Annotated in this window: 32 protein-coding genes and 4 pseudogenes; 20 read left to right on the forward strand and 16 right to left on the reverse strand. The window is 64.7% G+C overall.

Annotated features, from left to right (window positions below; genetic code table 11):
- Positions 1–133 precede the first annotated feature (133 nt).
- Together J7360_RS12015 and J7360_RS12020 are read left to right on the forward strand one after the other, a co-directional pair.
- Complete coding sequence (locus J7360_RS12015; protein ID WP_209033919.1) at positions 134–1564, forward strand: glycoside hydrolase family 5 protein; 1431 nt, start codon at positions 134–136, stop codon at positions 1562–1564.
- Positions 1565–1831: 267 nt separating this feature from the next.
- The gene (locus J7360_RS12020; protein ID WP_057661474.1) at positions 1832–4018 is read left to right on the forward strand and encodes a methyl-accepting chemotaxis protein; all 2187 of its coding nucleotides are present in this window, start codon (positions 1832–1834) and stop codon (positions 4016–4018) included.
- A 633-nt stretch (positions 4019–4651) separates the two neighbouring features.
- Here the strand turns inward: J7360_RS12020 and J7360_RS12025 are convergent.
- Entirely contained in the window at positions 4652–7342 is a 2691-nt protein-coding gene (locus tag J7360_RS12025; RefSeq protein WP_343124459.1) for a PAS domain S-box protein, read from the reverse strand.
- Between the two features lie 138 nt (positions 7343–7480).
- Here J7360_RS12025 and J7360_RS12030 point away from each other — a divergent pair, with 138 nt between their 5' ends.
- Positions 7481–10360, forward strand: a complete 2880-nt coding sequence (locus tag J7360_RS12030) for a pitrilysin family protein (RefSeq protein WP_209033921.1) — start codon at positions 7481–7483, stop codon at positions 10358–10360.
- A gap of 568 nt (positions 10361–10928) precedes the next feature.
- Positions 10929–11858, forward strand: coding sequence for a GAF domain-containing protein (locus tag J7360_RS12035; RefSeq protein ID WP_057661414.1), 930 nt, complete (start codon positions 10929–10931; stop codon positions 11856–11858).
- A gap of 356 nt (positions 11859–12214) precedes the next feature.
- On the opposite strand, the gene J7360_RS12040 is transcribed toward J7360_RS12035, so the two are convergent.
- Both J7360_RS12040 and J7360_RS12045 read right to left on the reverse strand, forming a co-directional pair.
- Positions 12215–13120, reverse strand: a complete 906-nt coding sequence (locus tag J7360_RS12040; protein ID WP_176215032.1) for a hypothetical protein — start codon at positions 13118–13120, stop codon at positions 12215–12217.
- Between the two features lie 618 nt (positions 13121–13738).
- On the reverse strand, positions 13739–14491 hold the full coding sequence (locus J7360_RS12045; RefSeq protein ID WP_209033923.1) for a DNA-formamidopyrimidine glycosylase family protein: 753 nt from the start codon (positions 14489–14491) through the stop codon (positions 13739–13741).
- Positions 14492–14595: 104 nt separating this feature from the next.
- On the opposite strand from J7360_RS12045, the pseudogene J7360_RS12050 reads away from it, so the two are divergent.
- The 3 genes and pseudogenes from J7360_RS12050 to J7360_RS12060 all read left to right on the forward strand — a co-directional run bounded on the left by J7360_RS12050 (position 14596) and on the right by J7360_RS12060 (position 18438).
- Positions 14596–15368: pseudogene (locus J7360_RS12050) on the forward strand (DUF72 domain-containing protein).
- 273 nt (positions 15369–15641) lie between these two features.
- Positions 15642–17315, forward strand: coding sequence for an alpha,alpha-trehalase TreA (treA, locus tag J7360_RS12055; protein ID WP_209033925.1), 1674 nt, complete (start codon positions 15642–15644; stop codon positions 17313–17315).
- Positions 17316–17739: 424 nt separating this feature from the next.
- Positions 17740–18438, forward strand: coding sequence for an AIM24 family protein (locus tag J7360_RS12060; RefSeq protein ID WP_057661472.1), 699 nt, complete (start codon positions 17740–17742; stop codon positions 18436–18438).
- Positions 18439–18614: 176 nt separating this feature from the next.
- Here J7360_RS12060 and J7360_RS12065 read toward each other — a convergent pair whose 3' ends face one another.
- Positions 18615–19517, reverse strand: a complete 903-nt coding sequence (locus J7360_RS12065; protein WP_042805751.1) for a magnesium transporter CorA family protein — start codon at positions 19515–19517, stop codon at positions 18615–18617.
- Positions 19518–19771: 254 nt separating this feature from the next.
- Here J7360_RS12065 and xopV point away from each other — a divergent pair, with 254 nt between their 5' ends.
- Positions 19772–20767 (forward strand): XopV/AopV family type III secretion system effector, encoded by a 996-nt coding sequence (gene xopV / locus J7360_RS12070; RefSeq protein WP_057661470.1) that lies wholly within the window; start codon positions 19772–19774, stop codon positions 20765–20767.
- 85 nt (positions 20768–20852) lie between these two features.
- Here the strand turns inward: xopV and cycA are convergent, their stop codons facing one another.
- Entirely contained in the window at positions 20853–22283 is a 1431-nt protein-coding gene (gene cycA / locus J7360_RS12075; protein ID WP_209033927.1) for a D-serine/D-alanine/glycine transporter, read from the reverse strand.
- 660 nt (positions 22284–22943) lie between these two features.
- The gene (locus tag J7360_RS12080) at positions 22944–23237 is read right to left on the reverse strand and encodes a hypothetical protein (protein ID WP_057661407.1); all 294 of its coding nucleotides are present in this window, start codon (positions 23235–23237) and stop codon (positions 22944–22946) included.
- Between the two features lie 201 nt (positions 23238–23438).
- On the opposite strand from J7360_RS12080, the gene J7360_RS12085 reads away from it, so the two are divergent.
- Both J7360_RS12085 and J7360_RS12090 read left to right on the forward strand, forming a co-directional pair.
- Positions 23439–25085, forward strand: a complete 1647-nt coding sequence (locus J7360_RS12085) for a glycoside hydrolase family 6 protein (protein WP_170922313.1) — start codon at positions 23439–23441, stop codon at positions 25083–25085.
- A gap of 406 nt (positions 25086–25491) precedes the next feature.
- Positions 25492–27264: an expansin EXLX1 family cellulose-binding protein gene (locus J7360_RS12090; RefSeq protein WP_209033929.1), complete on the forward strand. Its 1773-nt coding sequence runs from the start codon at positions 25492–25494 to the stop codon at positions 27262–27264.
- Positions 27265–27537: 273 nt separating this feature from the next.
- On the opposite strand, the gene J7360_RS12095 is transcribed toward J7360_RS12090, so the two are convergent.
- Positions 27538–28413 carry a DMT family transporter gene (locus J7360_RS12095; protein WP_209033931.1) on the reverse strand — a complete coding sequence of 292 codons (876 nt, stop codon included), beginning with the start codon at positions 28411–28413 and terminating at the stop codon, positions 27538–27540.
- A 198-nt stretch (positions 28414–28611) separates the two neighbouring features.
- On the opposite strand from J7360_RS12095, the gene J7360_RS12100 reads away from it, so the two are divergent.
- Positions 28612–29496 carry an SAM-dependent methyltransferase gene (locus J7360_RS12100; RefSeq protein ID WP_057661466.1) on the forward strand — a complete coding sequence of 295 codons (885 nt, stop codon included), beginning with the start codon at positions 28612–28614 and terminating at the stop codon, positions 29494–29496.
- Between the two features lie 205 nt (positions 29497–29701).
- Positions 29702–30253, forward strand: a complete 552-nt coding sequence (locus J7360_RS12105) for a hypothetical protein (protein WP_057661398.1) — start codon at positions 29702–29704, stop codon at positions 30251–30253.
- A gap of 226 nt (positions 30254–30479) precedes the next feature.
- On the opposite strand, the gene J7360_RS12110 is transcribed toward J7360_RS12105, so the two are convergent.
- The 3 genes and pseudogenes from J7360_RS12110 to J7360_RS12120 all read right to left on the reverse strand — a co-directional run bounded on the left by J7360_RS12110 (position 30480) and on the right by J7360_RS12120 (position 32895).
- The gene (locus J7360_RS12110) at positions 30480–30674 is read right to left on the reverse strand and encodes a hypothetical protein (RefSeq protein WP_033480931.1); all 195 of its coding nucleotides are present in this window, start codon (positions 30672–30674) and stop codon (positions 30480–30482) included.
- Between the two features lie 172 nt (positions 30675–30846).
- Positions 30847–30959: pseudogene (locus tag J7360_RS12115) on the reverse strand (transcriptional regulator); the annotation flags it as partial.
- Positions 30960–31020: 61 nt separating this feature from the next.
- A pseudogene (locus J7360_RS12120) lies at positions 31021–32895 on the reverse strand (GGDEF domain-containing protein).
- A gap of 506 nt (positions 32896–33401) precedes the next feature.
- Between J7360_RS12120 and J7360_RS12125 the strand changes: the two are divergent.
- Both J7360_RS12125 and J7360_RS12130 read left to right on the forward strand, forming a co-directional pair.
- Positions 33402–34493: a DUF1615 domain-containing protein gene (locus J7360_RS12125; protein ID WP_057661395.1), complete on the forward strand. Its 1092-nt coding sequence runs from the start codon at positions 33402–33404 to the stop codon at positions 34491–34493.
- 358 nt (positions 34494–34851) lie between these two features.
- Entirely contained in the window at positions 34852–37179 is a 2328-nt protein-coding gene (locus J7360_RS12130; protein ID WP_209033933.1) for a S9 family peptidase, read from the forward strand.
- Positions 37180–37577: 398 nt separating this feature from the next.
- Here the strand turns inward: J7360_RS12130 and J7360_RS12135 are convergent, their stop codons facing one another.
- Positions 37578–37913, reverse strand: a complete 336-nt coding sequence (locus tag J7360_RS12135) for a DUF3817 domain-containing protein (protein ID WP_007972681.1) — start codon at positions 37911–37913, stop codon at positions 37578–37580.
- 215 nt (positions 37914–38128) lie between these two features.
- Here J7360_RS12135 and J7360_RS12140 point away from each other — a divergent pair, with 215 nt between their 5' ends.
- From J7360_RS12140 to J7360_RS12150, 3 genes are all read left to right on the forward strand, one after another.
- Complete coding sequence (locus tag J7360_RS12140; RefSeq protein ID WP_057661464.1) at positions 38129–38764, forward strand: YiiX/YebB-like N1pC/P60 family cysteine hydrolase; 636 nt, start codon at positions 38129–38131, stop codon at positions 38762–38764.
- Positions 38765–38848: 84 nt separating this feature from the next.
- Positions 38849–39787: an alpha/beta hydrolase-fold protein gene (locus tag J7360_RS12145; protein ID WP_007966044.1), complete on the forward strand. Its 939-nt coding sequence runs from the start codon at positions 38849–38851 to the stop codon at positions 39785–39787.
- A gap of 254 nt (positions 39788–40041) precedes the next feature.
- Positions 40042–40503, forward strand: coding sequence for a DUF4126 family protein (locus tag J7360_RS12150; protein WP_057661391.1), 462 nt, complete (start codon positions 40042–40044; stop codon positions 40501–40503).
- Between the two features lie 114 nt (positions 40504–40617).
- Here the strand turns inward: J7360_RS12150 and J7360_RS12155 are convergent, their stop codons facing one another.
- The 3 genes from J7360_RS12155 to J7360_RS12165 form a co-directional block, all read right to left on the reverse strand.
- Positions 40618–41013, reverse strand: coding sequence for a VOC family protein (locus J7360_RS12155; RefSeq protein ID WP_057661463.1), 396 nt, complete (start codon positions 41011–41013; stop codon positions 40618–40620).
- A gap of 71 nt (positions 41014–41084) precedes the next feature.
- Positions 41085–42059: a glutathione S-transferase family protein gene (locus J7360_RS12160; protein WP_057661389.1), complete on the reverse strand. Its 975-nt coding sequence runs from the start codon at positions 42057–42059 to the stop codon at positions 41085–41087.
- A 137-nt stretch (positions 42060–42196) separates the two neighbouring features.
- Positions 42197–42976, reverse strand: a complete 780-nt coding sequence (locus J7360_RS12165) for an SPFH domain-containing protein (protein WP_209033939.1) — start codon at positions 42974–42976, stop codon at positions 42197–42199.
- 354 nt (positions 42977–43330) lie between these two features.
- Here J7360_RS12165 and J7360_RS12170 point away from each other — a divergent pair, with 354 nt between their 5' ends.
- Positions 43331–44917 (forward strand): SDR family oxidoreductase, encoded by a 1587-nt coding sequence (locus tag J7360_RS12170; RefSeq protein WP_040965494.1) that lies wholly within the window; start codon positions 43331–43333, stop codon positions 44915–44917.
- Between the two features lie 88 nt (positions 44918–45005).
- Here the strand turns inward: J7360_RS12170 and J7360_RS12175 are convergent, their stop codons facing one another.
- Together J7360_RS12175 and J7360_RS12180 are read right to left on the reverse strand one after the other, a co-directional pair.
- On the reverse strand, positions 45006–45317 hold the full coding sequence (locus J7360_RS12175) for a hypothetical protein (RefSeq protein ID WP_057661461.1): 312 nt from the start codon (positions 45315–45317) through the stop codon (positions 45006–45008).
- Between the two features lie 247 nt (positions 45318–45564).
- On the reverse strand, positions 45565–46509 hold the full coding sequence (locus J7360_RS12180) for an AraC family transcriptional regulator (protein ID WP_057661386.1): 945 nt from the start codon (positions 46507–46509) through the stop codon (positions 45565–45567).
- A gap of 49 nt (positions 46510–46558) precedes the next feature.
- Here J7360_RS12180 and J7360_RS12185 point away from each other — a divergent pair.
- Together J7360_RS12185 and J7360_RS12190 are read left to right on the forward strand one after the other, a co-directional pair.
- Positions 46559–47167 (forward strand): annotated as a pseudogene (locus J7360_RS12185) (SDR family oxidoreductase); the annotation flags it as partial.
- Positions 47168–47236: 69 nt separating this feature from the next.
- Positions 47237–47436, forward strand: a 200-nt coding sequence (locus J7360_RS12190; RefSeq protein ID WP_059001059.1) for a transposase, incomplete at its 3' end; no start/stop codon positions are given.

Here is a 47436-nt window from a genome sequence, read left to right on the forward strand (position 1 = left end):
CCCGCAGCTTGCGTGTGATCGGTCCGCCGCTGCGCTCTTCTGTGGCAGCGGTCACGCCACACAACGCAGCCGAAGACCAAGATGCCCCCTCACCGCGCCCGGCTGTCGGGCTCGGTCATCCAAGGAGACCACCATGTCCATCTTCAGGGCTGCAAGTACGCTCGCATTGGCAACGATGTTAGCGCTCACCGCCGCACCGGCTTTCAGCTATTCGGTCAGCAACAACAAGATCGTCGACGACAACGGCAAAGTGGTTCAGCTCAAGGGCGTCAACGTGTTCGGCTTCGAGACCGGCAACCATGTCATGCATGGCCTGTGGGCGCGCAACTGGAAGGAGATGATCAACCAGATGCAGGGCCTGGGCTTCAACGCGGTGCGCCTGCCGTTTTGCCCGGCTACGCTGCGTAGCGGCCAGATGCCCAGCAGCATTGATTACAGCCGCAACGCCGATCTGCAGGGTCTGACCTCGCTGCAGATCCTCGACAAGGTGATCAACGAATTCAACGCACGCGGCATGTATGTGCTGCTGGATCACCACACGCCCGATTGCGCGGCGATTTCCGAGCTGTGGTACACCAGCACGTATTCCGAAGCGCAATGGCTGGACGACCTGCGCTTTGTCGCCAACCGCTACAAGAACGTGCCGAGCGTGATCGGCGTGGATCTGAAGAACGAGCCGCACGGCGCCGCCACCTGGGGCACCGGCAACGCCGCCACCGACTGGAACAAGGCCGCCGAGCGCGGTTCTGCCGCTGTGCTTGCGGTGGCGCCGAAGTGGATCATTGCGGTGGAAGGCATCACCGACAACCCGGCGTGTTCGACCAATGGCGGCATCTTCTGGGGTGGCAGCCTGCAGCCGCTGGCCTGCACCCCATTGAACATTCCGGCCAACCGCCTGTTGCTGGCACCGCATGTGTACGGCCCGGACGTGTTCGTGCAGTCGTACTTCAACGACAGCAACTTCCCCAACAACATGCCCGCGATTTGGGACCGCCATTTCGGCCAGTTTGCCGGCAATCACGCGCTGCTGCTTGGCGAATTCGGCGGCAAGTACGGCGAAGGCGATGCGCGCGACAAGGTCTGGCAGGACGCGCTGGTGAAGTACCTGCGCAGCAAGGGCATCAACGAAGGCTTCTATTGGTCGTGGAACCCCAATAGCGGCGATACCGGCGGCATCCTGCGCGACGACTGGATCAGCGTGCGCGAAGACAAGATGACCTTGTTGCGGACGCTGTGGGGAACGGCCAGCAACAGCACACCGACACCCACGCCGACCCCCACTCCCACACCAACGCCGACGCCGACGCCAAGCGCGGGCTTCAGTACCAAGGTGATCCGGGACAGCACCTGGAACGGTGGCTACTGCAACCGCGTGCAGGTCACCAATACCGGCACCGTCAGCGGCAACTGGTCGATCTCGCTGACAGTCACCGGCACCGTCAACAACGCCTGGAACGTCACCTGGTCACAGAGCGGCACCACCCTCCAGGCCAGCGGCGTGGACTTCAACCGCACGCTGGCGCCCGGTGCAACGGCCGAGTTCGGCTTCTGCGCAGCAAGTTGATGCAAGGCGGCGGGCACGCAGTGCGTGTCCGCCGTCGCATCGATGGACCGTTGCGAACGCCTGCGTCGCAGCGCGCGGGCCAGAGAAACGCTATGGCTAACGTCTTGTCGCGGCCGGTGCGCTCCGACATTGCATTGGCACGTTGTTGCATCGCCTGAGCGGACGCTGCCGCAGTTAGCATTCAACCTGCATGTGAATCATCCGCTATCCATGATGTAGCGCCGTGCGCGCGTTCTGGATGTCGTTGTCATGCCTGTCGTTTCCCTCCTGCGTCGTTCTGTTGCCAATCTCCCGCTCACCCGAAAGTTCGTCCTGTTGTGCACGCTATTGACAGTGGGCGTGATCCTGCTGGCGATGGCCGCCGCACGTCTGCAATATCTGGATCTGGTGGAGGCGCGCAAGCTCAGCGTCAAGACCGAGGTGGAGATGGGCCTGACGGTGATGCAGCACTATGCCGACAAGGTCAAAGCCGGCGAACTGAGCCTTGAGCAGGCCAAAGAAGCCGCCCGCACCACGCTGGCCGACATGCGCACCAACGACGGGGTGGATTACTTCTTCATCGTCGACCCGCAGATGCGCATCCTGATGCATCCCAAGCGCCCGGTCGGCACCGACATGACCGACTACAAGAGCGATGCCGGTCAATACGTGTATCGCGACATCAAGACCGCCATCGATAGCGGCGACGGCTTCAGCTATTACGATGCGCCCAAGCCGGGCAAGAAGGAACAGCTGCCGAAGATCAGCTATGCCAAGACCTTTCCGGCCTGGAACTGGGTGCTGGTGATGGGCGTCTATGCCGAAGATATTCAGGTGCAGGCCTCGGGTTTCACGCGCACCCTGACCTTGATCGGTGGCGCCCTGGTGGCGCTGGTGATCGGCCTGTGCTGGCTGATCGCCTCGGCCATGGCTGCGCCGCTGCGCGCCGCCTCGCGCACTGCCGAAGCCATCGCCTCGGGCCGCTTCGACAACGACATCCGCGTGGAATCGCGCGATGAAACCGGCCAGCTGATGCACAGCATGCAGCAGATGCAGACCCAGCTGCAGCGTTTCAACGGCGAGATGCAGACCATGATCCGGCTGCAGCAGGGCGAGAACATCGCGCACCGCATTCCGGAAGATTTCCCCGGCGACTACGGCACGCTGGCGCACGGCGTCAACACGGTGGTGTTCGAACACCTGGACGCCATCAACGAAGCGATGGACGTGATGAGCGACTACGGCCGTGGCGATCTGCGCCGCGACATGCGTCGCCTGCCCGGCCAGCGCGCTGCCCTGCATCAGGCGCTGGACACGGTGAAAGAGAATCTGTCTGCGATCAACAGCGACATCGCGCGCCTGGCCGATGCAGCTGCGCGCGGCGATTTCTCCGCACGTGGCGATCAATCGCATTATCAGTTCGCGTTTGCGGAAATGGTGCAGGCACTGAACCGCTTGATGCAGCAGGCCGATGCCGGCCTGGACGATGTGGGCCGCATCATGGCCGCGATCGCCGATGGCGATCTGTCGCAGCGCGTGGAGTCGCACTACGAAGGCGCGTTCGGTCGCCTGGCCGATGCCGCCAACCGCACTGCGATCCAACTCACCAGCATCGTGCAGGGCATCCAGCATTCGGCCGAGATGATCAATACCGCTGCCGGCGAGATCGCCAGCGGCAACGCCGACCTGTCCACGCGCACCGAGAACCAGACTGCGAACCTGGAAGAAACCGCCGCCTCGATGGAAGAACTGACCTCCACCGTGCGCCAGAATGCCGACAACTCGCGCCAGGCCAATCAGCTGGTCAAGGGCACCGGCGACGTCGCCGAAAGCGGCGGGCGCGTGGTGCAGGACGTGGTCATCACCATGCAGGCGATCACCCAGGCATCGGCGCGCATTTCCGACATCATCGGAGTGATCGACGGCATCGCGTTCCAGACCAATATCCTGGCACTGAACGCAGCGGTGGAAGCTGCACGTGCCGGCGAACAGGGCCGCGGCTTTGCGGTGGTGGCGACGGAAGTGCGTGCACTAGCGCAGCGTTCGGCCGGTGCAGCCAAGGAAATCAAACAGCTGATTTCCGACTCGGTGGAAAAGGTGGAACAGGGCTCGGGCCTGGTGCAACAGGCCGGCAGCACCATGACCGAGGTGGTCAGCTCGGTGAAGCGCGTGACCGACATCATGGCCGAGATCACCGCCGCCAGCACCGAACAGAGCGCCGGTATCGAGCAGGTCAGCACCACCGTGATGCAGCTGGATGAAATGACCCAACAGAACGCAGCACTGGTGGAAGAAGCCACGGCAGCCGCACGCAGCCTGGAAGACCAGGCCGCGGACCTGGCACGCGCGGTGGCGGTGTTCCGACTGACATCCGATGCCGGCCAGCCTCAGGCAAGCAGCGCAGCGAACGTGCTTGCCGCGACGAAGCCGGTGGCCAGCCAGCAAGCTGCGCACGACCACAGGCTGCGGGCGTGAGCGATATCGCCTGCCATGCACACGAGCGCTCGCTCCTGTGCGGCAGGCGATGTCGGTGGCATCTGCAGCGATGATGGAGATTGAAGTTTCCGGATCGGGACACGCCACCGCCATCTGCCATGCGTCCGCGCCTGGGTCCGCCGCAATCGCGGGTCGAACCCGCCATCGCCAGCCTGCGCGACGCGTGGGTGTATTGCTGTAAAGCGACTGAACCGTGTACCTGAGCACCAACAGCGGCGTACGACGTGCCATGGTCGGTTTCGGCGCGCTCTCTCGCGCATTCTCCAGGCAGGGACGCGTATCGGTGCCTTTTTGCAATGCGGACACGGCGTTTTCCGGGCGAGACTGTGCCGCGCGATCGCCCAGTGGCGTGGGCAATCTGTGTGCTCTGCGTCGTCCAACTGCCTGACGACTGCCCGCAACCTTTGGTTACCACGCTGATCCTACGCCCGCTGTCACGCAATCAGGCACTGGCTGTGTGCTGTGTGCTGTGTGCTGTGTGCTGTGCGGCTTGCGGCTTGCGGCTTGCGGCTTGCGGCTTGCGGCTTGCGATGTGCGATTGCACCTAACAGCAGCAGTAAGCAGCCTCCGCCAGTGCGCATGCGCTGTCCTGCACCCTCAGCCCAACCACGCCTAAGAGCGAGGCGCTTGCCCCTCTGGCTGCCGCGCGCGCTTGGCTGCATACATCGCCTCGTCGGCGGCATGCATCAAGCTGGACGCCTCGGCCTGTGCGCCGTGTTGCCAGGCCACACCGATGCTGGGCTGGATCGGCAGATGCTCATCGCCGAACGTGGCGCCTTGCGCGGCAAGCGTGCGGATACGCTCTGCCACCGCAGCACATTCGGCCTGCGCATCTTCCAACCCGTCCAGCAACACGACGAATTCATCGCCGGCCAGACGCGCCACCAGATAGCGCTCGCCCGCCGCGCGTTGCAGGCAGCTGCCGAACGCCACCAGCACCGCGTCGCCGGCACGGTGACCGTAGACATCGTTGATGCGCTTGAAGCCGTCCAGATCCAGGAACATCACGGCCACCGCGCGTTGCTGCTGTTGCGCCTGCGCAACCGCCACCTGCAACGCTTCAGACCACGCTTGCCGGTTCGGCAGGCCGGTCAAGGCATCGCGGGTGGCGCGCTCGTGCATCAGGCGGTGCAGGGTCTTGTGCGCAGTGACATCGTGCGCCATCAGGAAAAAGCCCTGCGTGGGCGTGGCAGTCTGCGTTTCGGGCACCAGGGTGACTTCCACGTCGCGCGGCGTGCTGCCGCCGCCCAGGAGATGTTCGAAACTTGCGCGCTGCCCGGCCACCGCCTGTGCCAGCGCAGCGCGCGCTGCAGTGCTGAGGTCTTCGCCCAGTACCTGGGTAATGTGGCGACCGACCAGGCTGGCAGGCTCCACGCCCAGCCAGTGGCGATGCGCTTCATTGGCGAACAGGTAGCGCTGCTCGGCATCGAACTGGGCAACCAGGGTGGGCGTGGCGTCGCTGATGGCCCGCAGCCGCGCTTCGCTTTCGGCCAGGCGTTCGGCGGCGACATGGCGCTCGGTCACGTCCTGGATCTGCGAAACAAAATGCACCGGCGCACCGCTGCTATCGCGCACCAGCGACACCGACAGCTGCGCCCAGATCACCGCGCCCTGCTGGCTGATGTAGCGCTTGGCCAGGCTGTAGCTGTCGCGTTTGCCGTCGATCAGGTCCTGGACCAATTGCAGGTCCATCTCCAGATCGTCGGGATGGGTGATCTGCTTGAAGGTGGTGCGCAGCAATTGCTCGCGCGCATAGCCCAGGATGCCGCACAGCGCCGGATTGACGTCACGCCAGTCACCTTCCAGCGACACGATGGCCATGCCTTGGGGCGCGGTTTCGAATGCACCGATGAAACGTTCGGCAGCCAGCTGCGCGGCCGCTTGCGCCTGCAATTCGGCAGTGACGTCGATGGCCATCGCGAGGTACCCGGCCAGACCCTGCTGCGCATCGTGGATCACGTTGAAGCACAGGCGCACGCGACGCAGATCGCCGTCCTTGCGTACCAGCGTCCAGAGTTCTTCGGCCAGCACATCGCCAGCCGCCGCGGCAGCCAGCTTCAGATACGAGGGAGGCGACAACGCCAGCGTCGCCATGTGCCGCTCCAGTTCGGCCGGCAGATGGAACTGTGCCGGGCAGGTGCCCAGCACCTCGTCGGCACGGTAACCGAGCAGGCGCTCGGCGCCGGGATTGAAGAGTTCCAGACGGCCCTGCGGGTCGAATGCCATGATGGCCACGTCCTGCGAGGCGTCCACCAGTGCCTGCAGGCGCGCGCGTTCGCCGGCCAGTGCGGCCGAAGCATCCTTGAGCTGGGTGATGTCGTGCATCACGCACACCGCGCCCCATGCCGTGCCTTTGTCGCCGATGACCGGATCCGCATTGCAGAGCACGCTGCGCGGCGGCTGGTTGGTGGCGCGAATCAACAGTTCGGCGTTGCGTACGTGTTCGCCACGCCAGGCACGTAGCAGCGGGATTTCCTCGGTGGGCAGCAGGCTGTTGCCATCGGCGGTGTACAGATCGAAATGCAGCGCCCATTGCGCCGGTGGCAGCACGCGCGGGTCGGTGCCATGCCATTGCCGGGCGGCGTGATTGAACTCGCGCAGCAAGCCGTCGGTGCCGCAGGCCACCACGCCGTCGGGCATGGCTTCCAGCAACATGCTCAAGGTCTGCTGCTGCGCCTGCGCGTCCAGCCGGTCGCGGCGTGCTTCCAACTGATTGACGGCCTGGCGTGCCAGGCGGATCAGGGCCTGCTTCTGGCTGTCGTCGAGCACGCGCGGCTGGGTGCTGAGCGTGCACAAGGTGCCGTAGGCGTAGCCTTCGCGCCCGATCAACGGCACCCCGGCATACGAGCGCACGCCGGGGGCAGCGATCACCAACGGGTTGTTGACGAAGCGCGGGTCGGCTTCGGCATCGGGCACTTCCATCAACTCGGTGCCCATGATCGCGTGGGCGCAAAACGAGGCGCTGCGTGGTGTGTCTTCCAGATCGGTGCCGCAACGCGCCTTGAACCACTGGCGATCGGCATCCAGCAGCGACACCAGCGCCATCGTGGCGCCGGTGACGTGCGTCGCCAGCCAGGCGATATCGTCGAATTCGGCCTCGGACTCGGTGTCCAGCACGCGCAGCCGGCGCACCGCGTCCACGCGCAAGGCGTCGTCGACGGGAATCGGCACGGGCGGCAACAGGTCGGTCATGGGGTGATCGGCAGGCGGCGTCTGGTCAAGATAGGTCGACCCAGGTAACGGCGAGGCGACGGGCAACTTGAGGCTGGCGCTTGCGTTCGCCTGGCCGTCGCGCCGTGGCAATGCGCTGGCGAGCCCCGCGCTGGCGCCTGCCCGGCACTGAACGCGGCCAGACGCCAGGCCAGTTCCCTGCCCATCCGCATTTGCGGCGCCGGCAAGCAGCCACTACCCTCGGCCGATTGCCCTGTCCTGGAGTGTCACATGCTGCGTCCGCTGTCCCTGTTGATCGCCGGTGTGCTTGGCGTCGCTGCCGGTTCCGTTGCCCCCGCCGTCGCGGCCGCCCCGGCCAGCCTGTCCAAGAGCGCGGCCAGCAGCGCCATTCCCGACATCGCCTATACCCGCTTCACCCTGCCCAACGGCCTGACCGTGGTGGTGCACGAAGACCACAAGGCGCCGGTGGTGGCGGTGAGCATCTGGTACCACATCGGCTCCGGCGACGAGCCGGCCGGCAAGACCGGCTTTGCGCACCTGTTCGAGCACCTGATGTTCTCCGGCTCGGAGAACAACAAGGGCAGCTTCTTCGCGCCGCTGGAAAAGGTCGGCACCACCGACATGAACGGCACCACCTGGTTCGACCGCACCAACTATTTCGAGACCGTGCCGACCACCGCGCTGGATACCGCGCTGTGGCTGGAATCGGACCGCATGGGCCACCTGCTCGGCGCGATCGGCCAGCAGGAACTCGATACCCAGCGCGGCGTGGTGCAGAACGAAAAGCGCCAGGGCGAGAACCGCCCGTATGGCCGTGTGGACCAGAACATCCTGTCCAACCTGTTCCCGGCCAACCACCCCTACCAGCACGACACCATCGGCTCGATGGAAGATCTGGACGCGGCCTCGCTGGCGGACGTCAAACAGTGGTTCAACGACAATTACGGCGCCGCCAACACCACCCTGGTGCTGGCCGGCGACATCACCGTGGCGCAGGCGCGCGCCAAGGCCTTGCAGTACTTCGGCGATATCCCGTCCGGCAAGCCGGTGGCACGCCAGCAGCCGTGGGTGACCCCGCTGGCAACACAAAAGCGCGGCGTGCAGCACGACCATGTCTCGCAGCCGCGCATCTACCGCACCTGGGTTGCACCGCAGCTGGGCACCGACGACCTCATCCAGCTGGATCTGGCCACCACCGTGCTCGGCGGCGGCAAGACCTCGCGGCTGTACCAGCGCCTGGTCTACCAGGACAACCTGGTGGACGACGTCTCCGCCTCGGTGCAGCCGTTCGCGCTGTCCAGCCAGATGCAGATCCAGGCCGACGTGAAGGACGGCGTGGACCCGGCCAAGGTCGAGGCGATCATCGACGAAGAACTCAAGAAGTTCATCGCCCAGGGCCCCACCGCCGACGAACTGCAGCGCGCGCAGGTGGTCTACCGCGCCGGCTTCGTGCGCGGGCTGGAAAAGGTCGGCGGCTTCACCGGCAAGGCGGTGATCCTGGCCGAGGGCCAGGTCTATCGCGGCGACCCGGGCGCCTACAAGAAGGATCTGCAGCGTGCCCAGGCCGCCACCGCCGACAGCGTCAAGCGGGCCTCGGCCACATGGTTCGGCAAGGGCGATTACCTGCTCACCGTGCTGCCGGCCGGCAAGGACTTCGACCCGGCCGCCGAAGACAAGGCGGTGGTGGCACGTGGCGAAGAACCCGGCAAGCCGGCGCCCAAGCTGCCGGCCGCGGGCGCGTTCAAGGTCACCGCCTCCACGCTGGACCGCAGCAAGGGCGTGCCGCAGACCGATCGATTCCCGGACCTGAGCTTTCCGAAGCTGCAGCGCGGCAAGTTGAAGAACGGCATCGAGGTGATCCTGGCCGAGCGCCACACCATCCCGGTCACCCAGGTGGAGTTGCTGTTCGACGCCGGCTACGCCGCCGACCAGGGCCACAAGCTCGGCACCGCCAGCTTCAGTGCCGCGCTGATGAACGAAAGCACCACCGCGCTGGACTCGGTGGAAGTGGCGCAGCGCCGCCAGCGCCTGGGTGCGATCACGGCGGTCGGCTGCGATCTGGACAGCTGCAGCGCCTCGCTGGACGCGCTCAACGACCAGCTGCAGCCCTCGCTGCAGTTGTTCTCCGATATCGTGCGCAATCCAGCCTTCAAGGCTGCCGACATCGAACGCGTCCGCGGCCAGTGGCTGTCCGGCATCGCGCAGGAAAAGACCCAGCCCAACAGCCTGGCGCTGCGGGCGCTGCCGCCGTTGCTGTTCGGCAACCAGCACCCGTACGGCATCCCGCTCACCGGTAGCGGGACCGAGGCGGCGATCAAGAGCCTCAACGCGCATGATCTGCAGAATTTCCACAGCCAGTGGCTACGTCCGGACAACCTGCGCATCCTGGTGGCCGGCGACACCACGCTGGCGCAGATCATTCCCCAGCTCGATGCCACCTTCGGCGACTGGAAGGTCCCGACCACGGCGTTGCCGAAGAAGAACCTGGCCAACGTCGCCGCCCAGCGCAAGCCGCGCGTGTACCTGATCAACCGCCCGGATGCGCCGCAATCGGTGATCCTGGCCAGCTTGCTGGCTCCGTCCACCAAGGCGCCGGACAACCTGGCCATTGGTGTGGCCAACGGCGCCTTCGGCGGCACCTTCACCTCGCGCCTGAACATGAACCTGCGCGAAAACAAGCGCTGGGCCTACGGCGCCGGCACCCGCATGATGGATGCGCAGGGCCAGCGGCCCTACCTGTTCTCGGCACCGGTGCAGACCGACAAGACCGCCGAATCGGCCAACGAGATCTTCAAGGAAGCCACCGCCATCATCGGCGACAAGCCGCTGACCACCGACGAGATCGAGAAGATCAAGAACCAGCGCATCCGCGCCCTGCCCGGCAGCTTCGAAACCACCGGCGCGGTGCTCGGGGCGATCGAGGGCATCGTGCAGTTCGACCGCCCCGACGACTACGTGCAGACGCTTAAGCCGCGCCTGGAAGCGATCGACCAGCCGGCCGCGCAGAAGGCCATCAAGGAAATCATCAAGCCGGAGGCGATGACCTGGGTGATCGTCGGCGACCTGAAGAAGATCGAAGCTCCCGTCCGTGCGCTCAAGCTGGGTGACGTGCAGGTGCTGGACGTGGACGGCAAGCCGGTCAAGCGCTGATCGCACCTGCCACACCGGCTGCGCTGCTGCACGCAGCGTGGCCGGTGCGGGCAGGGGTCATGTTTGATGCAGCGTGTGGTGGTTCGGCGCGTCAGTCGCTGCCCGAATGCTCGTCGCCACCGCAGTATTCCCCCGCGTGGCTGCGGCGCTACAGCAGCAACGCACATGCACCTGCTGCCCTGTGATCGCTGCCTGCAGGCGTGCTCGACAGCAGCAAGGACACAGCAGGGCGTGCTTCGTGCGCGTCGTGTTGAAACAGCGATGACCCTGGCGCGCAACTGCCGGGTGGACACCGCCGGCACCATGCAATGTGTGGTGCAGATGGTCCAGGCGCATTCGCCAGCGTGCGTTACACGCAGCGCATGTCGAACACCTCGCCTGTCGTTCGCCATCGTGGCCCTGCCCGATCCCCTGCCTGATCGCCTCGCAAACACGACCCATGCGGTCGCTGCCAGCACGCGGCGCTGGCGTCTCACCTCGCGCTGTCCGCAGGGCGGCATCCACGCCGCATTACCGGCGCTGCCGGTATGCTTGCCGCTTTCGCGTTCGCGCTTGCCTGGCTTATTCGATGAAAGACATGCCCGTAGCTGACGAAGCCTCTCGCCAACAGGTCCTGGATGGCTATCGCATCGTCGACAGCCTGCCGGAGGACACTTATCAAGACGTCGTGCAGGTTGCCGCGTCCCTGTGCGACACACCCATCGCGCTGATGTCGCTGGTGGACCGCGACCGCCAATGGTTCAAGGCGCAGCTGGGTCTGGGCCTGCAGCAGACCGAACGGAGCCAGGCAGTGTGCGACCACGCCATCCGCAGCCCCGAGCAACTGATGGAAGTGCCGGACCTGCGCAAGGACACGCGATTTGCCGATATTTCGGTGGTCACCGGCGACACCGGCGCGCGGTTCTATGCCGGCATGCCGCTGGTCACTTCCGATGGTGTGGCGTTGGGCACGGTCTGCGTGCTCGACACCGAGCCACGCACGCTCACCGAGCTGCAGCGCACCGGCCTGCAGGCGCTTGCACGGGTGGCCATGCGTCTGCTCGACGAGCGCAAGCGCGAGCTGCAACTCGAGCGCGACGCCATCCTGCAGCCGGTTGCCCCGGTCGCCAGCCAGGCCGTCGCAGACACGGGCTATCACCTGGTGATTCTGGAAGTGCAGGAATTGGCCGCACTGGCCGAGCGCCAGAGCGAACGTTTGCTCGGGCGCAACCTGCAGCAGCTCGACCAGGCCCTTGCAGCACTGGTGCAGGGGCCAGGCAACAGCATCGACCGTGTCACCGACAGTGCGGAATTCATCGCCGTGCTGTGCGGCCCCGACGCCGAGCGCACCTTGCAAAGCCTGCGCGAGATCGCCCAGCAACAACATGCGCTGGGCCTGACCGTCTTGTTGGGCCAAGCGCAATCCGCTGGCCCGGACGAGCCGATCGGCCAGGTATTTCTGCGCGCCGAAGTCGCGCTGAGCGCAGAGAAGGACCGTTACCGGCAGAGCCTGGCCTGAGGCCTGCGAATCGATCTGCTGCTTCGCAGACGTACCCTCATCCCAATCCCTCTCCGCTAGAAGACGGGGTTTGAAGCGAAGCGCCCGCGGTCAGTTGTTCCGCGGTGAATTCAGCCTCGCCGCTTGGTTTGAACTGCAAGGCAAGGCGGAAACGATGTAAGCCCCCTTCCCGGCGGGGCGTAAACGCACCGCTTGCAGGTCACTGGCGTGCGTGCCTTGGAGCGCCCGTGCTGCAGGCGCGGGCCGGGGCGTGGAACGGGGGTTGGGGTAAGGGTACGGCGGTACCGAGTCGCCGAATCTCGCGATGACACTGCCGCATCCCCAGCTGCGTCTGCACCACAGCACAAATGCACCCTTCACCCCAGCGCGCACTGCTTCAACTGGCGATCGGCGTACCACAGCGCGCGGCGGGCCAGGTCGTAGGCGCTGTCGGCCTGACGCGGCAGCATCTGTGCGGCCATCACCGGATCGGCGCCGTTGTTCAAGGCGTGCTCGGCACGTTCCAGATCCGACAGGTGCGTGCGTACCGGCGACAACAGCGATGTGCGCCTGGAGGCGTCGCAACGCGCACTGCGCTGTTCCAGCGCCGCCAGTGCCTCGCGGATGCGACGGCTGGCTTCCCCCTTGAGGTCGGGCAGCGTTTCATGCGCAATCGGCGCTGACTTATAGGCATCGCCCGTCGCCTCGCTGCCCATCTCGCCCTGATTGCCGGCGAGCGCGGGATTGAAGCGCACGTCCGGCGGCGGACGCGCCTTGGCGACCTGGGTCTGCGGCCCGTTGAGCATGTCGTTGAACTTCTTCATGCCGCGATTCATTTCCTGCACCGCCACATCGCCCAAGGTGCCATCGCTCTTCCAGTCCTTGGCGAAGCGGGTTTCCTGGTACTGCACCGGGTTGACCCGCTCCATGATCTTGCGCGCCTTGGCCTGCGCGCGTTCGTCGGCCATCCCCGGTGGCACCGCGCTGCCGGTCTGCGCCATCGGGTCCACCTGCGCCATGCGCAGGCGCCCGTCGCGGGTATACAGCTGGGCCGACATCGAATCGCTGACAGGCGCAGTGGCGGCGGCTGACTGCCGCGGCGGTGGCGGCGTGTGCGTGACCGGCGGCGCCGCACGCGCGGCCGAGGCAACCCGCGGCTTGCGCTCGGGCTCCTGCGGCGGTTGCTGCGGTGTCGGCGGCGTCTGTTGTGGCCGCGGCACGAAATACACCTGCAACGTGTCGTCGTGTTGCGGGGTTTCGCGTGGCGGCGGCATGTACAGCAACAGGCAGGCAAGAAAGAACAGGATGGCGCCCGTGCATGCGACAGCGGCGACATGCGGGACAAGCGCTTCCTTCCTGCGGGTAGTCACAATGCGGGAGACCGATGAGATGAGAGTGCCGACGCCGCACACAGCGAACCCTGGTGTGCGACGCGCAAATCTAGCGGGCGGCGCGACGGCGCGCGTTTGTAATTCGTTGTTTGGCTGGGAAGGGCCAGCCGCCATTCACATTGCGCCGCAGGTGGGCGCGAGCGAATTGCCAGTGCGCCACGGGCCGAATAGAGGGCGCGCCGGTGAGCGGATTCGACAACAGCCTCCGAGAACATGGCGGGCAACTCGTTTGGCCATGCGATGGGGCAGGCCAAGCGCCAGCACCGCGAAAACGGCCTACCCCGCGCGCGATCCGAGACCGCCATGCACATCCTCGAACGCTGATGCACCGTCACGCCAGCACGCTCACCGACGACGCATCGCCATCCGATCACTGGCAGGCCAACGACAGGATCACATAGCTCGGCGCGCACGGACCGCTGCTTGGTGACCGCAATCCCTCAGACCGCAGTCCATCAGCAGGCACTCGCCGATCCGACCAGCGCTTTCCTGGCCACGGCACGGCGCCCATCAGGCCTGGTCGGCGCGGTACAGGCGCTGGCAGACCTCGCAGAAAAACGCACGACGTCCGGCCTTGCCCAGGTGCTTGCGGTACTGCAGCGGTGCGCCGTCGCGCGGGCAACTGGTCTTGGTGTGCACCTGATAATGCTTCTTCAGCACGAAGGCTTTTTTCCAGGTGTAGAAGTCGAAACTGTAGTCGCGTGCCTGGGTGACCAGTTCGCCGAGCTTGCGCGCCGGCAACGCGCCCACGGTGCTTTCCGGATGCACGCGGATGCGATGCAGCACTTCGTTCTTGATGATGTTGCCCACGCCGGCAAAGATGGTCTGGTCGAGCAGTGCATCGGCCGCCAGCATTGCCGGAGCGGCGCGTAACTTGCGGCGCGCCTGTGCGGCGTCCCACAGTGGGTTCATCACGTCCGCCGTCCAGTCGTAGATCTCGTCCAGCGGACGCTCGATGAACTGCACCGAGCACGCATAAAAGTTCAGCCGCTGGCCTTTGGAAAATTCCAGGCACAAGCGCGGCACCGCGTTGGGCTTGTCTTCGTTGATGCGGTAGCTGCCGAACAGCAGGAAATGGATGCGCACGCTGAAATGCGCAAATTCGATCAAAAAGTGCTTGCCCCAGCTGCGCAGTGCCAGCACGTTTTGCTGGTCCAGCCGCGCGATGTCCTGCTTGCTGTTGCCGGACACGCGCACGATCCTGCGACCGACAAACGCTTGGGTGTCTTCGCGCAGGATGACAAGTGAGGGACCTTCTGGCATGCGCCCAGTATCGAAGCGCTGCGTGAGTCGCCCGTGAGTGCGATGCACACGGCATCCTGACGCACGCGCATGCATAGAGTGCTGCCACTCTCGGCTTGCCTGCCATGCCAGCTCGTCCATCCGCTGCCATTGCACGTGTGCGTTGTGGTTGCGCAGGCTGGTCGATTCCTGCCGCCGACCGCGCACAGTTCGACCAAGGCGCCAGCGTATTGCAGCGCTACGCCACGCGTTTTGACGCGGTGGAAATCAACTCTTCGTTCTATCGCCCGCACCGCGCCAGCACCTATGCGCGATGGGCCGACAGCGTCCCGGAGGATTTTCGTTTTTCGGTCAAGCTGCCGCGCAGCATCAGCCACGACGCGAGCCTGCACGGCACCGGGCCGCTGCTGGATGCCTTCCTGGCGCAGGCCGGCGCGCTGGGAACACGACTGGGCTGCCTGCTGCTGCAACTGCCGCCCAGCGCCGCCTTCGATGCCGCGGTGGCCGCGCGGTTTTTCGCGATGCTGCGCCGGCGCTGGGACGGCGGCGTGGTCTGCGAACCGCGCCACGCCAGCTGGTTCGCGCCGCACCTGCGCAGGCGCTGCTGGCGCGCCATCGCATTGCACACTGCGCCGCCGACCCGGCGCCAGTGCCCGCAGCCTCGCTGCCGAGCCCGACTGCTGCACCGCTGTATTGGCGCTGGCATGGCGCCCCGCGCATCTACTACAGCAGCTACCCGCACACCGCACTGCAGGCGCTGGCCGCGGCGGTGCGCGCCAGCCATCCGGGCAGTACGCAGCCACCGCCCGAACGCTGGGTGATCTTCGACAACACCGCAGCCGGGTGCGCCACCTCCAATGCGCTGGAATTGCAGCGCCTGCTCAAGAAGGAGCGCTAACGCAAACGCGGGCAGGTGGCGGTCTTCCGGCACGCCGGTGGCGCGCATCTTGCAACGGCCAGGCTGCAGGGACGCCGGCGCACCACCATTCAAGCTGCCTGAGTGCCGCGCCGATATGCCTGGATCGACGCACGTTGCGGCACCACGCCGATCAGCTTGCTGAATTCAGTCGTCCCGGTGCGAAGCCTGTCGGCGTGCCGGCACCTCGCTCGGTCCCGCCCGCCACATCGGTCGTTTACCATGCCCTACGCCACTGCCCGTTCTGGAGATGTCATGAGTTCTGCCGCGCCCCCGTGCTGCACGTCGCTGCTTGGCCTGTCGCTGAGCATGTTTGTTGCGCCGGGCACGCTGACCGCCGCGCCGCTGGAGCCTCCGGTCGTCAATGCGCCGGCGCCCACGCCGCCCACGCCCGACCTGGCCTACCCGGAACTGTTCCAGGCCGTGCAGCGCGGTGAGCTGTTCGATGACCAGAAGCACTTTGTCGACTTCCTGCCGCTGCGCGACCCGGCGCTGATCAACGCCGACTATCTGGCGCAGCACGATCACCCCGGCTTCGACCTGCGCAAGTTCGTGGATGCCAATTTCGAAGAATCGCCGCCAGTGCAGACCGATGCGATCCGCCAGGACACCGCGCTGCGCGAGCACATCGACCTGCTGTGGCCCAAGCTGGTGCGTAGCCAGAACCACGTGCCGCCGCACAGCAGCCTGCTGGCGCTGCCGCATCCGTATGTGGTGCCGGGCGGACGCTTCCGCGAGGTGTATTACTGGGATTCCTACTTCACCATGCTGGGCCTGGTGAAGAGCGGCGAAACCACGCTCAGCCGCCAGATGCTGGACAACTTCGCCTACCTGATCGACACCTACGGGCATATTCCCAACGGCAACCGCACCTACTACCTCAGCCGCTCGCAGCCGCCGTTCTTCTCCTACATGGTGGAGCTGCAGGCCGGCGTGGAAGGCGAGGCGGTCTATCAGCGCTACCTGCCGCAGCTGCAAAAGGAATATGCCTACTGGATGCAGGGCAGCGATGACCTGCAGCCCGGCCAGGCCGCGCGCCACGTGGTGCGCCTGGCCGATGGCAGCGTGCTCAACCGCTATTGGGACGAGCGCGACACCCCGCGCCCGGAAGCCTGGCTGCACGACACCCGCACCGCCGCAGAAGTGACCGACCGCCCGGCCGCCGAGGTCTACCGCGACCTGCGTGCCGGCGCCGAAAGTGGCTGGGACTACACCAGCCGCTGGCTGGCCGACGGCCAGAACCTGCGCACCATCCGTACCACCGCCATCCTCCCGATCGACCTCAACAGCCTGCTCTACCACCTGGAGCGCACGCTGGCGCAGGCCTGCGCGCAACCGGGTGCGGAGTGCACCCGCGATTACGCCGCACTTGCACAGCAGCGCAAGCAGGCCATCGACGCGCATCTGTGGAATGCAGCCGGCTACTACACCGACTACGACTGGCAGAGGCATACGCTGAGCAACCAGGTCACCGCCGCCGCGCTCTACCCGCTGTTTGCCGGCCTGGCCTCGGACGATCACGCCAAGCGCACCGCCAGCACCGTGCGTAAAACGCTACTGCGCCCGTGCGGACTGGCCACCACTGCAGTGAAGACCGGTCAGCAATGGGACGAACCCAACGGCTGGGCGCCGCTGCAATGGGTGGCCGTGGATGGCCTGCGGCGCTACGGCGAAGACGCGCTGGCACGCACCATTGGCGAACGTTTTCTGGCCCAGGTGCAGGCGCTGTTCGCACGCGAGCACAAGCTGGTCGAGAAGTACGGCCTGGAGACCGATGCGGCCGGCGGCGGCGGCGGCGAATACGCCCTGCAGGACGGCTTCGGCTGGACCAACGGCGTCACCTTGATGCTGTTGAACCTGTATCCGGGCAAGGACACCAAAGCCGCACCCGCCAAGCGCGTGCGCAAGCCCGAGGCGGCCGCGCGCTGAGGACGGTGCCGCTGCTGCGCAGTGCGTGGCGGCGGCAGGGGCGGATCATTGGCGTTGGATGTCGGACGGTGCACGTCACCGACGCGCAGCACAGCCGTTGCGGCAACACGACGCGCTCTGCATTTGCTGGCAACACGTCGCGCGATCGTGCGATAGGGGCATCGCACACACAAACGCGTGCATAAAAACGCACCATGCCGATTCGGCGCACCGGCGAGGCCCTCCGATGGTGTGCAGCCGTCTGGAGCGCAGCGATTCGAACCGCGCCTGGTTCACCCGCAAACGTAGGGCGCGGCTGGTGATCGCCACCTTGCCGCTGTCATCGCATGCGCTGATGCGCAGCACATGGGCTCCCGGTGCCGGCCCGCGACTGCACCGCAGACGGCCGCGTATCATGCGCACTCTTTCACTCCAGGACGGACCCATGGCCGTACGCACGCTCAATGAATTTCTCGCCCATTCCAAGGAAAAGGACGTCAGCCCCGATCCGTTCGAACTGGAAAACCCGCATCTGCTGGAAGTGCGCCTGAACGGCATGGTGTGGTCCAAGGCCGGCGCCATGGTGGCGCGCACCGGCAACGTCAAGTTCACCCGCGAGGGACTGCTGGAACAGGGCCTGGGCAACCTGCTGAAAAAAGCCGTCAGCGGCGAAGGCATGCAGTTGATGAAGGCCGAAGGCCAGGGCCGCGTGTATCTGGCCGATGTCGGCAAGATGGTCACGCTGCTGCGCTTGAACGGCGAGGCGATCTTCGTCAACGGCAACGATGTGCTGGCGTTTGAATCGGGCGTCGAACACAAGATCACCATGATGCGCAAAGTGGCCGGAATGCTCTCGGGCGGGCTGTTCAACGTGCGCCTGAGTGGCCACGGCATCGTGGCGATCACCTCGCACTACGAGCCGCTGACCTTGCCGGTCACCGCCGCCAGCGGCCCGGTGTTCACCGACCCCAATGCCACCGTCGCCTGGTCCGGCACGCTGACGCCGGAGCTGGTCACCGACGTCTCGATCGGCACGCTATTCGGCCGCGGCTCGGGCGAAAGCCTGCAGATGCGTTTTGCCGGCGAAGGTTGGGTCGTGGTGCAGCCCTATGAAGAAGCCAGCTTCCAGCAGTCCAAGGGCTGATCCAGGCCGCCCGGCAGCAACAATGCGCATGACCTGATTGCACGCTACGCAGCTGACAGCCTTCAAGTCACGACGGCGCGCAGCACCTGTGTAGGAGCGCCCCTGGGCACGAGGGCTTTGCCGGTAACGCCACATCGCGCCCAGGTGCGCTCCTACGGTTGTCCGGCGCTGATGCGTCACACCCATCCACGCTTGCGAAACCACGCCAGCGGCACCACCACGCTCAACGCGATGATGCCAAGCGCCCAGAAATAGTTGTCGTGCCCCTTGAGTTCGGGCATGTAGGCGAAGTTCATGCCCCAGATGCCGACCAGCACGGTGGGTGGGATGCCGACCACCGATGCCACTGCCATCACCTTCATCACGTTGTTCTGGTCGATGTTGATCATGCCCAGCACGCTGTCGAGCAGGAACTCGATGCGGTCGTCCATGTGCTGATGGAATTCGCTCAGGGTGGTCAGGTCCTTGTGCAGCGAGGTGATGCGTTTGGCCGCATCGGCGCCGAACCAGTCCGGCGCGGTGCCATCCAGATACGTCACCAGACGCAGCATGCCCTGCCCGGCGCTATGCAGCCCGCCGAGCTGGCGGCCCATGTCGCCGACCTGGTGCAACATGCGCTCCAGATCCTTGGTCTTGTGTGGGCTATCGAACACCTGCCGCGTGGTCTCGGTGACTGTCGCTTCGAGTGCCTCAAGCCGGTCTGCCAACCGCCCGACCAGTTGATCGAACATGCGCAGCAACAGGTCGTCCGAGCTGTGGCAGGGCGCGTGTTCCAGCCGCGCGGGCAAGTCCTCCAACGAGCCGATGCGCTGCTCGCGCAAGGTCACCAGCATGCTGGGCGACAGCGCAAACCCCAGCGGTGCGGTGGGGCCGTCATCGTCCTGAAAACGCGGCACATTGAGAAACAGCACATCGCCCTGGCGGCGTACCCGGCTGCTGAATTCGATCTCGCCAATCGCCGCACGATCGGGCAAGGCAAACCCCGCCTTTTCAGCGGCCTGCGCCAACTCTTGCGGACTCGGCTGGCACAGGTCGACCCAACAGTGCTGGGTTCCGGCAATCGGGTGGATCGTGATCATGCATCGACTGTGAGATGAAAGAGCCCAAGCATCCTCCGCGTCCACCATGGCGTCAACGCCGGCACATGCCCACCGGCGAGGTAGGCGACTGCCGCGATGGCCGCGATGGCCGTGCCTGCTCACGCATGCGATCGCCGCGGGATTTCTGCAAGGCAGCGAACGCTTTCGCCAAATCGCACATCGATTCTGCTGTGAGCGGTATGCACGTCCTGGCTGCCTTACATTTTCCGCTCACGCATTCCAGGAGTACGCGCATGAAAATCTCCGGCTCGGCGTTTCGCCAGCTACACGAGCATATCGGTCCTGTTGATCCGCGACATGCCCCATCGGTTTGCGACGACATCCAAATCGGCGCCCACTCCCAACTCTGCGGGCTGCCTCGCATGCGCCGAAGCGCATCAGCCAAGGGGCGATCGCCGGCGTTCATCGCAGACAGCAGCCATCTCGATGCGCTGTTCGGCAGCACCCAGCCCGCGCGCGGAAAGCAACTGGAAGACGGTACCCATCGGACGCCGATCCAGAGTCAGGAAATAGAAACGCCTGCCGGCGGCCATGCGCAGGTCAAGATCAATCCAACACGCCTGTTCGTCTCGACCGGTCCGGCACTGAAGACGCTGCATCGTCTCGATCCAGCCAAGCTATCCAAAGATCTCGGGCTGAGCGAGGACGCCATCGATCGCATCAGGAGCACCCCGACGTTCCACGAACAGACTGAAAGCGGCGTGCCGTCCAGTACGCCACTGGCTCAGCGCCTGCGCCTGGAAGATCTGCGCGACAAGAAAGTGGAGTACAAATGGAACATCGCCAGCAATGGCAGCTTGGTCATCGGAGAAGGGCATCCTGGCGTGGTCCTGGACGAGCCGATGACAAGCAAGGACGCGCGCAAGAAGAAACAGCCATACGCGCAAGGCCATGTCACCCTCGTGGGCGGCCAACCCTGGAACAGGACCACCTGGCAGGAAAACCGCCAGATACCGGAAGCGCGCATCAGCGGCACCCTGTACTACAACACGGACGGCGAGCTCTGCATCGATAACGATTCGGGGCGATTCAGCGAATATGCCGACCGAACGTCAGACCATCTCGAAAACGTCTCCAAGCTCTTTCAGCACTACGGTCTGCCGGTCACGCCGGAATGGAAAGCAAAGAAACAGATTCCGTTGCAGCGTCTGCCCGCCGGGGCTGCCATCGCGTCACCGAGCCCGGCACAGAAAGGCGAAGCGGCGCATCCTGACCCAAGCGGTGAATGATCCACCGTCCACGCGCATCGCCATGACGGCTCGCAGCGTGCGGTCACCGCCGCACGCTACACACGATGCGTGCCGCACCCATCGCTCAATGCTGCCGGTTCCCACGGCGTTTGACCGCATAGCCAATGGCCAGGAGCAGGAACCAGACCGGGCTGGCCAGCAATGCCTGACGCGTGTCGTCCTGCAGGGTCAGCAGCACGATGACGAAGGCGAAGAAAGCCAGGCACACGTAGCACATCAGCACGCCGCCGGGCATCTTGAACGCCGAGGCGGCGTGCTGCTCCGGGCGCTTGCGGCGGTAGGCGATGTAGGCGCACAGGATCAGCGACCACACGAACATGAAAAGCACCGCCGACAGCGTGGTGACCAGCGTAAACGCGGTGACCAGGTTGGGAATCAGATACACCAGCATCTCGCCCAGCAGCAGGCACAGACAGGAAAACAGCAGGCCGCGCGCCGGCACTGCCGCACGCGAGAGCTTGGCAAAGCCCTTGGGCGCATGCTGTTCTTCGGCCAGGCCGTAGAGCATGCGGCTGGTGGAAAAAATGCCGCTATTGGCCGACGAGGTGGCCGAGGTCAGCACCACGAAGTTGATCAGGCTGGCCGCCGCCGGCACGCCGGCCAGCACGAACAACTCCACGAACGGGCTCTTGTCGGCCACCACCTGCCGCCACGGCGTCACCGCCATGATGGCGATCAGCGCAAGCACATAGAAAATCAAGATGCGCACCGGAATCGAATTGATCGCCTTGGGCAGATTACGGCGCGGGTCGGCGGTTTCTGCAGCCGTGGTGCCGACCAGCTCGATGCCGACGAAAGCGAACACCGCGATCTGAAAGCCGGCAAAGAACCCGCCAATGCCCATCGGGAACATGCCACCGTCGTTCCACAGATTCGACAGCGAGGCCACGTTGCCCGAGGGCGAGCGGAAGCCCCAGGCCACCAGCCCGGCGCCAGTGACGATCAACGCGGCAATGGCGATGATCTTGATCAGCGCAAACCAGAATTCCATCTCGCCGAACAATTTCACCGTGACCAGATTCAGGCTCAGCAGCAACAACACGCACAAGATCGCCGGAATCCACGGCGCCAATCCCGGAAACCAGAACTGCGCATAGGCCGCAATCGCGATGACATCGGCAATGGCGGTGATGATCCAGCAAAACCAGTACGTCCACCCGCAGAAAAACCCGGCCCATGGCCCGAGCAGGTCGGTGGAAAAATCGATAAACGACTTGTATTCCAGGTTGGAAAGCAGCAATTCGCCCATCGCGCGCATCACGAAGAACAGCATCGCGCCAATGATGAGATAGACGAACAGGATCGACGGCCCGGCCAGACTGATCGTCTTGCCAGAGCCCATGAACAGGCCGGTACCGATCGCCCCGCCGATGGCGATCAACTGCAGGTGGCGATTGGACAGGCTGCGTTGCAGATGATCGGGCGCGGACGGGTCAGACATGGGCACGGCACCGGAGGAGTGGGCAAGCTGGTCAACATACGAGATCACGCCCATGCGTGCCAGTGGGCGCCTGATGCGAGGCTGCGGTGGGCACGTCCTCTGCAACGACCTGGGCAAGACCCGCGTCGCAGACCTGCACCGCCCCAAGACCGCAACCAGCGTCCAGGCCGTACCGCACTCCCGGCGGCGGCAATTCGCACTGCATGCAGCTCAGTCTGCCGGTACCTGCTCACGCCTGCCATCTCGACCGTAGCGACCTCGCATCGAACCGTCCCGAGTTCTTCTGACACCGGCATCTAGGTCAGACGCGCTGGTTCACGTTCACCGCCAGGCACCAGCCATCTGGAGCTGTGGCGCAATGCCCTGGAACCACGACCCCAGCCGAGACTGACATCCAACATAATGCATCAAAATATACTTTTACACCCTTCTCCTAAAATAAAAAACAAACCATTTTTGTCAGAATTAAATAACTTTCGAGATTATCTTTGTAAATATAATTTCCGAATCATCGGTATCCGTCTTCGTTTTCTTCTCCACATAATCGGCATCTGCAATAACGCCACACCTTTCTCGGATGGTGAGCGTAGTCGTCCACAGTTCCAGCATCTGCTTTTATGGTAGCGCTCGCTTTCTAGAGCACGCGCACGGATTCGTGCCATCAATGCTGGCCTTCTACGTTCTCAGTCTCGCCAGAAAGCTTCCCATGCATCTTCAGCCACACCCCGCCTGCAAGGCCTGCTGCCATTGTCGATCGATGCGCCGACCATGCCGTTCGATGGTCGTGGCAGGCAGGTAGACGAAACCGGTCATGAGCCGCAACGACGCGGCACACAATCGCACAGTGCGCGTGGGCGTAAGCCCCGCTGCAGCTGCGCTCAAACGGGCAACGGAATCGACGCATTGCGCCGACCGATGCGCGAATACGGCGAGCCGCTTGAATGCGACACGCCGCACCATCTTCTGCGCCGATCGCCCCGGCGCAGGACCACCGATGCACACGCGCATCTGGGGCGCGTTCGGTTGCGCACGTGCATCACTCACCCCGAGCGGACATCAATCGAGAGAAGCCACCAGTCATAGCGAATCACGCGACATCTTGATATCTCGCTATTACACACCGTTTCACCACTTCCCATCCCAAGGCAAAATTCAATGTCATCTTTGACAAACCTCCGACCCTGCGTCACGTCCAAGCTCGCCGTTTCGTTGCTGACCGGCGCGCTGCTCATTCCCGTTGCGGCATCCGCCCAGAGCCATGTCGACAACCCGTTCGTCGGCGCGAGCGGGTATGTCAATCCCGATTATTCGAAGGAAGTCAACTCGTCGATCGTCAAGGTCAAGGATGTGCAACTGAAAGCCAAGATGCAGGTCGTCAAGTCCTATCCGACCTCCGTCTGGCTGGATTCGATCAACGCGATCTATGGCGGCTCGCGCAACGCCGGCCGCCTAAGTCTGCAAGGCCACTTGGATGCGGCATTGGCGCAGAAAAAGGCCAACACGCCGATCACGGTCGGCTTTGTCATTTACGACATGCCGGGGCGCGACTGCCATGCGCTGGCCTCCAACGGCGAGCTGCCACTGACGCAAGCCGGCTTGCAGCGCTACAAGACCGAATACATCGACGTCATCGCATCGACGCTGGCCAATCCGAAATACAAGGATCTTCGGATCGTCAACATCATCGAGCCGGACAGCCTTCCGAATCTTGTCACCAATCAAAGCACGCCCGCCTGCGGCCAGGCGGCATCCAGCGGCATTTACGAGGCCGCCATCAAGTACGCGCTCGACAAGCTCCATGCCATTCCCAATGTTTACAATTACCTCGATATCGCCCATTCCGGCTGGCTGGGGTGGGACAATAACCGTAGCCCTGCGATTTCGCTGTACACACGGGTCGTGCAGGGAACGGCAGCCGGTCTGGCCAGTGCGGATGGCTTCATCACCAACACCGCCAATTACACGCCGCTTCATGAGCCGAACCTGCCCAATCCGGACCTGACGATCGGTGGCCAGCCCATTCGCTCGTCCAACTTCTATCAATGGAACAGTTTCTTCGACGAATCGACCTATGCGGAAGCGCTCTACAACGGCTTCGTCGGCGCGGGTTGGCCCAGCAAGATCGGCTTTCTGATCGACACCGGTCGCAACGGCTGGGGCGGCAGCGCGCGCCCTGCATCTGCCAGCGGCAATGACATCAACACCTACGTGGACTCCGGACGCGTGGACCGTCGTCTCCATCGCGGCAACTGGTGCAATCAGAGCGGTGCGGGGATCGGCATGCCGCCGACCGCGGCACCCGGCGGGCATATCCATGCCTATGTGTGGGGCAAGGGAGCGGGCGAATCCGACGGCTCCAGCAAGTACATCCCCAACAACCAGGGCAAGGGCTTCGACAGATACTGCGACCCGACCTATACGACGCCGGACGGCACGTTGACGGGCGCCTTGCCGAACGCGCCGATCGCCGGTAACTGGTTCCACACGCAGTTCGTCCAGTTGGTCGCCAACGCGTATCCCGCTATCGGCACCTCGACCAAGGTGGCGCTGCAGTCGGCTTCGACCGACGCGGTGCCCGCCAGTTTGCCGACGGCAACGAAGGGGCTGACCGCCAATGCAGCGGACGGCAAGGTCAGGCTCAGCTGGTCGCCCGTTGCCGGTGCCACGGGTTACACGGTGCAACGTGTTGCCGGCGCAGCCGCTGCTCCCATCACCGTCGCATCGGGCCTGACCTCGCCCTCATATGTGGACCAGGCGCTCACCAACGGTACCACGTACTACTACAAGGTAACGGCCAACGGCCCATCGGGTGCAGGCGCGAGCTCGGTCACCGTGAGCGCGACGCCGCATCGGTGATGCGATAACTGCGTTGCCACAGAGCGGTAGAGGCTAGTGTGCTCTACCGCTCCTCGGCTGCGGGAGGAGCGCTGCAACAACGATGCGGCGCCTAGCGGCCGCCAGTTCAATCGCTGTCGTGCTGCTCTACCTCTGTCTGGAACGCGGCATGCGCTTCGAATGAGATGACATCGGAGCAGATGCCGTCGGCGGCGGAACGGGCGCTGCATGGCACAGGCTCGGTAGCGCCACGGCAAGCGGCGCAGCGCCCACTCCGTGCTTCTGCCGGCCAACCCGGCGGGAAGTGGCCTGTGGCACGCCGGGACTGCATCGCGCGCGTTGCCGGGGCGCTGTGCCCTTTTGTCTCCAACCGCACAGGCCGCTTCGTAGGCATCTCAACGTACATGACACACTCTAGGAAACGTCCATGCTGTCACACATCCATTTCTTGATCGCGCTCGCAACGCTCGTCCCGCTCACCGCGCCGGCGATGCAGGTCAGTACGCAAGCTCCCCTTGTCGATGCAACGGGTCAGACGCTGCACATTCGCGGGGTCACCTGGCCCGGCTTCGATCGCGCCGGGTTGGCGGCCGTCGGCATGCGCAACAACACACTGGCGCAACTGCTGGATCGGATGCAGGCGTCAGACATTAATGCCGTGCGGGTGCCGGTCTGCGCCGCTGTTCTGCAACGCGCCCCTGTGGCAGCTGCAGAAGTTGCCGGCGATTCCACGCTGCGCGGATTAGATTCCTTGCAACTGCTCGACACAGTGGTGCATGCCGCAACCCAGCGCGGGATGCAGGTGATGTTCGCGTTTGCAGATGGAAGTTGCGATGACCGCGCACCGCTCCTGGGCGCACAGCGGCAGGCATGGACGCGCGGCCTGGTCACGCTGGCACGCCGCTATGGCGGCAACGCCAATGTCCTGGGTATCGACCTTGGCAGCAGCGGCTACCGCAATGCCAGCTGGACAGGAAACGCGGCGGATCAGGATTGGAACCGGGTAGCGTCGCGCGCAGCTGCAACGGTGCTGGCGCAGGCACCGCGTTGGTTCGTGGGTGTGGAAGGTGTGGGCAGCAATGGGGTGTGCAGTGACCCGGGGCGCAAAGCGCCTGGCAGCAATCTTCAGCCGTTCGCGTGCGTGCCGCTGGACATCGCTCGCCGACACCTGGTGTTGATGCCGAAGTTGGCGGGCCCGGACCGCGATACGACCGGTGCCTTCGCCGCACCCGGATTTGCGCAGGCACTGCCCGCCATGTGGCAACGCGACTTCGGCCAATTCGCACTCGACCATGCAGTGGTACCCGTCAGCCTCGGCGGTGGACTGGGCGATGGCGACCCGCGCGACCCAGCATGGCAAACCGCATTGAGCGGTTATTTGGCAAACGCTGGAATGCGCAGCGCATTTCTCGGCAGTTGGGAAACTGGCAATGCCAACAACGGCGGCCTGTTGGCGCCGGATGGCAGCCCCCGCGCAGACAAACTGCTGATCTTGCGTCATGCCTGGGGCATGTTGCCCGTCATGCCCGCCATTGCCACAGCAACTGGCGACAGCACGAAGAATGCGAGCGGGAAGAAGTCGTGGAATAGTACTTTCAGCGGCACTGCCACCATGACCGGCTCCGGCTACTCTGGCGGCGCGCTCCTGCTGGACCCCATTCCGAGCGATGCCTTCATCACCGCGCTCAACTCCACGCAGCTGAACTTCGGCGGGATCAAGGCCGCGCTGGCTGGCGCCTATCTGGAAGTGACCGGCCCCAGGGGAAAGACCATCGTCTATGTCACCGACCTGTATCCGGGGGGCGCCTCTGGCGGCCTGGATCTGTCGCCCAATGCCTTCGCGGCGATCGGCAACACGGCAGACGGGCGCATTCCGATCAGCTGGAAGGTCGTCCGCGCGCCGATTACCGGCAACGTGCAGTACCGCATCAAAGAAGGCAGTTCACGCTACTGGGCCGCGATCCAGGTGCGACACCACACCTATCCGGTGGTCAAGTTCGAAGTCAAACAAGGCAGCACCTGGACCAGTCTGCCGAAGACCGATTACAACCATTTCGTAGGCACAAACCTCGGCAACAAGCCGCTGTCCATCCGCATCACCGATATCCGCGGGAAGGTCATCGCGGACAAGATTCCCGCGCTGACGGAATACAGTAGCTCCGAGCCGTATCTCGAGCCCGGCAACGTACAATTTCCCTGAGGTACGCCGCCGACCCGAGAACGGCCGGTACGCTGGCGCGCTGCGGCCACATTGGCAAAACGTCTATCGCGGCGACTGCATCGAAACAAGGCCGGCGACGATGCCCGCCTCATCGAGCGCTGGCGCGTTCGGCGTGCGGCACCGGGTTCTGGTCAGCGATGGATCCGGATGCAGGATTGGATCGCAACTGCCTCGCTGTCTGGACCCCTGACGGACCGAGGCTTTTTTGAATCCCGCCCCACTGCCAGCCAACCGGCCGGTACTGCGCAGCACTCACACGATCTTCGTCCGCCGCCACCAACGCGACACCTGTTCCTCGCGCACCAGGGTGAACAAACCGGCGCCCAGGATCAGCGCGATGCCCACGGCCATCGGCCAGTCCAGATGATCATGAAACAGCAGGTAGCCAAAGGCGATGGCCCATAGCATCTGGCTGTATTGGGTTGGTGCGACCACGCTGACCGGGGCCATGCGCGTGGCGTACATCATGCAGATGGCGGCCAGCCCGGCGAGCAAGCCGTAGCCGGCCAACAAGCCCCACTGCGACAGCGTGGGCCAGACGAAGCTGGGCAACATCATGATCCCGCCCATCACCAACGGGCCGATCACCCCAGCGCCATACAAGGTCAATCGCTTTTCGCTGTGGCCGGCCATGCGCAAGGCGATCACCGAGATGGCGCCGACCAGGCCGCACACGAGTGCCGCCACATGCCCGTGGGTGAGATGGCGAAATCCCGGGCGCAGCACGATCAACACGCCGATGAACCCGACGATCACCGCCGACCAGCGCCGCCAATGCACTTCTTCCTTGAGGAAGATCACCGACAGCACGGTGACGAAGATCGGCATCAGGAAGATCAGCGCGAATGCTTCGGCCATTGGCAAGGTGGTGAAGGCGATCACCGAGGTGAGATTGCCGATGGCGCCGGTGAGCGCACGCAGCAGCCACAGCGCCGGCTGCTTGGCCATCACCAGCTCGCGCAGCTGGTCGTTTGGCTTTTTCAGGAACGGCACCGCCAGCAGCATCAGCAGCGCGCCGAGAAACAGCACTTCATAGACCGGCAGCGTGCCTTCGAGCAGCTTCACGAACGCATCGCTGATCGAATAAGCCGCATAACAGGCGAACCCCAACAACACACCCTTCAGCATGACCCACGCTCCTCGGTTGACGCCGATCCGACGAGGTGTCGATACGGACTGCCTGCAGTATGCGATGCGGCGTGTGTCAGCGAAACGGCGCAGGCAGTCGACCTCGGTGGCAGACGCATGCGGTGGGCGCCCCGGCGGCAGATGCCTGGCCGCAACAGGTCGGTTACGATGCCGCTCCCTTCCTTGCAGCGCTGCGGCATGTTCCGCACGCCGCACACAGAGCTGTCAGCCGTGCCCCACTACTCCGGCCCCTTACTCGTTCTCGCCGATGCCCAAGCGCTGCTTGCCGCGCGCGGCAGTGGTCTGGCTTACTGGACCGGCTCGCTCGACCTGGGCCGCAGCACCGACACCGCCCAGCTCGATGCACAGACCTGGCAATGGCGCGGCCGCGGTTATCCCTATCCGGGCAAGCTCAAGGAGCGCACGCTGTACTTCTGGGATGGCGAGGATTTCGCGCCGATCTCGCGCTACAGCGGCGCATTGATCAAGCTGGTGCCGACCGAATGGGGCGCGCCCACGTTCGAGATCGATGGCATCAAGATGCTGCCCTCGGCGCAGCTGTCGCCGTTCGAGGATGCGCGGGGCAAGGTGGCGCTGGTGGACCCGCGCGGCAAGAGCGTGCTGGACACCTGCGGCGGGCTGGGCTACTTCGCCGCCTGCTGCCTGGGGGCCGGGGTCGCGCAGCTGCGCTCGTTCGAAAAGAATGCCGACGTGCTGTGGCTGCGCACGCTCAACCCGTGGTCGCCGGATCCGGAGGGCGCTGCTGCCGGCGGACGCCTGCAGCTGACCCATGCCGATATTGCGCAGCACATCGTCACGCTGGCCGACGATTCGGTCGATGCCATCCTGCATGACCCGCCCCGCTTCGGCATTGCTGGCGAGCTGTATTCGCAGGTCTTCTACGATCAGCTGGCACGCGTGCTGCGCCGAGGCGGGCGGCTGTTTCACTACACCGGCGCGCCCAACAAGCTCACCAGTGGGCGCGATGTACCCAACGAAGTGAGCAAGCGTCTGGCCAAGGCCGGCTTCACCACGCAACTTGCCCTGGATGGCGTGCTGGCGAACTTGCCGGCACGGCGCTGAGTGGTGCCTCCGTGCCAATGACGCTGGCGACACGATCTGTGCGATCACCGAGCGGCAGATGCAAGGCAGCGTGCACTCACAGCACGCATGCGCACTGCATGATCACGCGAGGCGTGCGCGAGGCCAGCATGACGGTTGCCGCGGCAGTTGCAGCGTGCCGCCGAAGGGATCTGCGATACTGCCGCTCCCTCGACATGGATGTTGCATGCGCGCCCACGTGATCATTGCCCTGCTGGTTTCGCTCTTGCTGGTCACTGCGGCACCAGCACACGCGCAGACGGCATCGGTGACGGCAAGCGCACCATCGCAGCCGATGTCAGGAGTGACCACGCGCTATCCGGTGACTACCGCAACGGTGGGCGGGCGTGTGATCCACCTGGGCGAACACCAGGGCAAGTGCGCGGTAGTGCGCGATGACGAGGTCGTTGTGCTGGGCATCGGCGCACCTTGCTACTTCAGCACCGATCGACGGCATGCCGCGCAGGTCCATCGCTTCCATGGCAGCGACGTCGTGCTGGTACAGCACGCGCATCCGACGTCGCGACCTGACTGGGACGTGGCCGTCTACGGGCCCATCTGCGCCTTCGAAGCGCAAGCGATACGCGAGATCGGCGGCGTGCTGGAACCCGGCGGTGTCGCCGGCTCCTGGCATTGCGACCCGACCGCAGGGGCCGACCAGAAGCAGTTCGTCTATAGCTACGACGCCTGGCCCAGGCACGGTGCCCGGCGACCTGCACGCACGCAAGAAGCGCACTGACCGTTGCGAGCGCTGCGGCCGATGCGAATCCGGCCTGGTTTTGGTCAGCGCTGTCTGCTCAGCAGATCTATTGCGCCGCGTACCAGCGCTTGCACGCTGCATGCGATTGCCTGGCACCGCGCCTCAGTCGCTGCGTGTCGGAGGGCAGAGGCGTCGCATGATCGCCGGCAAACGCACAGGCCGGGTCATGCAGTGCGAAAACGTGCGATCGCGATCAGCCGCACCATCACCGCAGCTGACGGCGCGCCTTCCAACTCGCACATGCGACGCCGCCGACGATCGCCAACGGCACGCAGCTCAGCAGCGCATCCCAGCCGACCGTAATCCAGAAGCGATGCGGGTCGCTGTCGACCAGAAAACTCCGTGCCGGTCGGCCATCAATAGCGCTGACATGGCGCCCTTCGGGGATTGCATCACGCAACAGCCACAGGCGTCCGCAACATGCGATCACCACGATGACAGCTACGCCGCGCACTCGCCAGTCGGTCAGGCGTGAGGCCTTGCGTTCAGAGGCCGGCGGCGTTGATGGACGCGGTGTTTTCAAGCCTGAGTTGCTATCGACATGACAGCGAAGTTGACGCGTCCCCATTCAGCCGCGGGCTTCTGACCCTGTGGAGCAACACGTGCAACATGCGGGAAAGGCGGCTATCGATGCGCATGCGGTTCTGGGCCGTTCGATCGGTTCACGGCAACCAGCGGTCGCCATCGGCCGGCAGATTGTGCCGCAGCATCGCCCCGATGTCGCAGCGCAGGTGTGTGCATCAGGTTCAGCACACCGCCCACTGATCGCGCCCAGCGGTCTTGGCGGCGTACAGCGCAAGATCGGCCTGGCTCAGCAACACATCCAGCCCGGTGTCGGCGACGATGCGCACCGCGCCCATACAAAAGCGCACCGGTTGCTCGGGCGGCAGGCCGGCGATGTCGATCGCTGCCACCGCGCTGCGCAGGCGCGTAAACACCGCGGGAATCTCCTCTTCGCCACAGCCCGGCAACACCAGCAGGAATTCTTCGCCGCCCAGGCGGCCCAGGCGATCCTGCCCGCGCAGGGCCAGCCGCGATGCGCTGGCCAGCGCCTTGAGCACCGCATCGCCGGTGGCATGGCCATACACGTCGTTGATCTGCTTGAAGTGATCCAGATCGATCAATGCCAGCATGCCCGGCGTTTGCGAGCGCAAGGCCTGCTCGATCTGCTGCTGCGCCTCGGTGCGAATGGCGCGCCGGTTGGGCAGGCCGGTGAGTTCATCGCGCATCGCCAGCCGCGATAACTGGCGGCGGTGCCGTGCGCCGAAGGCCAGCACCACCAGTGCCCCGAGCAGCAACAGGCAGGCTGCGCACAACGCGATCCACAGCGTCCGCTGGCCGGCTTCGCGCGCCTGCAGTGCCAGCTGCGCGGTCTCGCTGCGGCGGCGCAGCTCGGCCGTTTCGGCGCCGCGGCGTGCATCTTCGTAGCGCGCCTGCAAGCGCAACATCACCGTATCGCGCTGGCGGTCCAGGCTCTGCGCGCGCAGCGCATTGGCGCGTTGCAGTTCCTGGTAGGCCTCGGCATGGCGGCCTTGGAATGCAAGTGCCTGGGCGATGGCGTCGACCAATTGTGCGCGACGGTTCAAGGTCAGATTGGGATCGTCTGCGGCCTTGGCAGCGACGATTTCCGCGTCCAGGCCCTGCGCCTTCAACGCGATCAAGGCCTGCAGCAAGACGGCGTGACATGCCGCAACACGCCCGGTATTGCCTTGTTGCTGCATCAGCGGCAGGGCTTCGCGGGCCATCGTCAATGCAGAAGCGGCATCGCCGGTTTCGATCAGGGCCTCGCTGGCACTGGTCAGCGCTGCAGCCACGCCCGCCTGGTCGCGCAGTTCGCGGCTGAGCGCCAATGCGCGCCTGAAATGCAGCAGCGCCGCTTCCGGTTGCCGTGTTGCCAAGGCAGTGCCGAACTCGTGTTCGACCAGACTGCGCTGAAAGCGCGCCGGCTGGTCGTGCAGGCGTGCCAGCGCACGCTGCAGGTAGTCTTCGGTTTCGTTGTCTTCGGCGGCGCGACCACCGACGCGGCTGGCCAATGCTCCCAGTTGCGTCAACGCATCCAGCTCCAGCCCCAGCAGGTTTTCGCGCGCGGCACATTGATAGCTGGCCTACGCCGCGCTCCAGGATTCATCGCTGCTGCCGGAGGCGAGCATGCTCCACATGTCGACCGCCTCCACTTCGCACAGCAGATCGTTGCGGCCCAGCGCGCTGGCCCGTTGGCGCAGCGCTTCCAGCCGCGCCACCATGACGCGATTGGGGTTTTCGCGCACATCGCTGAGCGCCTGCACGATATACAGCCACAGCCGTGCCTGCGGGGTGTTGCCGTGCAGCTGGTCGAGCCTTCCGCGCGCCTGCGTCAGCACCGCCTGGCGGCGTTCGCTGTCTTCCAGTGAAATAAGCACGCGTGCCTGCGCCAGCAAGGCCCAGAACTCGGCATCCACGTCGTGGTCGCCGCTCGCACGCTGCAGTGCGCCTTGTGCGATCTGCAACGCGACCACGGGGTCGTCGATGGTCGCCGCTTCGATCGTCTTCCACGGCTGCGGCTGCGCCGACACCATGCCACTGCCCAGCAGCAAGGCAAACGCGGCGAGCCCATGTCGCCACCGGACCACGCACATGCTCATCGCATCATCACGTCGACGACGGGCCGCAGCGTGCGCACGCCAAGCCGATGCCATTCGCGCTGACGTGGCGGCTTGCTGGTTGCTGCGGCATGTCAAGCACTCCCACGGTTGGATGGCGATGGAATCCAGCGGAATTTCAGGCGAAACGCCAATCTTCCGAATGATGCGAACGGCATGATGACCAACGCACACGACAGGTCACGTGATCGACGCGCAAGCGGTCGCGTTCGTTAGCGGTCCAGGCGGGCCATTCTTGAATCCGGATGACGGTAGAACGCGGCACATCGCACTGGTGCGCGGACGGCAGCCAGACCGACGTCGTCGCCTGGCTATCGCGCAATCCGCCCGACGCACTGCGACAAGCAACCCACCCCATCGGCCCCGATCGCCCTGTCATCGCGATGCCTCGGCACAGCAGCCTTGCGCGCCAGCAGGTAAAGCTTCCACGGCGCGGCCGCGTAAACTGCTGCACGGCAGCTGCCGCCCCTCGATCTTCCGGAGACGCCGTGATCTCACACCTGCCCCGCGTGCTCACCCTGCTCGCCATCGCCCTGTTGTCGGCCTGCGCCACGCAGGCCCCGCGGGCCCCGCAACGCTCGCCCGAGGCGGTCAAGGCCGATATCGCGCGTCGCCTGCCGGCAACATTGCCCGACCGCGCCGGCTGGGCCAGCGATGTGTACGTGGCGCTGTCCTCGCAGGCGTTGGACACCAGCGCCGAGCACATCTGCGCAGTGCTGGCGGTGACCGAGCAGGAATCGACCTACCAGGCCAACCCGGTCGTGCCCAACCTGGGCAAGATCTCGCGTGCAGAGATCGACCGCCGCGCCGGTGCGCATCACATTCCCGGCTTCATGGTCGATGCCGCCTTGCGTCTGCCTTCGCCGGATGGGCGCAGCTATGCCACGCGCATCGCTGCCGCGCGCACCGAACAGGAACTGAGCCGCATCTTCGAAGACTTCGCCGGCAGCGTGCCGTTGGGCGCGCGACTGTTCGACGGCTTCAACCCGGTGCATTCCGCCGGGCCGATGCAGGTGAGCATCGCCTTCGCCGAACAGCATGCGCAGCGCTACCCCTACCCGCCCGGCGATTCGATCCGCCACGAAGTCTTCAGCCGACGCGGTGGGCTGTGGTTCGGCACCCAGCATCTGCTGGGTTATCCGGTCAACTACGACGCGCTGCTGTACCGCTTCGCCGATTTCAACGCCGGCTGGTACGCCAGCCGCAATGCCGCCTTCCAGGCCGCGCTGAGCAAGGCCAGCGGTATCGCGCTAGCCCTGGACGGCGACCTGCTCACGCCGGGCGCCAGCCTGGATGCGCCCGGCGGCACCGAGCGCGCCGCACGCAGCCTGGGCAGCCAGTTGGCGATGAGCGACCGCCAGCTCCGCCGCGCACTGGAGGACGGCAACACCGCAGATTTCACCGACTCCGACCTGTACCGCCAGGTGTTCGCATTGGCAGAGCGCAGCGCCGGCAAACCGCTGCCGCGTGCCGTGTTGCCCGGCATCACCCTGGAAAGCCCCAAGATCACCCGCACGCTCACCACCGCCTGGTTTGCGCAGCGGGTGAACGAGCGCTGGAAGCGCTGCATGAGCAAGTAAGCGCGTGCGGATCTGCCATCGCTGCAGCACGCGCGCAGGGGCGCCGGCGCTGAGCGAATTGCTTGCACCATGCGCGTCGCGCTGCGCAGACACGCCTTTCGCCCGCAGGCACGTGTGCGGCGGGCAGCAGCAGATGCTGGCGGCGCAGCTTTGGCGTTTGGTCGCCCCGCAGCCGCCGGGGGGCGGTCACTGCACGTCACCGATGACAGATCTTCGCCCGTTGAAACAGCCAAGCGGGCACCGTGCGTCCCCGAGCGCCAAGCACGACTTCTGGCAGAGGCACCCGGCCCACGTGGCGGGTAGCATCGGACGGTCGCGCCGACCGCATTGCGCGCGCCTTTCATCCCGGAGAGTCTTCATGCCCACCACCCCGTTGCCGCTGCGGCACCTGTGCGTCGCCATCGCCCTGGCCGCCCTGCCGGCACTTGCCAGTGCGCAAGCCCCTGCCGTCACCGAGGCCGACTACGCGCGCGCCGAACGGCTGATCAACTACGCCGCACAGCCGCTGGTGGACCACGCCGTCACCCGTATCGACTGGCTGGACGCCACGCACGTGGTGTATGTCGATCACGATGCCAAGGGCAACCGGCTGCTGCAGCTGGACACCAGCACCGGCAAGACCGCACCGCTGGTCAAACAGGCTGCGCTGGTCGCTTCGCTCAACAAACTATTGAAGACCGGCGACAAGCCGCTCAAGGCCGACACCTTCGCACCGGTGGTCAAGGTCACCGCCGATGGTCGCTACCGCCTCAACGTGCGCGATACCGCCGTGGTCTGCGATGCGGGTGCGCGTTGCAGCAAGCTGTACGCCAAGGACAAACCGGAACCGGGCGTGCTGTCGCCGGACAAGCGCAGCGAAGCCTTCATACGCGACTGGAACCTATGGGTGCGCGATCTTGCCAGTGGCCGGGAAACCCAGCTCACCCGCGATGGCGTGGAAAACTTCGGTTACGCCACCGATAACGCCGGCTGGCAGCACACCGACAATGCCGTCGTGGCGTGGTCGCCGGACTCCCGCAAGATCGCCACCTTCCAGCAGGACCAGCGCAAGACCGGCGACATGTACCTGGTCAGCACCAAGCTTGGCCATCCGGAGCTGCAGGCGTGGAAATATCCGCTGGCCGGCGACAAGGACGTGACCATGATCGAGCGCGTCATCATCGACGTGCCCACCCGCAGCGTGCTGCGCCTGAAGACACCGCCGGATCAACATCGTTCCACGCTCTGCGACGACGTAAGTTGCTCGCCTGGCCTGTGGGACGACGTGAAGTGGGCACCGGACAGCAAGACGCTGGCGTTCGCCTCCACCTCGCGCTTCCACAAGCAGACCTGGTTGCGCATTGCCGATGCCAGCACGGGCGCGGTGCGTACCGCCTTCGACGAAACCGTCAAAACCTATTACGAGAGCGGCCAGGTCGCGGCCAATTGGGCCTATCTGCCAGCCAGCAACGAGGCGGTGTGGTTCTCCGAACGCAGCGATTGGGGCCAGCTGTATCTCTACGATCTGGCCACCGGCAAACCCAAACGCGCCATCACCACCGGCCAAGGCAACGTCACCGAATTGCTGCGCGTGGACCCGGTGACGCGCACCGCATGGTTCGTCGGCGTCGGCCGCAGCGCAGGCGTGGACCCGTACTACCAGCAGCTGTGGAAAGTCAGCCTGGATGGCGGCGAGCCGGTGTTGCTCACGCCCGAACCGGCCAACCACAGCATCGCGCTGTCGCCCGATGGCGCACGCTTTGTCGATACCTATTCCACCTCGGTCACGCCGCCGGTCACGTTGCTGCGCGAAGCCGACGACGGCCGCACTGTCAGCACGATTGCCACCGCCGATATCACACGCCTCAAGGCGGCCGGCTGGGTTCCGCCAGAACCCATTACGGTGAAGGCACGCGATGGCAAGACCACGCTGTACGGGTTGATGTTCAAGCCCACCAACTTCGACCCGGCGCGCAAGTATCCGGTCATCGATTACGTCTACCCCGGCCCGCAGACCGGCTCGGTGCGCGGACGTAGTTTTCTCGCCGGACATGGCGACAACCAGTCGCTGGCCGAACTGGGCTTTATCGTCATTGCCATCGATGGCATGGGCACACCGTGGCGCTCCAAGAGCTTCCACGACACCTGGTACGCCGACATGGGCGACAACACCTTGCCCGATCAGGTCGCCGGCTTGAAGGAGCTTGGTCAGCGCTATCCCTGGATCGATCTGGATCGCGTCGGCATCTGGGGCCACTCCGGCGGCGGCAACGCCTCGACCGGCGCGATGCTGCGCTATCCGGATTTCTTCAAGGTCGCCTGGTCGGAAAGCGGCAACCACGACAACCGCGGCTACGAAGACGACTGGGCCGAGAAATATCACGGCGAGCACATCGTCAACAAGGACGGCAGCTCCAACTACGACGACCAGGCCAACGCCAACCACGCCAGCAAGCTCAAGGGCCGGCTGATGCTGGTGCACGGCACCCTGGACGACAACGTGCCGCCGTACCTCACCTTGCTGGTGGCCGATGCCTTGATCAAGGCCAACAAGAACTTCGACATGCTGATGCTGCCCAACGCCAGGCATGGCTACGGCGATCTCACCCCGTACGTCACCCGCCGCCGCTGGGATTACTTCGTGCAATACCTGCTCGGTGCGACCCCGCCGGCGCAGTACCAGATGCAGCCGATGCCGAAGAACTGAGCGGCGCGCAGACTGTATGGTGGCCGGCGCAGCACTCTGAGGCTGACGATTCACCGCGCCAAGTTGCCGGACCACACGTGTCATCCGGGCAGACCCGGATGACACGGTGGCCACTCAGTTGGCCGTACCGCCACCCAACTGCTTGCTCAACAACGCCAGCACGCGCGTGTCGTACTCATCGATGCGGCTCGGTGTAGAAGCCGTTGCCCTCGTTGGACGAGTACAGCGATTCCACCGGCACGCCGGCACCCTTCATGCGCGCTCCATCCGTTTGGTGTGTTCGACCGCGCGCGCTCGTCCTTGCCACCGGCGCAAGAAACACCGGCTCTCTGATCTGATGGGCCAGCGTCAGCGGCGAACGTGCCGCCAAGTGTCGCGCGCGCCGAGCGCGCAGCGGGTCAGTGCGCAGCAGGTCGCCGCTGGCCCAGCAAGCCGAGACGCCGGAACCACATCTCCAGCGGTACCGTCACCAGCGGCGGCAACGCCGCCAGCAGACTCAAGGCCCAGGCCCACCACGGCCAGCGCAGCCGCAATGCGGCGATGACGCTGACCGCGACATAGAACAGAAACGCCGCGCCATGCAGGCGCCCGAACACCCAGACCACCGACTCGGTGCTCTGCAACCCGTACTTGAGAAACATGCCGAGCAACAACCCGGCCCAGGTCAGCCCTTCGAAAAACGCAGCCAACGCAAACAGTCGGCCCATCGGCGACAACGCAGAAGACGCACGCATGCAACACTCCAGACAGACAGGGATTGCCGCGACGCGATGGCGGCGGCGACGCCCGCTGGCATGGCCAGTTTACAGTCCCGGCCGACGAAACTGACGTCAATAGGCCCAGCGAGTGCGCGTGCCTTGCATCCCGATGCGGGGTGACATGCGCGCATGTCCCTGCATTGTTTGGCGCCAGTCGCGTGCATCCCGGCGATAATGCCGGCTCCGTTGTCCTGAAGCCTCACTCCATGCGCATCGCTCTGCTGTTGTTACTGTTGGTCGCCTTGCTACCCTCCACGGCGCTGGCGCTGAAGGTGCAGGACGGCGATCTGCTATTCGTCACCGCAGCGCGCACCGGCCTGAGTGGCGCCATCGACAACGCCACTGCCACACAAGGCCAACTCAGCTTCGATCATGTCGCGCTGGTGGCGCATGCAGGTGATGCTGCGGTGGTGCTGCACGCCGACGAACACGGCTCGCGCGAACAACCATTGGCAGCATTCGTTGCTGAAGCAAACGCGAAGCAGCGGCAGATTGTCGTGTATCGGCTCACCGCCACGTATCGCCCAGCCATTCCCGACGCCATCGCGCAAGCGCGGCGCATGCTAGGCAAGCCGTACAACGACACCTACGTGCCGGACGACAACAGTTACTACTGCTCGGACTTCATCGAGCGCGCCTTCCGCATGCATCACGTATTTGCCCTGCAACCGATGAACTTCAGGAACCTGCAGACCGGCAAGATTTCGCCTTACTGGATCGAGTTCTATCGCAGCAAGGGCATGCCCGTGCCACAGGACATGCCAGGCACCAACCCGAACGATATGGCCAAGACACCTGCGTTGAGCGCGATTGGGCGGCTGAACTGAAGGCAGCGTACCGATTGTGTTGCATGTTGCGAATTCACCTTGCAGGAGGCTGTTTTGAAGACTGTGTTGTTGGCAGGATTAGGGATGGTGCTGCTGGTCGGCTGCGCCAAGGCACCAGCGCCGGCACCGGCTGAAGCAGCAACGCCGCAACCGGCGGTCGCAGCACATACGCTTGCCCACGCGCCCGGCAGCCAGCGTGGCGAGGGCCATCCTTACGAATTGGCCGACACACAGGTCTGGGACGTGCCGGATCCAGTCTCGGGCCGCCGCTATCAAGTCTTTGTCGCCCTGCCGCGTGGCTATGCGGACAACCCGCAGCGGCGTTATCCGGTGGTGTATGCCACCGATGGCGATTACGCGTTCCCACTGGTCAAACAGATCGCACGCCGTCTGAATGGCGAAGGCCCGGCCATCGAGGATTTCATTTTGGTCGGGCTGTCCTACGCCGTCGGCGAAGAGCCCATGCCGAGCCGCAGGCGCGACTACACGCCGACGCCGGAAGATGGCCCAACCGCCGCACCGGTTGCCACCCACGGCAAGAGCGCTGCCTACCTCCAATACCTGCGCGATCGCGTCCTGCCGTTTGTCGCCACCCGCTACCGAACCGATGAACAGCGGCGTCTGTACCTGGGGCATTCGTACGGCGGCCTGCTCGGTACGCAGATCCTGTTGAGCAGCCCGGACATGTTTTCCGGCTACATCCTGGGCAGCCCGTCGTACTGGTATGGCGAACATGCGATGGTGGCGCAGGAAAAAACCTTTGCTGCCGCGCATGGCGATTTGCCGGCGCAGGTGTACATGTACATCGGCCAGTACGAACAAGTGCGCTATCACCAGACCTACGACATGGTCATCGACGCCCAGAACATGGCGCGTACATTGCGTGCGCGTGGCTATCCGTCGTTGCATCTCACACTTGAGGTTCTCGACGATGAGGACCACCTGAGCATCGGGCCGCGCGGTATCACCCACGGCCTGAAGGCGTTGCTTGGGAGCAAGGCTGCCGATCGGAGCGAACGCTGACGCAAGGCATGCCGTCTGGATACTGAAGTGCCCAAGGCGACGGCATGCACCGCAGTGGTCAGCCACGAACACCACCCGCTGCTGCGCAGCGTGTTGCATACGGCAGACACCGGCATGCGAGCGCAACCGATGCGCGGCGTGCACAACGTCTTGCCACCTCCCACACACGCCACACCCTAGTCTGCGCAGATCGATAACAGCGTGCCACGCGCAGGCATTCCGCCTGCGATGGTCGAGCACATGCAGAGGTGCACATGGCTTTGATCCACTCCATCCTGATGGGCGCCGTTGCCGGCATGCGCTCGATGACGCCGCTGGCCGCCGTCGCCAACGCTGCACGCACCGGCAGGCTGCCTGCCGACAATGGCGCGCCGGCATTGCTCGCCAACCCACTGGCATCGGCCGGCATGCTGGCACTGGCTGGCGGCGAGTTGGCCGGCGACAAGATGAAGACCGCTCCCGACCGCATCGTGCTGCCCGGCATGATTGCCCGCATTGCCACTGGTGTGATCGTCGGCACTGCGTTGGCGCCGCGCGAACAACGTGGCATCGCGGCGCTGCTTGGCGCGACGACGGCAGTTGCTGCCGCCCATCTCACCTTCAATGTGCGGATGCGTGCGATCGAGCGCTACGGCCAGACCAGCACCGGCGTCGTCGAAGATGCGATCTCGGTGGGTGCGGCAACATTGATCATGCACGATGCGGCCAAACGGTAACGCACGTTCGCTGCCTCACGCGTCGTGCTGACGGCCTGCCAGTGGGCGCGATCGTGCGCGCGCGTCATCAGCTCAGCAAATCATGTCTGCGACAGACCACGCCAAAACCCACGTTCACGCCGGGCGATAGATCGCACACAACTTGTTCCCATCGGGATCGCGCACATAAGCCAACCACGTCGGGCCCATGCTGCTCTCACGCAAACCGGGCGGCTTTTCGATGGAGATGCCACCGGCAGCCACCGCGATGTCATGAAAGTGCTGCACTTGCTCGGGCGAGTCGCACTTGAAGCCGATCGTTGCGCCGTTGCCCGGGCTGGCGGGTTCGTCGTTGATCGGCTCGCTCACACAAAAGGTGCTGCCCGCATGCCGGTTGAACAGGCGCGTGTGCCCGCTTGCTGCCTGATTGACGAACGGCGCGGGCGCACCGAAGACAGCCCCTAGCACTGCGTCGTAGAACGCACGCGCACGCGCGACATCGTTCGTTCCCACCATCACATGATTGAGCATGACGTCGTCCTGTTGATCGCGCGGTAGCGCAGCATACGCCACTGCACCGCCGCGCCATCTCGACATGCGACTCAGCCGCCGCGCCCATGAGGCGCATCCAGATCCAGTAGCGGCCCCATCGGGACGATGCCGGTGGGGTTGATGGTGTCGTGGCTCTGGTAGTAATGACCCTTGATGTGCTGGAAGTTCACGGTATCGGCAATCCCCGGCATCTGGTAGAGCTCGCGCAAGAAACCCGACAGCTGCGGGTAGTCGGCAATGCGCCGTAAATTGCATTTGAAGTGCCCGACATACACCGCATCGAACCGCACCAGTGTGGTGAACAAGCGCCAGTCGGCTTCGGTGAGCCGGTCGCCGCAGAGATAGCGCTGGGCGCTCAGACGCGCCTCCAGCCAGTCCAGGCTTTCGAACAACGGCGCCACCGCCTCTTCATAGGCCGACTGGGTGGTCGCAAAGCCTGCCTTGTAGACGCCATTGTTGACGGTGTCATAGACACGCGCGTTCACCGCGTCGATCTGCTCGCGCAGCGGCTGCGGGTAGAAATCGCCGTCTGCAGCGCCAATCTCGTCGAAGGCGCTATTGAACATGCGGATGATGTCTGCCGACTCGTTGCTGACCACGGTCCTGCGCTCGCGGTCCCACAACACCGGCACCGTGACGCGACCCGAGTAATGCGGGTCGGCCTTGAGGTACACCTCGTACAGATACTGCGCGTGATGCTCCGTATCGCCGACCACACCCGGCCCGTCGGCGAAGGTCCAGCCGTTCTCGCGCATCAGCCAATGCACGATGGACACGTCGATCATCGACTCCAGCCCTTTCAGGCGCCGGAAGATCAGCGTGCGGTGCGCCCATGGGCAGGCAAGCGACACATACAGGTGATAACGCCCCGAAGCGGCCCGAAAACCGCCCTGGCCATGCGGCCCGGCGCTGCCATCGCGCGTGATCCAATTGCGAAACTGCGACTGCGAGCGCTCGAACCGCCCCTCGCTCTTGCTGGTGTCATACCACCTGTCCTGCCATTTGCCGTCGACCAACAGACCCATCGTGTTTTCTCCCACCGCCACACTTACAGGCGACCGTAGCCCACCGATGTTGCAGGCTGCGTGAGCAGCGCGATGGGATGCGCGCGTGTGACTATTCATCACCCGGTGCTTGCGCGTGGCGGCAGGCAACGGCGCAGCTATCTTGCAATCACCGAGGTTCCCGACGGCACCATGTAGCACGCCTGCGCTTTCTTGCAGGCCTCGGCATTGAGCTCGGCGATCTGGCTGGCCAGGTATTGCTCCGGCGTCAGGCCCATGCGGTTGCGATACGCGTTATCTGCGTCGGCCTTGGCCTCTTGCTCCTGCTCGCGCTGCCGTTCTGCGGTGGTCGCCTCCACCAGGGTCTTGACCCGCTGTTGCTGCGCGGCAGTCAGATTCATCTGTTGCAACACATCCGGATTCGGGCGCGCGCGGCCCAGGGTGATGTTCTGGATCTGGATCGGCAGGCCTTGCTCCTTGACCAAGGCACTGACGTTTTGTGTCACCGAATCGTCGATCTTCCTGGCGGTGTCGGGGTCGCTCATCATCTTGGTCATGTCGTAGCGCTTGACCTGGTCGCGCACGATGGACGCGTACTGACTGGCAACATTGTTCTTGAACCAATCCTGCCCGAACCTGGACAACAACAGCGCCGGCACAGTAATCCTGTATTGGATCTGGGTGGAGAAGTCCAACAGGATGTTGTCGCTGGAGGAGAAATCGTCGAACGCCACCTGCACGGTCTGTGGCGTCACATCCACATAGGTGGCCGACGTGGTCAGCCACGTGTAAGTGCGGCCAGGATCGCGCACATCGTCCAGGCGGATGCCGCCCTTGCCGAAGAACATGGGTTTATCCACCAACACGGCCTGCTGCCCCGGATCGGGCGACACAACCGTGCACGCACACAGCAAGCCGGCCAGCCCGATGGCCAGCATGGAAGTCTTCATCGATGTCCCCTTGAATGCCCGGGCGCCAATCCGCGCCGGTGTGGCGGGAGATTACCCAAACATCCGGCCAGTCGCATCCTCCGCGCAGCCCGGGGGACTTCCAACGACAGCCCATCGCTCCAGGCGCGCCCAATACCGCCAGCCAAGCGCCCGGCAACAGCCTGGCTGACCCGCTCAGCCGCCCGCATTGGCGCCAACCAACCACAATCGGCGAAAATGCCCACCTGCCGACTTCCCGCCAGCGGCCATGCGCTGCGGTGCCCTGCCCGCCCGCTCCCGTCTTCGCCTGCTGGCTGCCGGCCATCCTTGCCTGCGCCGCCAGCCGCCCATTCCGGACCTGCCTTGAACACCAACGCCCCACCCGTACCCAACGACGAGCTGCCCCTGACCGACCGCCTGCGCGCGGCCCTGGACGTGCTGGAGGCCATCGACGCCGACCGCAGCGTGCTGGACAGCCTGCCCGAAGCCGACCGTGTGCGGCTGCATCAAGTGGTCGCCAGGGTCTATCACCCCGAGCCGAAGGCGCGGCGGCAGTTGCTCAAGCAGCGCGAGCGAGAGCGCCACCAGGAAAAGGTGCGCAAGGCCGAAGCGCTGCTGGAACAACGCGGGATCCGCGCACTACGGCGCAAACCGGTGTTCAGCACGCCGAACTATTTCCCGCCGCATGCCGCCGGCCTGCACGATGCCCACAACGGCGAAAACGCCACTGCCGCGCCGGAGCCCACGCATTCGCCCGAGCTGCGCCATTGCTATGTGTGCAAGCAGAAGTTCACCGAGCTGCATCATTTTTACGACCAGATGTGCCCGACCTGTGCGGAGCTGAATTTCTTCAAGCGCACCGAAACCGCCGACCTGCGCGGGCGCGTCGCCTTGCTGACCGGCGGGCGCGTCAAGATTGGGTACCAGGCGGGGTTGAAGCTGCTGCGCGCCGGTGCAGCGTTGATCGTCACCACGCGCTTTCCGCGCGATTCGGCCGCGCGCTATGCGCAGGAGCCGGACTTCGCGCAGTGGGGTCATCGCCTGCAGGTGTTCGGGTTGGACCTGCGCCATACCCCCAGCGTGGAAGCGTTCTGCAATGAACTGCTGGCCACGCGCGAGCGGCTGGATTTCATCATCAACAACGCCTGCCAGACCGTGCGGCGCCCGCCGCAGTTTTACGCCCACATGATGGCCGGCGAAACTGCCGCATTGCACGAATTGCCGGAGACCGTGCGTAATCTTGTCGGCCATTACGAAGGCCTGCGCACGCCGGAGTTGCTCCGCGATGCCTCGGCCACCGCGTTGCCCGCGGTGCATGGCCGTGGGCTCGACAGCGCCGACGGCCTCACCCGTGCCGCCGAACTCTCGCAGATCGCGTTGCTGGACGATGAGCTGGTAGGCCAGCAGCATCTGTTTCCCGATGGGCGCCTAGATCAGGATCTGCAGCAGGTCGATCTGCGCGGCCGCAATTCCTGGCGCCTGCTGATGGCCGAAGTGCCGTCGGTGGAGCTATTGGAAACGCAGCTGGTCAACGCCATCGCACCGTTCATCATCAATGCGCGGCTCAAGCCGCTGATGCTGCGCACGCCCGAACGCGACAAGCACATCGTCAACGTCTCGGCGATGGAAGGCCAGTTCTACCGCAATTTCAAGACCACGCGTCACCCGCACACCAACATGGCCAAGGCCGCGTTGAACATGATGACGCGCACCTCGGCGGCCGATTACCAGAACGACGGCATCCATATGAACAGTGTGGATACCGGCTGGGTCACCGACGAAGACCCGGCAGAGATCGCCGCGCTCAAGGTCCAGCAGGAACGCTTCCATCCACCGCTGGATATCGTCGACGGCGCCGCGCGCATCGTCGACCCGATCATCCACGGCTTCAACACCGGCGAACATGTGTGGGGCCAGTTCTTGAAGGATTACGCACCAACCGATTGGTGATTTGCACCCGGATCCAACCAATACTGCGTCAATGCGATGCGGCGCCGATCACACCTGCGTATCGTCTGCAGCATGCATCCACTGCAGCCTAGCGTCGATCCGCATCCTTGTTGGCTTGCGCGCGCGCAAGCGTGTTGGTCAATGCCAGAACCTCCGGTAATTCGCGCCGAAAGGCATCTACCTGCCCGGCTGGCACGACGCATTCGACGTTGGACTGGTCGAAGAACGGGCGGCCTTCCATGTAGAAGCCATCGCGGCCCTGCACGACGAAGTGGAAGCACGATTGCCACCGCGGATCGGGGCGACCGGACAGTTCCACACTGACTTTCCTGCTTGCGTGCCCGGCGTCGCCCGAGGTGACGGTCACGGTGCGCGCCGTGATCTGGTTCCCGATATTCATGCTGGTAATGATCGGCGGTAGGCCGTCGCCGCACTGTGATCCCAGAGGCCGCGAATGCATCAAAGCACGCCACTCCGCTTCCTTCACCCCGTCACGACACACCACTGAGGGCGCGATTGCTGGCGGGTCGAGCCGATGAACAAGATCAGCGGCATGCGCAGGGCCGGCAATGGATCACATGGGCGCCAGCGACGGACTTACGTGCACTCGCAAACGCTTCGGCTGGGCGACGTCGTTTATCGCTGCGCTATGTCTCGCTCGGCCTCACCAGGCGCTTGGGGGCCGCCCCGAACATGCGCTTGAACGCATGGCCGAACGCGCTCGGCGACTGGTAACCGACACGCTCGGCAACGTGGGCGATATCCAGACCGGTTTCGGCAAGCAGCCTGTGCGCCAACAGCATGCGCCACTGCGTCAGGTAGTGCAGCGGCGCCTGCCCGACGGTCTGCGAAAAGCGCGACGAAAACGCCGAGCGCGACAGGCCCACGCGCGATGCCAGTTCGGCCACTGTCCACGCGTGTGCAACATCGCCGTGCATCAGCGCGAGTGCCGCGCCGATGTGGCGATCGCCCAGTGCACCAATCCAGCTTGTGTGCGCCTGTGTATGCGCGTGCATGTAGGCGCGAATGGCCTCCACTACCAGCACTTCGGAAAGACACGACGCGACCCGAGCGCTGCCCATCCGATGCCGGCCCATTTCCGCATCGAGCAGATCCAGCGTCGTGCGCACGGCGCCGGCGGATGGAGAGGCACTCTGGATCTTCATGAGTCGCGGCAGCGCATCGATCAGAAATCCGCTGTTCTCGCCGCTGAAGAGAATGCCTGCGCCAAGCAGCACCATGTCGTCGCCATCGCCCAGGCGCAGGCTCTGCTGCCCGGCATAACGCGAGACACCATCGACAGGCGCGCGTTGCGGATCGCTGGCAACAACGTAGGGCGTATTGCCGATCAGCAGCACGTCGCCTTCGACTACGCGTTTGGGCGCCCGCCGCGGAAGACAGATCCAACATTCCCCGCGTATCAGCGCGACCAGCTTGAGCCGCTGCTTTTCCGGAAACGACAACGCCCAATCGCCACGCGCCTCCAGCCGGTTGAGTCCGGCGCTGCTGGCACCCAGCGCGACCAGAACCTGCGAGAGTGGGTCGTCTTTGGACGATTGCGATGAAATCATGGCCGCGCAAGCATAATTCATCCAGCTGGCAGCGCTACCGTGGGTGGCACATCCACCACGGAGCACGCAGATGACGATCAAAGACAAGGTCGTGGTCATCACCGGCGCCGGTAGCGGCATGGGCCGGGCCACCGCGCTTCACCTGGGCGCGCTCGGCGCCAAGGTAGTGCTTGGTGCACGCCGCGAGGCGCGCATCGCCGAGGTCGCCAAGGACATCATCCAATCCGGCGGGCAGGCGGTCTACCGGCCAACCGACGTCACCGTGCACGAGCAGGTCTTGGGTCTGGTGGACCTGGCCTGCTCGCAATTCGGGCGGCTCGACGTCATGGTCAACAATGCGGGGATCAGCCCACTGTCTCGATTCGACGCCCTGCAGGTCGACGCATGGAACGCGATGATCGACGTCAATCTGCGTGGCGTACTCCACGGAATTGCTGCCGCGCTACCCGTCTTCGGCCGCCAGCAGAGCGGCCATTTCATCAACGTGGTCTCCACAGCGGGATTGCGCATCGTGCCGACGATGGGCGTCTACGCTGCGACCAAGAATGCGGTCAGGACCATCAGCGAGGCGCTACGCCAGGAATCCGGGCCGAACATCCGCGTCACCGAGGTCTCACCCGGCATGGTGCAATCGGAGTTGCTGCACACCGTGAGCGACCTCGCGCTGCGGCAAAGCCTGGGTAATCCCCCCGCCCATTAGCAGACGCCAGAAGTGGAATTTTCTCGTACCCTTTCTCGAGGAGGTTCCATGAAGAAGTCCCGCTTTACCGACAGCCAGATCATCGCCGTGCTCAAGCAGGCCCAGGCCGGTGCGCCCGTGCCGGAGCTGTGCCGCGAGCACGGCATCAGCTCGGCGACGTTCTACAAGTGGCGCAGCAAGTTCGGCGGCATGGACGTGTCCATGGTCGCGCGCATGAAGGAGCTGGAGGAGGAGAACCGCCGGCTCAA

Source organism: Xanthomonas sp. D-99 (assembly GCF_017746145.1).
In the GTDB taxonomy this organism is placed as follows: Bacteria; Pseudomonadota; Gammaproteobacteria; order Xanthomonadales; family Xanthomonadaceae; genus Xanthomonas; species Xanthomonas cissicola.

Bases quoted from the DNA above. Each gene is read 5' to 3' on its own strand.
- J7360_RS12015 (WP_209033919.1), top strand. From the start codon at position 134: ATGTCCATCTTCAGGGCTGCAAGTACGCTCGCATTGGCAACGATGTTA.
- J7360_RS12030 (WP_209033921.1), top strand. From the start codon at position 7,481: ATGCTGCGTCCGCTGTCCCTGTTGATCGCCGGTGTGCTTGGCGTCGCT.
- J7360_RS12035 (WP_057661414.1), top strand. From the start codon at position 10,929: ATGAAAGACATGCCCGTAGCTGACGAAGCCTCTCGCCAACAGGTCCTG.
- J7360_RS12045 (WP_209033923.1), bottom strand. From the start codon at position 14,491: ATGCCAGAAGGTCCCTCACTTGTCATCCTGCGCGAAGACACCCAAGCG.
- treA (WP_209033925.1), top strand. From the start codon at position 15,642: ATGAGTTCTGCCGCGCCCCCGTGCTGCACGTCGCTGCTTGGCCTGTCG.
- J7360_RS12060 (WP_057661472.1), top strand. From the start codon at position 17,740: ATGGCCGTACGCACGCTCAATGAATTTCTCGCCCATTCCAAGGAAAAG.
- J7360_RS12065 (WP_042805751.1), bottom strand. From the start codon at position 19,517: ATGATCACGATCCACCCGATTGCCGGAACCCAGCACTGTTGGGTCGAC.
- xopV (WP_057661470.1), top strand. From the start codon at position 19,772: ATGAAAATCTCCGGCTCGGCGTTTCGCCAGCTACACGAGCATATCGGT.
- cycA (WP_209033927.1), bottom strand. From the start codon at position 22,283: ATGGGCGTGATCTCGTATGTTGACCAGCTTGCCCACTCCTCCGGTGCC.
- J7360_RS12080 (WP_057661407.1), bottom strand. From the start codon at position 23,237: ATGCGCGTGTGCATCGGTGGTCCTGCGCCGGGGCGATCGGCGCAGAAG.
- J7360_RS12090 (WP_209033929.1), top strand. From the start codon at position 25,492: ATGCTGTCACACATCCATTTCTTGATCGCGCTCGCAACGCTCGTCCCG.
- J7360_RS12095 (WP_209033931.1), bottom strand. From the start codon at position 28,413: ATGCTGAAGGGTGTGTTGTTGGGGTTCGCCTGTTATGCGGCTTATTCG.
- J7360_RS12100 (WP_057661466.1), top strand. From the start codon at position 28,612: ATGTTCCGCACGCCGCACACAGAGCTGTCAGCCGTGCCCCACTACTCC.
- J7360_RS12105 (WP_057661398.1), top strand. From the start codon at position 29,702: ATGCGCGCCCACGTGATCATTGCCCTGCTGGTTTCGCTCTTGCTGGTC.
- J7360_RS12130 (WP_209033933.1), top strand. From the start codon at position 34,852: ATGCCCACCACCCCGTTGCCGCTGCGGCACCTGTGCGTCGCCATCGCC.
- J7360_RS12135 (WP_007972681.1), bottom strand. From the start codon at position 37,913: ATGCGTGCGTCTTCTGCGTTGTCGCCGATGGGCCGACTGTTTGCGTTG.
- J7360_RS12145 (WP_007966044.1), top strand. From the start codon at position 38,849: ATGGTGCTGCTGGTCGGCTGCGCCAAGGCACCAGCGCCGGCACCGGCT.
- J7360_RS12150 (WP_057661391.1), top strand. From the start codon at position 40,042: ATGGCTTTGATCCACTCCATCCTGATGGGCGCCGTTGCCGGCATGCGC.
- J7360_RS12155 (WP_057661463.1), bottom strand. From the start codon at position 41,013: ATGCTCAATCATGTGATGGTGGGAACGAACGATGTCGCGCGTGCGCGT.
- J7360_RS12160 (WP_057661389.1), bottom strand. From the start codon at position 42,059: ATGGGTCTGTTGGTCGACGGCAAATGGCAGGACAGGTGGTATGACACC.
- J7360_RS12165 (WP_209033939.1), bottom strand. From the start codon at position 42,976: ATGCTGGCCATCGGGCTGGCCGGCTTGCTGTGTGCGTGCACGGTTGTG.
- J7360_RS12175 (WP_057661461.1), bottom strand. From the start codon at position 45,317: ATGAATATCGGGAACCAGATCACGGCGCGCACCGTGACCGTCACCTCG.
- J7360_RS12180 (WP_057661386.1), bottom strand. From the start codon at position 46,509: ATGAATTATGCTTGCGCGGCCATGATTTCATCGCAATCGTCCAAAGAC.